The organism is Nitrospiria bacterium (assembly GCA_035517655.1).
In the GTDB taxonomy this organism is placed as follows: domain Bacteria; phylum Nitrospirota; class Nitrospiria; order JACQBZ01; family JACQBZ01; genus JACQBZ01.
In genome coordinates, this window is sequence record DATIYJ010000060.1 from 1 (window position 1) to 57,671 (window position 57,671).

At 59.4% G+C, this 57,671-nt stretch carries 53 protein-coding genes (1 of these 53 running past the window's edge); 13 read left to right on the plus strand and 40 right to left on the minus strand.

Annotated elements, in window-relative coordinates; all coding sequences use genetic code 11:
* Positions 1-205: 205 nt before the first annotated feature.
* Genes VLY20_10990 through VLY20_11005 form a run of 4 tightly spaced genes read left to right on the plus strand, consistent with a single transcriptional unit; the run spans position 206 to position 3,140 of the window.
* Positions 206-1,585, plus strand: a complete 1,380-nt coding sequence (locus VLY20_10990) for a nodulation protein NfeD (protein HUK57173.1) — start codon at positions 206-208, stop codon at positions 1,583-1,585.
* Positions 1,582-2,346: a slipin family protein gene (locus VLY20_10995; protein ID HUK57174.1), complete on the plus strand. Its 765-nt coding sequence runs from the start codon at positions 1,582-1,584 to the stop codon at positions 2,344-2,346. Before VLY20_10990 ends, VLY20_10995 begins: the two co-directional genes overlap by 4 nt.
* Before the next feature lie 45 nt (positions 2,347-2,391).
* Positions 2,392-2,583 (plus strand): hypothetical protein, encoded by a 192-nt coding sequence (locus tag VLY20_11000; protein ID HUK57175.1) that lies wholly within the window; start codon positions 2,392-2,394, stop codon positions 2,581-2,583.
* Positions 2,580-3,140: a nucleotidyl transferase AbiEii/AbiGii toxin family protein gene (locus tag VLY20_11005; protein ID HUK57176.1), complete on the plus strand. Its 561-nt coding sequence runs from the start codon at positions 2,580-2,582 to the stop codon at positions 3,138-3,140. The genes VLY20_11000 and VLY20_11005 overlap by 4 nt, the downstream gene beginning before the upstream one ends.
* A gap of 164 nt (positions 3,141-3,304) precedes the next feature.
* Here VLY20_11005 and VLY20_11010 read toward each other — a convergent pair whose 3' ends face one another.
* The 16 genes from VLY20_11010 to VLY20_11085 all read right to left on the minus strand — a co-directional run bounded on the left by VLY20_11010 (position 3,305) and on the right by VLY20_11085 (position 26,083).
* Positions 3,305-5,617, minus strand: a complete 2,313-nt coding sequence (locus VLY20_11010; GenBank protein HUK57177.1) for a plasma-membrane proton-efflux P-type ATPase — start codon at positions 5,615-5,617, stop codon at positions 3,305-3,307.
* 44 nt (positions 5,618-5,661) lie between these two features.
* On the minus strand, positions 5,662-6,828 hold the full coding sequence (locus VLY20_11015) for an ABC transporter permease (GenBank protein HUK57178.1): 1,167 nt from the start codon (positions 6,826-6,828) through the stop codon (positions 5,662-5,664).
* A 41-nt stretch (positions 6,829-6,869) separates the two neighbouring features.
* Positions 6,870-7,997, minus strand: a complete 1,128-nt coding sequence (locus VLY20_11020) for an ABC transporter permease (GenBank protein ID HUK57179.1) — start codon at positions 7,995-7,997, stop codon at positions 6,870-6,872.
* Between the two features lie 175 nt (positions 7,998-8,172).
* Entirely contained in the window at positions 8,173-9,102 is a 930-nt protein-coding gene (locus tag VLY20_11025; protein HUK57180.1) for an ABC transporter ATP-binding protein, read from the minus strand.
* The gene (locus tag VLY20_11030) at positions 9,099-10,100 is read right to left on the minus strand and encodes an efflux RND transporter periplasmic adaptor subunit (GenBank protein ID HUK57181.1); all 1,002 of its coding nucleotides are present in this window, start codon (positions 10,098-10,100) and stop codon (positions 9,099-9,101) included. Before VLY20_11030 ends, VLY20_11025 begins: the two co-directional genes overlap by 4 nt.
* Positions 10,097-11,533 (minus strand): TolC family protein, encoded by a 1,437-nt coding sequence (locus tag VLY20_11035; protein HUK57182.1) that lies wholly within the window; start codon positions 11,531-11,533, stop codon positions 10,097-10,099. The genes VLY20_11030 and VLY20_11035 overlap by 4 nt, the downstream gene beginning before the upstream one ends.
* Complete coding sequence (locus tag VLY20_11040; GenBank protein ID HUK57183.1) at positions 11,530-12,633, minus strand: efflux RND transporter periplasmic adaptor subunit; 1,104 nt, start codon at positions 12,631-12,633, stop codon at positions 11,530-11,532. Before VLY20_11040 ends, VLY20_11035 begins: the two co-directional genes overlap by 4 nt.
* Positions 12,630-13,304 (minus strand): ABC transporter ATP-binding protein, encoded by a 675-nt coding sequence (locus VLY20_11045; protein ID HUK57184.1) that lies wholly within the window; start codon positions 13,302-13,304, stop codon positions 12,630-12,632. The genes VLY20_11040 and VLY20_11045 overlap by 4 nt, the downstream gene beginning before the upstream one ends.
* Complete coding sequence (locus tag VLY20_11050; protein HUK57185.1) at positions 13,301-14,422, minus strand: ABC transporter permease; 1,122 nt, start codon at positions 14,420-14,422, stop codon at positions 13,301-13,303. Before VLY20_11050 ends, VLY20_11045 begins: the two co-directional genes overlap by 4 nt.
* Before the next feature lie 18 nt (positions 14,423-14,440).
* Entirely contained in the window at positions 14,441-15,061 is a 621-nt protein-coding gene (locus VLY20_11055; protein HUK57186.1) for a TetR/AcrR family transcriptional regulator, read from the minus strand.
* Positions 15,062-15,161: 100 nt separating this feature from the next.
* Positions 15,162-18,803: a PAS domain-containing protein gene (locus tag VLY20_11060; protein HUK57187.1), complete on the minus strand. Its 3,642-nt coding sequence runs from the start codon at positions 18,801-18,803 to the stop codon at positions 15,162-15,164.
* A 120-nt stretch (positions 18,804-18,923) separates the two neighbouring features.
* Positions 18,924-20,957, minus strand: a complete 2,034-nt coding sequence (locus VLY20_11065; GenBank protein HUK57188.1) for a TonB-dependent receptor — start codon at positions 20,955-20,957, stop codon at positions 18,924-18,926.
* Between the two features lie 122 nt (positions 20,958-21,079).
* On the minus strand, positions 21,080-22,798 hold the full coding sequence (locus VLY20_11070; protein HUK57189.1) for an EAL domain-containing protein: 1,719 nt from the start codon (positions 22,796-22,798) through the stop codon (positions 21,080-21,082).
* Positions 22,799-22,804: 6 nt separating this feature from the next.
* Positions 22,805-23,248 (minus strand): response regulator, encoded by a 444-nt coding sequence (locus VLY20_11075; GenBank protein ID HUK57190.1) that lies wholly within the window; start codon positions 23,246-23,248, stop codon positions 22,805-22,807.
* A gap of 47 nt (positions 23,249-23,295) precedes the next feature.
* Positions 23,296-25,548, minus strand: a complete 2,253-nt coding sequence (locus tag VLY20_11080; protein ID HUK57191.1) for a PAS domain S-box protein — start codon at positions 25,546-25,548, stop codon at positions 23,296-23,298.
* A gap of 16 nt (positions 25,549-25,564) precedes the next feature.
* On the minus strand, positions 25,565-26,083 hold the full coding sequence (locus VLY20_11085) for a YfiR family protein (GenBank protein ID HUK57192.1): 519 nt from the start codon (positions 26,081-26,083) through the stop codon (positions 25,565-25,567).
* Positions 26,084-26,654: 571 nt separating this feature from the next.
* Between VLY20_11085 and VLY20_11090 the strand changes: the two genes are divergently transcribed.
* Genes VLY20_11090 through aat form a run of 4 tightly spaced genes read left to right on the plus strand, consistent with a single transcriptional unit; the run spans position 26,655 to position 30,131 of the window.
* On the plus strand, positions 26,655-27,839 hold the full coding sequence (locus VLY20_11090; GenBank protein ID HUK57193.1) for a Re/Si-specific NAD(P)(+) transhydrogenase subunit alpha: 1,185 nt from the start codon (positions 26,655-26,657) through the stop codon (positions 27,837-27,839).
* A complete protein-coding gene (locus tag VLY20_11095) occupies positions 27,839-28,129 on the plus strand; it encodes an NAD(P) transhydrogenase subunit alpha (protein HUK57194.1) in 291 nt (96 codons plus the stop codon). Before VLY20_11090 ends, VLY20_11095 begins: the two co-directional genes overlap by 1 nt.
* Complete coding sequence (locus tag VLY20_11100; protein HUK57195.1) at positions 28,126-29,508, plus strand: NAD(P)(+) transhydrogenase (Re/Si-specific) subunit beta; 1,383 nt, start codon at positions 28,126-28,128, stop codon at positions 29,506-29,508. Before VLY20_11095 ends, VLY20_11100 begins: the two co-directional genes overlap by 4 nt.
* 44 nt (positions 29,509-29,552) lie before the next feature.
* Positions 29,553-30,131 (plus strand): leucyl/phenylalanyl-tRNA--protein transferase, encoded by a 579-nt coding sequence (aat, locus tag VLY20_11105; GenBank protein HUK57196.1) that lies wholly within the window; start codon positions 29,553-29,555, stop codon positions 30,129-30,131.
* On the opposite strand, the gene VLY20_11110 is transcribed toward aat, so the two are convergent.
* The 13 genes from VLY20_11110 to VLY20_11170 all read right to left on the minus strand — a co-directional run bounded on the left by VLY20_11110 (position 30,128) and on the right by VLY20_11170 (position 42,034).
* Entirely contained in the window at positions 30,128-30,406 is a 279-nt protein-coding gene (locus VLY20_11110; GenBank protein ID HUK57197.1) for an integration host factor subunit beta, read from the minus strand. The genes aat and VLY20_11110 overlap by 4 nt on opposite strands.
* Before the next feature lie 38 nt (positions 30,407-30,444).
* Positions 30,445-31,326, minus strand: coding sequence for a signal peptide peptidase SppA (sppA, locus tag VLY20_11115; GenBank protein HUK57198.1), 882 nt, complete (start codon positions 31,324-31,326; stop codon positions 30,445-30,447).
* Positions 31,327-31,339: 13 nt separating this feature from the next.
* Positions 31,340-32,995 carry a 30S ribosomal protein S1 gene (locus tag VLY20_11120; protein HUK57199.1) on the minus strand — a complete coding sequence of 552 codons (1,656 nt, stop codon included), beginning with the start codon at positions 32,993-32,995 and terminating at the stop codon, positions 31,340-31,342.
* 154 nt (positions 32,996-33,149) lie between these two features.
* A complete protein-coding gene (locus VLY20_11125; GenBank protein HUK57200.1) occupies positions 33,150-33,767 on the minus strand; it encodes a lysophospholipid acyltransferase family protein in 618 nt (205 codons plus the stop codon).
* A 57-nt stretch (positions 33,768-33,824) separates the two neighbouring features.
* Positions 33,825-34,532 carry a (d)CMP kinase gene (cmk, locus tag VLY20_11130; GenBank protein ID HUK57201.1) on the minus strand — a complete coding sequence of 236 codons (708 nt, stop codon included), beginning with the start codon at positions 34,530-34,532 and terminating at the stop codon, positions 33,825-33,827.
* A gap of 10 nt (positions 34,533-34,542) precedes the next feature.
* Positions 34,543-35,838, minus strand: coding sequence for a 3-phosphoshikimate 1-carboxyvinyltransferase (gene aroA, locus VLY20_11135; protein ID HUK57202.1), 1,296 nt, complete (start codon positions 35,836-35,838; stop codon positions 34,543-34,545).
* 1 nt (position 35,839) lies between these two features.
* On the minus strand, positions 35,840-36,784 hold the full coding sequence (locus tag VLY20_11140) for a prephenate dehydrogenase/arogenate dehydrogenase family protein (protein HUK57203.1): 945 nt from the start codon (positions 36,782-36,784) through the stop codon (positions 35,840-35,842).
* Entirely contained in the window at positions 36,762-37,778 is a 1,017-nt protein-coding gene (gene aroF / locus VLY20_11145; GenBank protein HUK57204.1) for a 3-deoxy-7-phosphoheptulonate synthase, read from the minus strand. The genes VLY20_11140 and aroF (VLY20_11145) overlap by 23 nt, the downstream gene beginning before the upstream one ends.
* Positions 37,775-38,875 (minus strand): histidinol-phosphate transaminase, encoded by a 1,101-nt coding sequence (gene hisC, locus VLY20_11150; protein HUK57205.1) that lies wholly within the window; start codon positions 38,873-38,875, stop codon positions 37,775-37,777. The genes aroF (VLY20_11145) and hisC overlap by 4 nt, the downstream gene beginning before the upstream one ends.
* Positions 38,876-38,933: 58 nt before the next feature.
* Positions 38,934-40,040, minus strand: coding sequence for a prephenate dehydratase (gene pheA / locus VLY20_11155; GenBank protein ID HUK57206.1), 1,107 nt, complete (start codon positions 40,038-40,040; stop codon positions 38,934-38,936).
* A gap of 158 nt (positions 40,041-40,198) precedes the next feature.
* Positions 40,199-40,561, minus strand: a complete 363-nt coding sequence (locus VLY20_11160; protein ID HUK57207.1) for a hypothetical protein — start codon at positions 40,559-40,561, stop codon at positions 40,199-40,201.
* Positions 40,545-41,648: a V4R domain-containing protein gene (locus tag VLY20_11165; protein HUK57208.1), complete on the minus strand. Its 1,104-nt coding sequence runs from the start codon at positions 41,646-41,648 to the stop codon at positions 40,545-40,547. Before VLY20_11165 ends, VLY20_11160 begins: the two co-directional genes overlap by 17 nt.
* A 137-nt stretch (positions 41,649-41,785) precedes the next feature.
* Entirely contained in the window at positions 41,786-42,034 is a 249-nt protein-coding gene (locus tag VLY20_11170) for a hypothetical protein (protein ID HUK57209.1), read from the minus strand.
* 152 nt (positions 42,035-42,186) lie between these two features.
* Here VLY20_11170 and VLY20_11175 point away from each other — a divergent pair, with 152 nt between their 5' ends.
* Both VLY20_11175 and VLY20_11180 read left to right on the plus strand, forming a co-directional pair.
* Positions 42,187-43,158 (plus strand): aldo/keto reductase, encoded by a 972-nt coding sequence (locus tag VLY20_11175; protein HUK57210.1) that lies wholly within the window; start codon positions 42,187-42,189, stop codon positions 43,156-43,158.
* Positions 43,152-43,607 (plus strand): MEKHLA domain-containing protein, encoded by a 456-nt coding sequence (locus VLY20_11180; GenBank protein HUK57211.1) that lies wholly within the window; start codon positions 43,152-43,154, stop codon positions 43,605-43,607. The genes VLY20_11175 and VLY20_11180 overlap by 7 nt, the downstream gene beginning before the upstream one ends.
* On the opposite strand, the gene VLY20_11185 is transcribed toward VLY20_11180, so the two are convergent.
* The 5 genes from VLY20_11185 to VLY20_11205 form a co-directional block, all read right to left on the minus strand.
* Positions 43,602-44,459, minus strand: coding sequence for a methyltransferase domain-containing protein (locus VLY20_11185; GenBank protein HUK57212.1), 858 nt, complete (start codon positions 44,457-44,459; stop codon positions 43,602-43,604). The two genes, VLY20_11180 and VLY20_11185, sit on opposite strands and share 6 nt — an antisense overlap.
* Before the next feature lie 96 nt (positions 44,460-44,555).
* Complete coding sequence (gene ruvB, locus VLY20_11190; protein ID HUK57213.1) at positions 44,556-45,587, minus strand: Holliday junction branch migration DNA helicase RuvB; 1,032 nt, start codon at positions 45,585-45,587, stop codon at positions 44,556-44,558.
* On the minus strand, positions 45,588-46,208 hold the full coding sequence (ruvA, locus tag VLY20_11195) for a Holliday junction branch migration protein RuvA (protein HUK57214.1): 621 nt from the start codon (positions 46,206-46,208) through the stop codon (positions 45,588-45,590).
* Between the two features lie 12 nt (positions 46,209-46,220).
* Positions 46,221-46,712, minus strand: a complete 492-nt coding sequence (gene ruvC / locus VLY20_11200; GenBank protein HUK57215.1) for a crossover junction endodeoxyribonuclease RuvC — start codon at positions 46,710-46,712, stop codon at positions 46,221-46,223.
* Positions 46,713-46,728: 16 nt separating this feature from the next.
* On the minus strand, positions 46,729-47,481 hold the full coding sequence (locus VLY20_11205; GenBank protein ID HUK57216.1) for a YebC/PmpR family DNA-binding transcriptional regulator: 753 nt from the start codon (positions 47,479-47,481) through the stop codon (positions 46,729-46,731).
* A 263-nt stretch (positions 47,482-47,744) separates the two neighbouring features.
* Between VLY20_11205 and VLY20_11210 the strand changes: the two genes are divergently transcribed.
* A complete protein-coding gene (locus VLY20_11210; protein HUK57217.1) occupies positions 47,745-48,212 on the plus strand; it encodes a hypothetical protein in 468 nt (155 codons plus the stop codon).
* Between the two features lie 82 nt (positions 48,213-48,294).
* Here the strand turns inward: VLY20_11210 and VLY20_11215 are convergent, their stop codons facing one another.
* The 5 genes from VLY20_11215 to uvrA form a co-directional block, all read right to left on the minus strand.
* On the minus strand, positions 48,295-48,768 hold the full coding sequence (locus VLY20_11215) for a methylglyoxal synthase (GenBank protein HUK57218.1): 474 nt from the start codon (positions 48,766-48,768) through the stop codon (positions 48,295-48,297).
* A gap of 53 nt (positions 48,769-48,821) precedes the next feature.
* Positions 48,822-49,472, minus strand: a complete 651-nt coding sequence (locus VLY20_11220; GenBank protein HUK57219.1) for a DedA family protein — start codon at positions 49,470-49,472, stop codon at positions 48,822-48,824.
* 90 nt (positions 49,473-49,562) lie between these two features.
* The gene (aroF, locus tag VLY20_11225) at positions 49,563-50,576 is read right to left on the minus strand and encodes a 3-deoxy-7-phosphoheptulonate synthase (protein ID HUK57220.1); all 1,014 of its coding nucleotides are present in this window, start codon (positions 50,574-50,576) and stop codon (positions 49,563-49,565) included.
* A gap of 97 nt (positions 50,577-50,673) precedes the next feature.
* Positions 50,674-52,725, minus strand: a complete 2,052-nt coding sequence (gene rhaD / locus VLY20_11230) for a bifunctional rhamnulose-1-phosphate aldolase/short-chain dehydrogenase (GenBank protein HUK57221.1) — start codon at positions 52,723-52,725, stop codon at positions 50,674-50,676.
* Positions 52,726-52,742: 17 nt separating this feature from the next.
* A complete protein-coding gene (gene uvrA / locus VLY20_11235) occupies positions 52,743-55,553 on the minus strand; it encodes an excinuclease ABC subunit UvrA (GenBank protein HUK57222.1) in 2,811 nt (936 codons plus the stop codon).
* Positions 55,554-55,654: 101 nt separating this feature from the next.
* Between uvrA and ubiE the strand changes: the two genes are divergently transcribed.
* Positions 55,655-56,392, plus strand: a complete 738-nt coding sequence (ubiE, locus tag VLY20_11240; GenBank protein ID HUK57223.1) for a bifunctional demethylmenaquinone methyltransferase/2-methoxy-6-polyprenyl-1,4-benzoquinol methylase UbiE — start codon at positions 55,655-55,657, stop codon at positions 56,390-56,392.
* Here the strand turns inward: ubiE and VLY20_11245 are convergent.
* Complete coding sequence (locus tag VLY20_11245; protein HUK57224.1) at positions 56,389-56,829, minus strand: DUF4279 domain-containing protein; 441 nt, start codon at positions 56,827-56,829, stop codon at positions 56,389-56,391. The two genes, ubiE and VLY20_11245, sit on opposite strands and share 4 nt — an antisense overlap.
* A 148-nt stretch (positions 56,830-56,977) precedes the next feature.
* Here VLY20_11245 and VLY20_11250 point away from each other — a divergent pair, with 148 nt between their 5' ends.
* On the plus strand, positions 56,978-57,671 hold the start of the coding sequence (locus VLY20_11250) for a radical SAM protein (GenBank protein HUK57225.1). It continues 893 nt past the right edge of the window; 694 of the gene's 1,587 nt are visible here — the first part of the coding sequence; it begins with the start codon at positions 56,978-56,980; the stop codon falls past the right edge of the window.

Consider the following 57,671-nt stretch of genomic DNA (forward strand, 5'->3'; position numbering starts at 1 on the left):
CCGAACCGGACGCCGATCGCGGATGCGCCTATCTCTTCGAGCGGCATCCGCGGGACGTGCTTTCCGTTGAGATGGACAACCCGAACTGCACGAAGGACTTCGACGCCTATCCGTGAACCCGCCCGGCGGGCGCCGTCCCCACGCTTCCTTGACACCCCGCGTCGAAAAAGAATATGATGTTTGTTCACTTCATCAAGGGTGAGCGATGCCCCCGTCCCGATGGGTCCGATCGGTTGTTCTCGCGCCGGCGATTGTTGTTCCGGCCGCTCTGATTTCGTGGATCCTGTCCGGCGCCGATTTATCCTTCCAGACCCGTCCCGCGGCCGCCGATTCCAAGGACGCGCCCGACCCGGCCACGGTGACGGTGGCCGTATACGACGGCATCATCAATCCGGTCGCGGCCGAGTACCTGACCCGGCTCATCGACGACGCCGAAAAAAATCATCGGGAAGCGCTCGTGATCCAACTGGACACCCCGGGGGGACTCGACACGTCCATGCGCATGATCGTCAAGGCCATGGGCGCCTCGGAGGTGCCGGTCATTGTATACGTCTCGCCCACCGGCGCCCGGGCGGCCTCCGCCGGGGTTTTCATCACGCTGGCGGCCCCGATCGCGGCCATGGCCCCGGGGACGAACATCGGCGCGGCCCACCCCGTCTCGATGACGGGCGGCGAGATGGACAAGGAGATGAAAAAGAAGGTCGAAAACGACGCGGCCGCCTATATCAAATCGATCGCCGAGAAACACGGCCGCAACGCCCGGTGGGCCGAGGACGCGGTGCGCGAGAGCGTCTCGGCCACCGAGACCGAGGCCTTGAAGCTCAAGATCATCGATCTGGTCGCGCCAGACCTTCCCGCGCTGCTTTCGGCCGTGGACGGCCGAACGGTCGATACGGCCTCGGGCCGGCGCACCCTCCAAACGAAGTCGGCCGCGGTGGAAAGGGTCGACATGAGCGGCCGGCTCAAGATCTTAAACGCGCTCAGCGATCCCAACATCGCCTACATCCTGATGCTCCTGGGCATCTACGGCCTGATCTTCGAGCTGTACAGCCCCGGCGCGATCCTCCCCGGCGTCGTCGGCGCGATCTGCATCATCCTGGCTTTTTATTCCTTTCAAACGCTGCCGATCAATTACGCCGGACTGCTTTTGATCCTCGCCGCGATCGTCATGTTCATCGCCGAAATCAAGGTGCCGAGCTACGGACTGTTGACGGTCGGAGGGGTCATCGCGTTGGTCCTCGGATCGCTGATGCTGGTGAAAACCGACCTGCCTTCGATGCAGGTCTCTCTCTGGGTGATTCTTCCGACGGCGGCCGCGACGGCCGGGTTCTTCGCGCTGGTGGTCGGAATGGCCTGGAAGACCCGTCATCAAAAATCGGTCGCCGGCATCGAGGGCTTCATCGGCGCTTCGGGGACCGCCCGCACCGAGGTCCATCCCCGAGGCCAGATCCTCATCCGGGGGGAGATTTGGGAAGCGGTCAGCTCCGAGGCGATTCGGGAAGGCGAAGCGGTCGAGGTGACCGGCATCGACGGATTGACGTTGCGCATCAAACGGTCACAAAAACCAAGCGGGGGTACATCATGAGAGAGCTACTGTTCAGTCTGCCGGGCCTGATCATCGTCATTTTTCTGTTCCTGTTCATCTCCATCAAGATCCTCAAGGAATACGAGCGCGGCGTGATCTTCTTCCTGGGCCGCTTCCAAAAGGTGAAGGGCCCGGGCCTGATCATCGTCATTCCCGGCGTCCAGAGCATCGCCAAGGTGAGCCTCCGGACGATCGTGATGGACGTCCCGCCCCAGGATGTGATCACGCGGGACAACGTCTCGGTGAAGGTCAACGCCATCATCTATTTCCGGGTGATCGACTCCCAGAAGGCGATCATCCAGGTCGAGGATTATCTCTACGCGACGTCGCAGATCGCGCAGACCACGCTCCGCAGCGTTCTCGGCCAGAGCCAGCTGGACGATCTGCTGGCCAAGCGGGAGGAGATCAACGCGAAGCTTCAGCAGATCATCGACCAGCAGACCGAGCCGTGGGGGATCAAGGTCTCGGCGGTCGAGGTGAAGAACCTGGACCTCCCGCAGGACATGATCCGGGCGATCGCGCAGCAGGCCTCGGCTGAACGGACGCGTCGCGCCAAGGTGATCCATGCCGAGGGAGAGTTCCAGGCCGCGCAGAAACTGGCCGAGGCCGCGACGGTCCTTAGCCTGAACCCCGCCGCGATCCAGCTGCGTTATCTGCAGACCCTGACCGAGATCGCCGGCGACAAGAACTCCACCACGATCTTCCCGGTCCCGATCGATCTCCTGGAGCCCTTCTTCAAACGGCGGGAACCCGGGAAATAAGGGAGCCGTTTGACAACGATTTCTTTCTTCACTACAATAAACCGTATGAAGGCCAACCTCACCGGTTTGGACGTTCAAAACCGTCTCAAAAAATGGGCGGAGGCAACGGCTCTTTCTTTAGAACTGCTTGAGGCGTCCCTTAAAAAAGACTTTCCGGATCTGTCGGAAAAAGAACTGCGTCTGAAGGTGGTCGAACGGCTTAATACCTTCCGGCGCATCCGACTCTCGGAAGAATGACTTCGCCCGCCCCCGAGAACTTCTATCAACAGCTACTTCATATCTGCCATTTCCTTGAAAGCAATCGGATCCCCTACATGATCGTCGGCGGCATCGCCGTCAGCATCTGGACTGCTCCGCGGGCGACGGTGGATCTGGATTTCGTCATCGGCCTTAATGAAGAAACGCTGCCCTCTTTCATCAAATCCGCCGCCGAGGCGGGGCTCGTCGTTTTCGATCCCAAACCCATGGAATTTAAAAAGGTGAAGCTGCTTAGGATGTTCCTTAAAGGCACGGAGTCCCAGCTTCTCATGCTGGATTTTATCCTTGCGGATGACGAGTACAAGCGTGAATCGTTAAAGAGGGCCGTTGTCCTCAAATGGGAAGAACAAGAAATCAAGGTGGCCTCGCCTGAGGATGTTATCCTTCTTAAACTTTTAAGCGGCCGCGGTCAGGACAGGGTGGATGTGGAGAACATCATCCAAATGCAAAAAACTTCTTTGGACAGGACCTATCTTCAACGCTGGGCCAAACGCCTCTCTCTATCGGAATCCCTGACTCAATTCTTGGGGAAATGACCCCATCCACCCTGTGCCGGGATCGTTGCATCCACCGGCCTGCTGTGTTTTCCTTCGCGCGGGGAGGAAATTTTTCGCCCGACGGCTTCGTCCGTGCAGGCCTCTCTTATCACGCAGGCGGAACGTTGGAAGGTCTGCGATGGGCTTGACTCCGAGAGAGCTCCTCAGCGCATCTTGAAGTATCGGAAGATGCGCACCTTGAGAAAATCCACCGCGATCAAACAACCGATCACCAGCGCCAGCAGGCCTGCAGCCAATGCAGGCGGGATCGCGGCCATTAGAATGCCTTGAGTGGCCAGAACACCGACAAGAACCCCATCGAGAAAAGTGCTCAGCAGCAGCCAGGATCCGGGCATCGAATGCCAGAAATGACGGCGCTCGCGCACCAGATACACCATGCCTTGGCCGGTCAGCACCAGCATGACGAAGATCAGGGTTTGCAGTTGCGGCAAGGGCAGATGCAGCCAATGACGCGCGGCGAAGAACACGGCAAAAGAAAGGATCAGAACCGGCACGGCCAGCGCTCCGGCCGTGAGCATCAAGGTGGGAATGTCCCAGCGGTCCGGCGTGTGGGAAAAGGACACACGGTCGCCGGCGATCGCCATGGTCACGAAGTCGTTGGTAAAGAGCAGCAGCACCATGAGCAACGGCGTAATCACCAGGACGCCGGTGAGCATCACGCCCAGACTCAGGAAAATCGCGAGTTCCATCGTCTTGACGATCTTGTTCAGTGTATAGGTCAGCATGCGTTGGTAGATGCGCCGGCTGGTTTCCACCGCGGCGAGCAGATCGGAAAGCCCGGATCGGGTGAGCACCAGACTGGCGGCCGACTTGGCCACATCGGTAGCCTCCGAGACGGCAACGCCCACCTCGGCCTGCTTGAGCGCGGGCGCGTCGTTGACCCCATCGCCGGTCATGCCCGTCACACGGCCGGCCTGCTGCAAGGCCCGCACCAGGCGGAATTTGTCTTCCGGAAAGACGCGCGCGAACCCATCGCAATCCAGAACCGGCGCGCCGTCCTCCCCGCGCAGCGCTTCCGCCGGGCAGATGCGATCGCCGATTCCGACCCGCGCAGCCACCCCGCGGGCGGTGATTAGATTGTCGCCCGTCACCATCAGAACCCGCACCCCCAACTCCCGCAGGCCTTGGACCACCGACGCGGAATCCTCGCGCAGAGGGTCTTCCAACGACACCAGCCCCGCCAAGCGGAGGGCCCCATCCGTGCCCACGGCCACGGCCAGAACACGATAGCCTTCCGCCGCCAGACGCTCCACCTCCGTGTCAATGTCAGGCGGGTTTTGAACCTGCGCGGCGACCGCGCGCGGCGCCCCCTTGAGCACCCGCAGCCTTTGTCCGTCCCGTTCAAAGACGGCCTCGGTCCGCCGGGTTTCCGGATTAAAGGGGAGAAACTCCAAGCGTCGTCCCGCAGAAGCAAGCAGACCGCGCTCCCGTGCGGCGCCCAGGATCGCGAGATCGATCGGGTCCTGGCCCGCGTCATCGCTGGCCATCGCAGCCAGGCGCAGGAGTTCCTCCTCGGTCTGGGGCGGATAGGGGCGCAGCGCCGCGGGACGCAGCCGGTTTTGGGTCAGGGTCCCGGTCTTGTCGCTGCACAGGATCTCCATCGCGGCGGCCTCCTCGATGGCGGAAAGCCGCGTCACCAGCACGCCGCGCGCCGCCAACTCCTGCGCGCCCAAGGCGGTGGCCAGTGAAAACGTGGCGGGCAGGGCCGCCGGAACCGAGGCGATCAGGAGGATCAAGGCAAAGGGGAGGACATCCGACAGGGGCATCCCCGTCGCCACCGAATAGACCAGCAGCGCACTCACCAAGACCGCGTCCAGAACGATCAGGTATTTGACAATGGTGAAGATCAGGTTTTCGAGATGGCTGACGGCTTTTGCGGTGCGAACGAGCTCGGCGGTCTTTCCGAAATAGGTTCGCGGCCCGGTGGCGGTCACCTCGCCGTTCGCCTCCCCCCGCTTGATCACCGCGCCGGCGTAAGCCGCGGCGCCGGGACCGGCTTCGACCGGGAGCGACTCCCCGGTCAGCGCCGATTGATCGAGCAGCAGCGCGCCGTCAAACAAGCGGATATCCGCCGGCACCAAATCGCCCAGCCGCAGATGCACCACGTCCTCCGGCACCAGTTCCCGTGCGGGGATCTGCTGCCAACGGCCGTCGCGCCGCACCCGCGCCCGGACGGTGAGGCGGCGACGCAGCAGGGCCAGCGCCTGATTGGCGCGGTTTTCGTGAATGAAACTGACGGCGGCGTTGAAGACCAGCAGGAGCGCGATGATGACGGCTTCATCGAACTTGTCCAGAAAGAGCTGCAGCGCGATGGCGGCTTCCAGCATCCACGGCACCGGCGCCCAGAACTTGCTCAAGAATGCGAGCCCCGGATGACGACGGGCCTCCGCCACTTCATTCGGACCGACCTGTCGCAGTCGTTCCTCGGCCTGCGCGCCCGTCAATCCCTGTTCCATTAAAAGTTTCTCCCGGTCATTTCAGTCGGCCGCGACAAGGCGGGCTATCCCAGCGTCCTGCGGAAGCGCAGCACGCTCAGCGCGAAGATCGCGACGGCGAGGACGGCCAGCGGGACGACCTGCGGCCAGAGCGTGTCGATCCCGGCCCCCTTCAGGAAGATGCCACGAATAATGACGAGGAAATACCGCACGGGAGAGAGGTACGACAGGTCCTGGAAGAAGACCGGCATGTTGGCGATCGGGAAGGCGAAGCCGGAGAGGATCATCAACGGCAGCATGATGAAGAAGACGGTCAGCTGGGCCTGGTTCTGCGTCTTGGAGATCGTCGAGACGAACAGCCCCAGCCCCAGCGTCGTCAGGATATAGACCGCCGCCAACGCGAACAGGAGCGGGATGCTCCCCCGGACCGGGACGTCGAACCAGAAGATCCCGAACAGCAGAACGATGCCGATGTCGATGAACCCGATCACCACGAACGGCAGCAGCTTTCCGATCATCAATTCCGACCGGCGGAGCGGCGTGATGATCAACTGATCGAGCGTCCCGATCTCCTTTTCCTTCACGATGCCCAGCGCGGTCATCATGCTCGTGATCACGACCAAAAGCAGCGCGATGACGCCCGGGATCATATAATTCTTGCTCAGCAGGTCCGGGTTGTACCAGACGCGCAGGCGGCCGTTTATGATAGGGGCTCGCGCCTGCCCGCCGGCAGGCAGGTCGCCCTCCGACGACAGAGCCGTCCCATCGCTTGCATAGACACGGGTCAGCTGAATATTGGAGGAAAAAGCTTCCGTGATCCGGTTGACGTAGTCGAGGCCGATGAGCGCGGTGTTCGAGTTGCTGCCGTCCACGATCGCCTGGACCGCGACGGGCCTTCCCCCCCGGATGCGCCGGCCGAAGTCCGGCGGAAGGACGAGGACGACGACGGCCCGGCCTCGGTCGATCCGGTCGACCGCCTCGCGGTAGTTGTTCACGTAGTCCCTGACGACGAAGTACTCGGTCGGCGTGAACGCGCGGATGTAGGCCCGGCTTTCGGCCGTGCGGCTCTGGTCCCAGACCGCGATCGTGAGGTTCTTGATATCGAAGGTCGCCCCGTATCCGAGAAGGATCAGCTGGAGCACCGGCGCGATGAACAGGATCGGGAACAGCCGGGGGTCCCGTTGGAGTTGTTTGGCCTCTTTCCAGGCCATGGTCAGAATGCGCTGGATCACGTCGGCCTCACGTCATGATCGGTCCGAAACACCGCACCCTTTCAGGCCTCTTCCCGCGCGGCGAATCGCCGGATGCTGATCGTGATCACCGCCAGGCCGAAACCCAGAAGGATCAGCGTGTGCGGCCAAACCGCTTCCGCCCCGACCCCCTTCAACAGGATCGCGCGCAGGATGATCAGAAAATGGGTCGACGGAATCAGGAAGCTCACGCCTTGAAGCTGCCACGGCATGCTTTCGACCGGGAAAATGAAACCGGAGAGGATGAAGGTCGGAAGGAGCGTGCTGATCAGGCTGATGAAAAAGGCCACGGCCCGCGTCCTGGCGATCGTGGAAATCAGGAGCCCCATTCCCAGCGTCGCCGGAAGAAAAACCAACGTCTGTCCGAACAGCTGGATCGCGCTTCCGCGAAAGGGGACATGAAACACCACCACGCCGGTCAGCACGGTTAGGACGATCACGACGAGGCTGATGATCCCGTACGGGAGCATCTTGCCCAGGATCACCTCCCACGGCCGGGCCGGGCTTAACAGGAGCACCTCGAGGTTGCCCAGCTCGCGCTCCCGCACCACGGCCATGGCCGGGAGAGCGACGCCGATGATCATGATCAGCAAGCCGACGATTCCGGGCGTGATGAAGATGGTGCTGTTCAGGTCCGGATTGAACCAGACACGGCTCTCGACCCCGATCGCCGCCCGCGGGGCGGCGGCGCGCAGCCGATCCGGGGAATAGCCGCGGAGCACCTGCTCCACGTAACCCCCGGCCACGCTCGCCGTGTTGTTGTCCGATCCGTCGAGAAGGATCTGGATCGAATCCGGAAACCCGGAACGCACCCGGTCCCCGAAGCGGGGCGGGATTTCAAGATAGACACTGGCCCTTCCCCGGTCCAGCAGCTCCGCCTCTCGTCCGCAGGCCTGCCCGTCCGGCAGGCGGGCCTCCGCGTCGACCGATTTGAAATAGCCGGAGCTGAAGAAGGCTTCGGCCAGCGCTCGTGACTCGGGCGTGCGGTCCCGATCGCAGACCGCGGTGCGGATCTGCTTGATGTCCAGGTTGATCGCAAACCCGAACAGGATCAGAAGCAGGACCGGCATCAGGACGACCAGCCCCAGCGTCCGGGGATCCCGCCGGATCTCGATAAATTCCTTGACCATGATCGCCCAAAGAGGACCCATCCGAATCCGCCTTTTATCCACAACAACGTTGGATCATCCGCGGGTGGCCGAGACGGGGCGCCCCATCCGCCCGCAACGGAAAATCCCCGCCGGGTGGGGATGGCGGGCCTCACCGGAAAGTTAAACGCAGTGAGGACGGATGGGGCTGTCGAAGGACAGGACCCGCTGATCACCCCTACATTGTTTTCGACAACGAAACGAAGACATCCTCGATCGACGGCTGGATCCGCTCCAGCCGCTCCACCGAAATCCCCGCCTCCTCCAAGGCGGCCCGCAGGCGCGGGATGGCCTCGTCCGCGCGGGGCACGGCCACGTGGAGATCCTCCCCGTAGATATTGACGTCGAGGATGCCGGGAAGCCCCCGGATCCTGCGGAAGGCCTCGTTGAGCCGTCCGGTCCGGACCGTCACGATTTCATGGGCGTGGAATTCGGTCCGGATCCTGAACGGACTGTCGAGCGCGGCGAGCCGGCCCTTCCAGATGAAACCGATCCGGTGGCAACGCTCGGCCTCCTCCATGTAATGCGTCGTCACGAACAGCGTCTTCCCCTTTTCGGCCAGGCCGTAGAAGTAGTCCCACATCGTCCGCCGGGACACCGGATCGATACCCGCCGTGGGTTCGTCCAGGAAAACCACTTCGGGATCGTGGACGATGGCGCAGCCGAGCGCGAGCCGCTGCCTCCATCCCCCCGAAAGCTGCGAGGCCAGGGTTTTGCGGTACGGCTCGAACCCGAGCGAGTCGATCACCTCCCGCGTTTTCTCGCGGGCCGTCGCGGCATCGAGATACAGGCGTGAATAAAACCAGAGATTCTCTTCCGCCGTCAGGTCGGAATAGAGACCGAAACTCTGGGACATGTAGCCGACGAGCGGTTTGATGCGGTCGTTCTCCCGATTCACGTCGAGGCCCAGGATCGTCGCGGCTCCCGAGGTCGGCCGGAGAATCCCGCAGAGCATCCGGATCGTCGTGGACTTCCCCGCCCCGTTAGGCCCGAGGAAACCGAAAATCTCGCCCTTCCCGATCCGGAAACTGACATCGTCCACCGCCGCGACGACTCCGAATCGTTTGACCAGGCGGTCGGCCGCGATGGCCGGCGACGGCGCGCTCACGGTCGCCCCCCGTCCAGCAACAGTTCCACGTCGGCCGGCATGCCGGGCTTCAGCTCGCCGTTTGCATTCCCGACGGCGACCTTCACCTCGAACACCAGCTTGACCCGTTCCTCTTTCGTCTGGATCGTCTTGGGCGTGAACTCCGCCTTGTCCGAAATATAGGTCACTTTCCCGGAATAGAACTTGCCGGGGAAACTGTCGACCGAGACGCGGGCGTTCTGGCCCAGCTTCACGCGGCCGAGGTCCGTTTCCTTGATATAGATAGTCACCCAAAGATGGTCCAGATCGCCCAGCGTCACGACGGGCGAACCCACCGTCGCGATCTCGCCGACCTCGCGGTTCTTCAGCAATACGGTAGCGGCCCGCGGGGCCGAGAGGCGGGTCTGGTCCAGCTGCGCCTGGGCCAGTTCCAGCGCGGCCTGCGTCCGATCGAGCTCCCCGCGTGCGGCGTCGATCACCGGCCGCCGCGTGCCGGCCTTCTGCAGATCCAGATGCTCCTTGGCCTCCCGCTGCTTGGCCGCCGCCACATCGTACGAAGTTCGGGCGCGCTCCCATTCCTGGTCCGAGGCCACCTTGTCCTTGTGAAGACGGTCCAGCCGCTCCCAGTCGGTCCGGCTCTTCTCCACGTTGGCCTGCGCCTCCTCCAAGGCGGCCTCGGCCTTCTTGATCTCCTGCTCGCGCGAACCGGCCTCCAGATTTTGAAGGTTGGACCGCGCCGCGGCCCGTTGGGCCTCGGCCTCCCGAACCTGGGCCTCCAGCTCGCGTCGCTCGATCACGGCCAGGAGTTGGTCCTTCTGGACCCGGTCGCCCTCGTCCACCGTGATTTGCTCGATCCGGCCGGTGAGCTTCGGCGCGATCTCGACCTCGGTCGCCTCGATCGTCCCGCTGGCCGCGATCCGATCTCCGTTTGAAGGGCGATCGAAATACCGAAGCGCCGCGAGCCATCCCAGAACCGCAACGGCGACGACCGCGGTCGCGACGATCCGGACCCTCGTCATCGCTTTCCCTCCCCCTCGCCGCTTCCCGAAAGAACCTGCCGCCCCAGGGCCCGATCCAGCCGGGCCTTGGCCGACTGGAAATCATAGACGGCGTTGGTCAGGTTCGCCTGAGCCGAGATCAGGAGACTCTCGGCATCGAGCACTTCGGTGTTCGTCGTGACGCCCGCCTGAAACCGCTCGTCGGTGATCCGATAATTCTCCTTCGCCTGCTCGACCGCCGTCCGGGCCACCCCGATCTTCTCCTTTGCCTCGACCGCGCCGAGGTACTGCTCGCGGACCTCCAGGGCGATGCGGTCCTCGATCGCCTGGAGATCCAGTTCGCTCTGGCGCAGCCGAAGCCGCGCGCGCTCGACGTCCCGCTCGGTCTTCCCCCATTCCCAGAAGGTCCAGCGCAGAACGCCCAAAACTTCCCAGTTCTCCGGGAGAATGCTCGGGGTCTCTTTATCCCGGTCGTAGTTGGCCAGCGCGCTCACATTGGGGAAATAACCGCTTTGGGCCAGTTTCCGACGGATCTCCATCGTCCGGATTTGGGTCCGCCCGGCCGCGAGTTCCGGGCGGAGCTCCCGCGCGATTTTCACGGCGTCCTCGTAGGAGATCAACTCGGCCGATTCCGGCTGATCCTCCCGGGACGCCAAGGCCAGCGGCGTCGTGAGGTCCTGGCGAAGCAGATTGTTCATCGTCATCCTGGCCAGCTCGGCGTCGTTCTTCGCCGTGAGAAGCCGCTGTTCGGCTTCGGCTTTGTTGACGGTCGTTTTCAGGACTTCGTTGAAGGGAACGCTGCCGGCGTCGTACGACGCCTTCACCACCCGGAGATGCTCTGTCAGATCCCGGACCTGCTGTTCGGCCACGTCCTTCAACCGCTCCGTCTTCAAAATATCCCAATAGGCCAATTCCACCCGGAGAAGAAGATCCTGAAGGTTCTGCTGATGGAGCAAAGCGGCCAGTGTCGATCCCAGCCGGGCATCCTGATACGCGTAGTACACCGCACCGCCGGTGAACAAGGGCTGCTCGAGCGTCAGGCGCAAACCGTAGTTGGCCAACACGCCGGTTTGCACATCGGCCTGCGTCGGCGGCAGGAGCGGCGCGGTGCTGAAGCTGCCGGCCGGAAGCTGGATTCGCGGGGCGGTCCCGACGCGGCTGTACCTCGCCTCGGCCGAAAGTTTCGGGAAAAAATCGGCATAGCGACCCCGGGCCTCGGCTTTCGCGCCCAACACGTCGGCCTCCGAGGACTTCAGCCCGAGATTCCGCTCCAGCGCCAGCCGCTTCAGGTCCTCCAGCCCCATCGCCCGGCCCGTCTCCGGTTCCGGGGACTGCGCCGGCGCCGGCGGCGCCACGGGAAGGAGTCCCAGCCCAACAATCAAAAGGATCAACCCGGACCGTAGGAGCGTGCCGCCGGGCGTCACGGCTTGGATCTTCTTCCCGCGGGTCTTCATGGAATCACCACCTCTTCCCCTTCCTTTAAGCCGTGAAGGACTTCGGCGTCCCATCGGTCCATCGCGCCCAAAACCACCCGTCGAATCTCGGGCCGGCCCCGACCGTCCTTCACAACCATCACGTAAGAACCGTTTTCATCCTGCCGGATCGCGCGGCGCGGGATTTTTAAGACGCGGTCGGCCCGGACGACGTCGATTTTCACGTCCACCGTCATGCCCAATTTAAACGGGGGCAAGCAAGCGTCGGGCTTTGCCCGCGCTTGCGCGGGGACACGGGGGGCATCGGAGGACCCTGTTCCTTCTTCGCCGCACGGGCCCCCCGATTCAATCTTCCGAAGCTCAATCTTGGCTTCTAAAACCTTGGTGTCGGAGATTTTGGACGGGTCCTCCAGCTTGATCGACCGCCGGCCGACGCGCTCTCCGATCTCGATCACTTTCCCGGTGAAAACACGGCCGGGATAGGAGTCCGCCGTAATCGAGGCCTCCTGGCCGAGCGCCAGATGTCCGACGTCGTCCTCATCGATCTCGGCCCGGACCCGGACGGCCGAGGTATCCGCGATCGTCAGAATGGGGCTGCCGGCCTTGACCGATTCCCCCGCCTCGCGGTATTTCGCGATCACCTTCCCCGAAACGGGCGAGGCGATATGCATGTCCCTTAAAAGCGCCTCGGCCATTTCGAGACTGGCGCGGGCCAGATCCCGCTTCGCGTCGGCGCTGTCAAACTGGGACTTGGATGCGGCGTTGGACTGAAGGAGGCGCCGGCTGCGCGAATAATCGAGCTCCGCATCCTTCAACTCCGCGCGCGCCTGGTCGACGGCGGCCTTGGCGTACGCGTCGTCCATCACGATGACGGTCCGGTCCTTCGCGACCTCGTCGCCTTCCTTCACGGCGATGGACCGGATCCGCCCGTCGACCTTCCCGGCCAGGTCGACGGTCGTCTTCGCCTCGACCCGGCCCCGGGACGCGATGCGATCCAGGATGTTGCCGTAGGTCGCCCTCGCCGTTTGACCCGGACCGGACGGGCCGCGAAGCGTCCAAAGGCCCGCGACGACGAGACCCGCCGCCAGAATAAAGACCGCCCACCCGATCACGCGCTTCATGATATCAGAACTCCGTCCTCCAAGCGATAGACCCGATGAACCAGATCCATCATGCGCGCGTCGTGCGTCACGACCACGACGGATCGGTTTTCCTTCACCACGAGGTCCCGCAACAGCTCGATGATGGCATGGCCCGTCTTGGAGTCGAGGTTGCCTGTCGGCTCGTCCGCCAGGATCAACGGCGGCCGGTTCACAAGCGCCCGCGCGATCGAGACGCGTTGCTTCTGCCCGCCGGAGAGATCCCGGGGAAGGAAATCCGCCCGGTCGCCGAGCCCGACCGCCTCCATCATTTCCCGGGCCCGCCGCTTCGATTCCGATCCCCGGACTTCCCGAAGGTTCAGGGCCACCTCGACGTTCTCCAGCGCGGTCAGCGCTGAAAAAAGATTGAAGCTTTGGAACACGAACCCGATCGACCGCAGGCGAACCCGCGTCAGGTCGTCCTCCTCCCACCGCACCGGACGGCCCTCGATGATCACCTCGCCCCGGGTCGGCCGGAGGATGCAGCCGATCATCGAGAGCAACGTCGTCTTGCCGGACCCGGACGGGCCCATGATCGCCACGCTCTCGCCGGGCTTCACCCGAAGCGACACGTCGCGCACCGCCTCCACGGCCACCGGCCCTTCTTCATAGACTTTGCGAAGCCCCCGGGCCTCCAGAATGTATTCGTTCATGCCCGGAAGACCATCACGGGGTCCAGCGTCTTCACCTTCCGGATCGAGACGATCGAGGCCGCAAGGCACATCGCCAGCGTGAGCACCGAGACGGCGCCCATCAACGGCGGGGGAATCAACATGGCGATCCCCAGCGCATCATAGCCCTTCTTGATAAACAACACCAACACCAGACCGATGATAAAACCGATGGCGGCATTCACGGCGGCCTGCTCCAGAATGATTTTATAGATCGTCCAGTTCGTCGCCCCGATCGCCTTGAGCGTCCCGAATTCTCGGATGTGCTCGATGGTGGAGGAGTAGATCGTCTGGCTGACCACCACCGCCCCGACGACAAATCCCACAAAGGCCGTCAGCAGAAATCCCATCCCCATGCCGGTGGCGACCGTCCAGTACCAGCGGGTCTTGGCGCTCAACCCGGCCTGCGTGTAGACGTCCACGTTCTTCACGTGCTCCCGAATGCGTTGGGCGACCTCCTCGACCGATGCTCCCGGAACCGTTTTGACCAGGAGGAAGACGGGCTCGCGGAAGTAGGGGTTAAAGATCGCCGCCGTGTCGTAGGAGGCAATCACATAGGGAGCGGTCGTGATCGACTTGAGTCCCCGCGTCAGCCCGACGACTTTGACCCGGTAGTCGTTGATCTCGCGGACGTCCCCCACTTTGAGCCGGCCCAACCGTTTGACCGAAGACTGGTCCACGATCACGAACTCCCCGCCCTTGACGTCCGTCGGCCGGCCCGCCGCCAGGCGCCAGGGAAAACCCAGCGGCCCGTCGGGATCCAGCCCGAGAATCTCGACCTGCTCCGTCCCGCCGCCGAACAGCTTCATCACCCCCCAGGAGTGGATCATCTTTTCGACATCGGCCACGCCCTTGACCTCCTTGACCTGTTCCACTTTGCGCTCCGGAATCGGCCAGGCGAAATTAAAGTTCTGAAGATTTTTCGACGTGATCCAAATGTCGGCCGGGATCGACTCCACGATGAACGAGGCGTCCTGCATGAAACCGAGATACACCCCGATCGTGGTGAAAATGAGGACGACCGAGAAGGTGATGCCGATCAGCGTGATGGCCAAACGGGTCCGGTCGTGAAACAGATTTTTTCGAGCAATCGAGGGCATGGTGATCGATTCCCCCCGCTAGGCTTGCTTTACAACAAAACCCGCACCGAATAATTTGATCAGGGTCTCTTTGGCTTCTTCCAGCGTGTACGACTTTTCCTTTTTGAACAGGTCCGGATGGGTCTTGCGTAAAAGCCAGCCGAGAACGATGTTCTCCACCGCGCCGAACAAAAAGCTCCGCGCGATTTTGGTGTTGATGTCCTTTCGGATCACCCCCCGCGCGATCCCTTCCTTGAGGATCGACTCCAAGAGGTCGAGAAATTCCAGGATCACGGACATCGGCTGGGTGGAAAAACATTTCCCGCTCTGGCGGAGTTCGACCAGGAACACCTCGGCCAGCATGGGGTCGGCCTCGAATAGATCCAGGACCTTGACCAACACCAAGGCCAATTTTTGAACCGGATCTTGAATCGGATTGAGCGCCGCTCGCAGGGATTGGATCAGTTCGCGACAGGTCCGCTCAAAAATAGTAAGGATCAGATCGTCTTTGCTCTTGAAGTAGTTGTAGATCGTGCCCTCGGCCACGCGGGCCTCGCGCGCGATGGCGGCCGTGCGGGCGCGGGAAAAACCGCGCCGGGCGAACACCTTGATCGCGGCTTTGAGAATGAGATCCTTGCGGTCGATCGCGGGCCGGGCCATGGAAGTCGGCTCCTATAATGAGTGAGCAATCACTCATTATATTACCGGCGAAGGCCGGCCGATGTCAAGGCCGGGAATTTACAGAGAATCAAGGAAGGCCTTAGGAGGTGCTCAGGGCGGACGGAGACAAGCCCCACGGCGACTCATGGATCCACCGCGTGAACTCTTCGGACGGCAACGGCTTGCTAATGTAATAACCCTGCGCCGCATCACAGCCCATGGGCGACAGCCGGTCCCACAGATCCTGGGTCTCCACGCCCTCCGCGATCGCGCGGAGGCCCAGACTGTGGGCCAGGTCGATCGTGGAACGAACAATGACCACATCGTTTTGATTCCGACCCATGTTGATGATGAAGGATTTGTCGATCTTGATCGTATCCACAGGAAGCTTCTGGAGATAAAACAGGGAGGAATAGCCGGTTCCGAAATCATCGATCGAGAGGCGAATGCCCATCTCATGAAGCTTCGTCAGCACGTCCAGGGCGTGCACCGGATCGGCCATGATGGCGCTCTCGGTGATCTCGAATCGCATCCAGCCGGGATTCACCCCGGCCGATTGAAGTTGCTCGGCCACCAGGGCCGGCAGCTTGGGGTCCAGCAGGTTGCGCGCCGACAGGTTGACCGAGACGGTCAATTCCATTCCGGCCTCATGCCAGGCCTTGCACTGTCGCATTCCGGCCGCCATGACCCACCGCGTGAGGGGATGGATCAAGCCGGTCTGTTCCGCCGGTAGGATGAACTGATCCGGAGGGATGAGGCCCCGAAGCGGGTGTTTCCAGCGGACCAGCGCCTCGGCCGCGACGGTGTGCCGGGTTTTCATGTCGATTATAGGCTGGTGATACAGGCGCAGTTCGTTATGCTCGATGGCGTAATGCAGCTCGGCCATCAGAGCGAGGCGCTGCGGACTGTGTTTGTCTTTGGCCGGATCGTACACGGCGTAGGGAATTCCGGTGCGCTTGCAGAGATTCAACGCAATGTCCGCGCGTCGAAAAAGGGCCTCGGCCGTCTCCCCGTGATCGGGATAAAGCGCGATGCCGATGCAGGTTTCGATCCGGATGGGAAGATTATCGATCAGGAAGGAGGGATTGAGTGCTTTCAGGATCTTTTGGACCGCCGCGTCGATATCGTTCGCGTTTTCCAGATTCAGCAACAGAATCGAAAATTCATCCCCGCCCGGACGCGCCACGACGTCCCGGTCGAACATCGCCTCCCGCAACCTCCGGCCCACAGATCTTAAAACCTCATCGCCCCGTTCATGCCCCAACGTATCGTTGATCTCTCTAAAACGGGCCAGGTCCACCAGCAAAAGGGCCATCCGTCGGCCCCGTTCCGGGTCGGTGCGAATTCCGTTGAGCAGCCGGTTGTAGAACATCGTGCGGTTCGGAAGCCCGGTCAGCGTGTCATAATTCGCGGCGTGCTGAACCATCGCCTCCGCCTCACGGCGTTCCGTGATGTCCTCCGCGATTCCCGTGATGCGGTAAACCTGTCCCGCGGCGTCCCGGACCGGAAAGGCACGGTCGCGGATCCATCGGATGGAACCGTCGGGTTGGATGATTCGATACTCCTCGTCATACGTTCCCTGGCCCTGTTTTTCCTTCGCGGCTTTCAAGACGCGATAGCGGTCCTCCGGATGGATCGAATCCAGCCAGGTTTGCGGACGTTCGTAAAGGTCCTTGCAGGCGCGGCCCCAGATCTTTTCATACCCTGGACTGACATACAGCATCTCATCATTCCCGGCGTTGGTCATCCAGAAAACCTCGCGGATGCTCTCGGCGATCTGCCGGAAACGCTCCTCACTTCGGATCAGCGCCTCCTGTTCCCGTTTGCGATCCGTGATATCCCGAAAATACCAAACTCGGCCGAAGTACCGCCCGTCCGCGCCAAACATAGGCGCCGAATAGCGGTCGACGATCCGTCCGTCCGTCAGCATCAGCTCCTCGTGGCTTTTTTCTTCCCTGTGCCCGTAGAGATACTTGACCCTGGCGAGAAACGCTTCGGGGTCTTTCATCTCGCGCACGACGGACTGGAGCACGGGCTCATCCACAGCCGCCCGGACCATGGCATCGGGAATGTTCCAAAGATCGATAAACCGCTTATTGTAGGATATGATTTTGGCCTCTTCGTCCACCACCAGGATGGCGTCCGGCGATGCCTCCTGCTGGGTCAAGAGAATGGTGTTCCTGAATTCCAATTCCTGTTGAGCCCGCTTGCGCTGGGTGACGTCTTGCGTTACGCCGATCAATCGTACGACTTTTCCCGTATGGTCTTTCACCGCGCGCCCCTGTGTCTCAAGCCATCGAAGATCGCCGTTGGGTTGAATGAACCGGAAATCAAACGGGTCAAAGGACCCTCCTTGAAGAAAGGCGCGATCCACCGCTTGACTGAATTTTTCGCGGTCTTCGGGATGGATCATTTGAAGGAAGGACGTAAGCGTGCCGCCCGAATCGGGAAGATCCGGACCATACACTGCTTCATAATGGCCGCTTCGGATCAGACGGTCGGTCCGGACATCCCAGTCCCAGGTATGCATCCGGGCCGTATCGATGGCCATGCGGAGCCGCTCTTCGCTTTCCTTGAGCGCATCGCCGGCCAGTTTGCGTTGGGTAATGTCTTCGGCGATGCCGGCCACGCGATGGACGACGCCCTTCTCATCCCGGATCGGAAAAGTGCGAGCCCAGATCCAACGGATGGAGCCGTCCGGCCTGACAATCCGATATTCCATCTTAAAATTCTCAGGATCGTTTCCGAATTGGGCCTCGACACGTGAACGGTCCTCCGGATGCACGCTCTCCCGCCATGCTTCCGGATGTTCATACAGGCTTTGACAGGTGCGGCCCCAAACGCCCTCGTACGCCGGACTGATATAGATCACGGGCGTTCCCATCGGGCCGGTCAGAAAGAAAACCTCGTAGATGTTTTCGGCCACCTCGCGGAAGCGCTCCTCGCTTTGCCGGAGCTGCTCCTCGGTCCGCCGGCGCTCGGTAACGTCCCGCACGTTCAGCACGATCCCGGTCCGCGTCGGATCGATCGAGATATACTTGCCCAGGATCTCGAAGATCAACCAACTATTCTCTTTGGACCGCAAGCGCATCTCGAGGGTGTACGTCGTGCCGGGGGATTTGACGGCGCCGGCCAGGACCTCCAGCGCCCGGGGCGCGTCATCGGGATGAACCAACTGCAGACCCGATTGGCCGATCAACTCGCCGCGCCGGTAATGCAGAAGCCGTTCCGCCGAGGGGCTGACGTATTGGATCGTCAGGTCTGCGCTCAGCATGGCGGTGATGTCCGAGGCATTCTCAATCAGGACACGGTAATACTGTTCCGTGCGACGCAGCTCCTCCTCGGCCTTTTTGCGGTTCCGCCGCTCCCCGGCCTCCCGCAGTTCCCGCTCCACCGCCGGTATCAATCGTTTCAGATTGTATTTCATGATGCAGTCGTGCGCGCCGGCCTTCATGGCTTCCACCGCCACGTCCTCGCCGATCACCCCGGACACGAGGATGAACGGCAGGTCAAGGCCGCTTTCCTGCAACCGCTTCAACGCCGCCGGGCCGGAAAACTTCGGAAGACTGTAATCGCTGATCACGATGTCCCACGTCTGTTCGGCCAGCGCCGCGGTCAGGGCCGGCCCGGTGTCCACACGCCGATAGACCGGATCATATCCGCCGTGTCGGAGTTCTTGCGCCAACAACGCCGCGTCGTCTTCCGAATCTTCGATGATTAACACGCGAAGAGACTTACTCATGGTTGCTTTTCCCGACTGTTTCCTAACGCCGCCGCCGGCCGTTGGCAGAGGGCGATAAGGACGCCGATTTCACGCGCGGGCAAAGGCGTGCCGCCCTACGCGGTAAGAAGGTCAATCGACCTAAAACCGCCATGCGATCTTTCCGTAAGCGCTGCGCTGGATTTCCTCCCGGCTCGGACTTGGTGCGCCAAATTCCGGATGATGATCGTGGAGAAGGTTTTGCCCGACCACGGAGAGTTCGAGGTTGTTGATCGGTCGCCAGCCGATGCGGACATCCAATTCATAGTAGCTCGGCACGGTTTCGGCCACCCCCGCATTATTGACGTGCAAGGTGTCCACCCAGCGCAGGCCGGCGTCAAGTTCCACGTTTTGCGGCAGATCCATGGAGGAACGCAGTGAGAACTGGTGTTCAGGGTCGCCCGTTTCATTGAGCGCATTATTGAAGTCCGTCTGGCCCGGTTTGACGCGAAGGTGCTCTTTGAGAAGATTGTAACCGCCGTGCAAGCGCCACCCATCGAGCGCCTGGAAATTGGCGCCAAGCTCGCCTCCGTACGTCTTGCCTTCGAGATTGTTTTGGAAGAAGAAGGGCAGGATCGTGACGGGCGTAAGGCTTGTGCTTCTTATCTGATCGTAATCGTTGTAAAACGTCGAGATGGAGGCGGTAACTTTTTGACCCAGTCGAGCGCGATAGCCCAGTTCATATGCGATCACCGTTTCGGAATCGAAGTCCGATCCTCCTTTCAGAACGACAAGGTTGGGCGGCGCGGGCTCGGATAGGTCCCGGTCAAGACGGGATGGGGTCCGAACCGCGCGTGAAATCGCGGTCCAAACGGTCTGTTGCTGAGTGGGTATCCATGCGAGCCGCACATTCGGCTCCACTTCCAATCCGGTATAATCGTTGTGTTCGACCTTCGTCCCGACGGTCAGAGACAGCTTTTCCAAAAGCGCGATCTCATCCTGCGCGAATCCGCTGTATAGATTGTGATCCAAAATCGGCGGGAAAAAAGCCAACGCCGGCGTGTTTCCAACCACGTCATGGGTGTAGCGATAGCCGAGACCCCACACGAAGCGGTTGGGCCCCAAACGGAAGCCATGCTGAAAATCGAGGTCATAGGTATCGAGGTCATCCTGCAAGATGCCGGCAGGAGCAAACGGTGTTGAATTAACCACAAAGGCCGGAATCGGGTCGGACAGGTGCGTCCTGTCGTAGTAAAATTGCAGGCTCATATCGGAATCATACGAAAAAGAATGCGACCAACGGCCCAGAATATTGCCGCCGCTGACCCCCGCGTCGCCTCCGGTCGGGATGTCTTCATGGCCGCTGTAATAATCACCTTGCAAGGTGAGTTTATTGTTTGGAGACGCCTCGGAATCGATCCGGAACCCGCCCGGCCCCATCCGCCACGAGTCCGAGGCGCTATCCCCGTTGGCCAAGACTTCATCGCCCCGATTGAAATACTGGCCATAAACTCGAAAATACACATCGGGAGCAAGCGTTCCGCCGTAACGTACTCCGGTAAAATCCCGCAACTCCGACCCCCCGCCGGCTTCCACGTAAAGCCCCTGCGTGTCTTTGGCGCTCTTGCTGGTGATATTGATCACGCCGTTGACCGCGTTGGCTCCCCAAAGCGTGCCTCCGGGACCACTGATGACTTCGATGCGATCGATATCTTCAAGCAAATAATTCTGCCGGTCCCAAAAAACCCCGGAGAAGAGCGGCGTATAAACGGTCCGCCCATCCATCAAGACCAGTAGTTTATTGGCCAGATCGGTGTTGAATCCGCGCGCGCTGATGCCCCAGTCATGGGAATTTTTCTGCGCCACATCCAAATTGTCCGCCAACCGCAAGGCCTCCGGGATGCTCGAAGCGCCGGAACGGCGAATGTCTTCGCCCGTAATCACGTCCACCGATGCGGCCGCATCGCTCAGGGGCTCCGGTCTCTTTGAGACCGAGGTGATCTCGATGTTGGCCAATTCTTCAAGCGTCATGGTTGAAAGGTCCGCGGGGGATTTCGGCTCGCTCGCGGCATCCTCCGCCTCGGCCCCGGCAACCTTGAGCGCGATGAATAGGACGACGGCGCAACAAAGAACAACGGCAGTCCGCCGCGTCGCGACGGCCATTGCACCCCTGATGATCACGATAACTTTTGTCATTCGACCTCCCCGGATGATCTACCCCCCTTGACTCCTCGGTTCCGTAAGAATAAGGAGCAGGCGACTGAAACGAACTGGCCGGCTCATCAAAAAGCTTGACCCTAGCCCATCCGTCCACGGGCTCAAGACGCAGTCGGGCGTAACCCCCACGGCGACTCCCGCAGCCATCGGGTCAAATCAGCGGCCGGGATCGGTTTGCACATATAATAGCCCTGTGCGGCATCGCATCCCAAAGCGGCCAGACGATCCCACAGTTCCTGGTTCTCCACGCCCTCCGCAATCACCTGATGACCCAGATTATGGGCCAGGTCGATCGTGGAGCGAACAATGACGGCGTCGTTCTGATTCTCGATCATGTGGATGACGAAGGACTTGTCGATCTTGATCGCGTCCACCGGCAATCGTTTAAGGTAGGCCAGCGAGGAGTAGCCGATTCCGAAATCGTCGATCGCAAACCGGATGCCCAGGGCCCGGAGGCGGGTGATCGCTTCCAAGGCCCGCGCGGGGTCGTTCATGATCGCGCTTTCAGTGATTTCCAGTTCCAGCCGCTCCGGATTTCCGCCCGTGGTGTGAAGAATTTCGGCGATCTGATCCGGAAAATGCAGATCGTGAAGGTTCCGGGCCGACAAGTTCACCGACATCGAAAGGTTGATCCCGGCCTGCTGCCATGCCAAATGCTCGCGCTGCGCCGTGTTGAAGATCCACAACGTCAGCGGCTTGATCAACCCCGTCCGCTCTGCGGGCTCGATGAACTGATCCGGCGGGACGAAACCATGCTCGGGGTGCTGCCATCGCACCAGCGCTTCGACCCCGACGACCCGGCGGGTCTTCAGGTCGATCTTCGGCTGATAGTGCAGGAAGAGTTGGTCACGATCGATGGCCTGGCGCAGTTCTCCGATGAGGGACAGTCGACGGGGACTGTGCCGATCGTACTGGGTGTCGTAAATGATGAACCCGCTGCCGGCCTGTTTTGCCGCGTACATCGCCACGTCGGCCCGCTGCATCAGGCTGTTTGGATTCGCTCCGTGATCGGGACAGAGCGCGATCCCGATCGCGGCTTCGACCGCGACGGGCAGCCCTTCGATCACAAAGGGCGGCGACAGCGTGTCCAGGATTTTTTGCGCCACCTGGGACGCGTGTTGGGAGGAAGCCAGCGGGAGCATCACCGCAAACTCATCCCCTCCCAGGCGGGCGACGAGGTCCGAAGGCCTCAACGCGGCCTGCAGGCGCGCTCCGACCTGTTGCAACAGGATATCGCCGCGATGATGTCCGAGGGTGTCGTTGACCTCCTTGAATCGGTCCAGATCCATTAGAAGAAGGGCGACGGAATTTTTTCTGGCCGACCCTTCCGTGATTGCAAGATGAAGCCGGTCGAGCAGCGAGGTCCGATTGGGAAGCCCGGTGAGCGGATCATAATAGGCCAGATACCGGATCGTTTCTTCGGCCTGCCGATGCTCGCGCCGCACCGCGGCCTCCTTCAGTTCCCGGTCGACCGCGGGAATCAGGCGCTTCAAGTTGCCTTTGATCACGTAGTCGTTGGCGCCGGCCTTCATCGAGGCCACCGCCGTGTCCTCGCCGATGGTTCCCGATACAAAAATGAAGGGCAGATCGAGCCCCCTCTCCCTCAACAAGTTTAAGGCCGCCACGCCGTTGAAGTGGGGCATGGAGTAATCTCCGAACACGATATCCCACACCTGCCGGTCGAGCGCCGCGGTCATGGTCTCGGGCGTCTCCACGCGCTCATACGTCGGTTCGTAACCGCCGCGCTGCAGTTCCCGGACCAGCAGTTCGGAATCGGCCACCGAATCCTCGATGATCAAGACACGAAGAGGGGTCGTCATGGCTGCTTACCTTTCCTGCGGCGGCGCTTCGTTCAGCACGAGCCAATACAGCCCCAACTGCCGCACCGCCTCGATGAACTGGGCAAAATCCACCGGCTTCCGGATGTAACTGTTGGCCCCCCGACTGTAGCTCTGGAGCATGTCCTGTTCTTCCTTGGAAGAAGTCAAAACGACAATCGGCAACAGCTTGGTCTTCGGATTCCCGCGAAGCTTTTTCAAAACTTCCAGTCCGTCCACTTTCGGCAGCTTCAGGTCGAGCAGAACCACGGAAACGACCCGCTCGCCGTCCTTGCCGGCATGGGAACCTTGGCCAAGCAACAGGTCAAGCGCTTCGGCACCGTCCCGAGCCACGACCACTTCGTTCGCGATGTTGTTCTTTTTGAGGGCCCGGAGCGTGAGGGCCTCGTCGTTGGGATTGTCTTCAACCAATACGATGATTTTTTCCTTCATTCCTTTCCTCCTTTCCGACTCACAGCGAATTGCATCGATACGTCCGCCTAAAGCGTAAAGTAAAACGTGGCGCCCTTGTCCACGGCGCCCTCGGCCCAGATCTTCCCCCCGTGCCGGTGAATAATGCGTTGCACCGTCGCCAACCCGATCCCCGTTCCCGGAAATTCCGACACCGAATGCAGCCGCTGAAATGCCCCGAACAGCTTGTGGGCGTAGGCCATGTCAAAACCCGCCCCGTTGTCACGAACAAAATACGCCGGACGGCTGTCATGGTCCGTCTGGCCGAACTCGATGCGAGCCTGCGGCCGTTTCCCCGCGTACTTCCAGGCATTGCCCAGGAGATTATCCAACGCCACCCGCAGCAGCCGCTCATCCCCCTCCGCCTTCAACCCTTTCTGGATCACAAACTCGGCCGCTCGCTCCGGTTGGGTCTTTCGCAACGCCTCCGCCACCGACTCGGCCATCCCGCTCAAGTCCACGACCTGCCGACGCATCTCGGCCCGAGTGACGCGGGACAGATTCAACAGATCGTCGATCAACTGGGCCATCTGCTGGCTCGCCCCCCTCACCCGCTGGAGATACCTCTGCCCTTCCTCATTCAGTGTACTGTTGTAATCCTCCAACAGGATCTGGCTGAAGCCGTCGATGTGGCGCAGCGGGGCGCGAAGGTCGTGCGAGACGGAGTAACTGAAGGCCTCCAGCTCTTTGTTGGCCGTTTCAAGCCTCGCATTGAGCTTAATCGTCTCTTGTTCCGCCCGCTTGCGCTCGGTGATGTCGCGGATCGCGCTGATCGCCAACGTGCCGTCCTCCGTTTCCAGAGGACTGAGGCTGATCTCGACCGGAAACTCGCTGCCGTCTTTGCGCAATCCGGATAACTCCAGTCCCATGGCCCGTACCCCGGGGTCGGTATAGTAACCGGCCCGATGACCGACATGGGCTTTACGGAAGCGTTCAGGAACCAGTATCTCGATGGACTGACCCAGCAACTCTTCCCTCTTATACCCGAACAGACCTTCGGTCCGGTTATTCACCAGGACAACCCGGCCTTCGCGATCGACAATCACGATCGCATCCGGTGCCGCTTCCAACAATCTCCGGAACTTGGTCTCGGCGAGCTTTCGCTCTGTGATATCCTCCGAGATGCCCAATAGAAAGAGCGGTTTCCCCGCCGCATCGGAAACCGGGATCTTCTTGGTATGCAGGGTTCGCGTGCCGTGGTGACGGGTCTGGATCGGCTCTTCCGGAATATCGACCAGCTTTCCGCCCTCAAGCACCTGTCGGTCCTTCTCGATAAAAAAATCGGCCTGTTCTTTCGGGAAAAAATCATAGTCGTTTTTCCCCATCAGGTCGGTGCGGGAAAAACCCAGGAGATCTTCGCCCGCCCTGTTAAACCGCATGAACCGGAGATCTTTGGCTTCCTTGACGAAGATCATGTTGGGAATGTTTTCGATGATGGAGTTCAGGAACGCCTCGGCGCGCCTCAACTCCTCTTCCCCCCGCTTCCGCTCGATGATCTCCTGCTGCAATTCGCGCGTCCGCTCTTCCACCTTTTGCTCTAATTGATCATGCGCCTTCTGCAATGCCTCTTCCCGCACCTGGATTTGTGCCAGCATTTCATTAAACGTTTCAACCAACCGGCCGACTTCATCCCGACCGTCCGCGACGGCGCGAACGGAATAATTTTTTTCTTCGGAAACGGTCCGGGCCGTTCGGGCCAGTTGAAGTATGGGTTCCGAGATTCTCCTTTGAAGCCTGGACGAAACCCAATAAGCCGTCAAGAGGGAAATCGCCAGAACGCCGGACACAATGGCCGCGTAACGCTTCAGCCGATCCTCCATTTCTTGGAGATCGGATTGAATGTAGACCGAGCCGATTTTCTGCCCGTCGGATATGACCGGCTCCAATACGAACAGGTACCCACCCTGGAATCGGTGACTCGCCTCCTGCCCGGTTATCCGTTCCGGCAGTTGAAAAACCGTCACGCCATCGCTCGGCACGTATCGGGCGAATAATTCGCCCTGGGCGGTGTAAATCGCAGCGGACACAATTCGGGATCTTACCCGGAGCGCGGTCATTGTTTCCGTCGCGGCCTTCGGATCGTTAAACAGCAATGCGGAAACGGTATTGATGCCGATCATTTCGGCCTGAGAGGAGAGATTTTGGACCATGGTGTCCCGATAGGTCACGAGCTCATACACGATAAAACCCAGACTGGACAATAGCAGCGCGGACGTGCTGACCAGCATGCTGATCCGCGTCATCTTATGACGGATGGGAAGATCTCGAAACGCAGAGAACAAGATTACTCCTTCATTCTCACCGACTCGTTACGATTTGGGCTAATTTCAACAGTTGAGAACTCGGTTTCAAGCCCGCCTTATCAGTTGCGGCCCTGTTGACCGCAAATCGAACCCGGTTCTGATCGACGATCAATTGAATCATGCCGCCCTGTTCCGCGAACCGTCCGATATCGCTGACGGTCAGGACCGGCAGGTGGTCGAGACGTTCGATGATCTTGGCCATGTTGTCTTTCTCCGAGTTGCTGATAAATAGAACATTACAAGTCAGTGCGTCCTCGACCTTCGAAAACCGCTTTACCGCAATCTTCTTTTCCTGAACGGTCTTTCCGGACACGGTCTCATCCAACGCGTTATCGAAAGGGTCCCGCCCGAGCACCCCGATGACAAAGGGCTTATCTCCCGACAATGTTTCCGTCGGCCACTCCACAAATTTGGAGAAGTTGTAGATGAAGGCCGCCTTCACTTGGTACTCGGTCGAGGTCAACGTCTCGGCTTGAACGGACACCATGCCGATGCCGAGAACAATCGACGACACAGCCATCCACCGAAAACCGACCCGCAGACCAGAAGACCCTGAGGATTTTACTCGCTCAGGCGACAGAACTGGGCGAAGGAATGAACCTAAAATGGCCATGCGACCTTTGCGTAGATACTGCGTGGAAATTCCAGCGGTCCGAATTCCGCACCGCTCGTTGACCGGACCTTCCGCTTCAAGTCACTCATAGAATCAGGGGCAACTTCTGGCAAGGTTCTGGTGATAAAATCGTGTGGCTGGGGTAGAGGTAAAGGAATAGCCTGAAAAAGAAAAATAGAACGCTCAGGATTCCCTTGTCAAAAGAAAGCCATGCCATAAACCCATCCACAGGCTGCACAAAATTGAACGATTATGTATGAAGCCATAACTCAATACAACATTGTGGATAATGGCAGTACATTATGAAGTATAACAAAGATTTAACATGTGTCAAGGCACCTCAGTTCTTTCGGCCCTGATCGTTCATTTCCGAGCCTCAATGAGCCAATTCAAATTCGATCCCAAATGAAGACCAGGTCTGTTTTCAAGTTGTTTGACCTGGGCGACAAGGCACTGATATAGTATCTTTTCGATGATCGTCGGAATTCCCAAGGAATCCTTCCCGGGCGAGCGGCGCGTGGCCCTAACTCCGGCCGTATTGCCTCCGCTGGCCAAAGCCGGGCTACAGGTCTTGATGGAGGCCGGGGCCGGTGAGGAGGCCGGGTTTCCGGATGTTGCATACCAAGATAAGGGAGCGCAGATCACCCCAAGCCGCGCCGACCTATTCGGCACAGCCGACATCATTCTTCAAGTCCTCGGTCTCGGGGCCAACCCGGAAGCGGGCCGCGCCGACCTCGACAAGATTCGCCCCGACCAGATCTTCATCGGACTGCAGGAACCGCTTTCATCCCCCAAGACCATAAAAGATTTGGCCGAACGGCGCGCCGAGGTGTTCGCTCTTGAGCTTCTGCCCCGCATCACCCGCGCGCAGAGCATGGATGTCTTGAGTTCGATGGCGACCATCGCCGGATACAAAGCCGTGCTGCTCGCGGCCGATGCGCTGCCCCGGATCTTTCCAATGATGATGACGGCGGCCGGAACCGTCAGCCCGGCGCGCGTTTTCTTGATCGGAGCGGGGGTGGCCGGACTGCAGGCGATCGCGACCGCACGTCGATTGGGTGCGGTCGTGCAGGCGTACGATGTTCGCCCCGCCGTCAAAGAACAGGTCCAGAGCGTGGGAGGGAAGTTCGTGGAACTGCCGTTGGAGACCGGAGGCTCGGAGGCCGAAGGCGGCTACGCCAGGGCCATGGATGAATCGTTTTACCGCCGACAGCGTGAGACCATGGCCCGCGTCGTGGCCGAAAGCGACGTGGTCATCTGCACCGCGGCAATCCCCGGTCAACGCGCCCCGGTGCTGATCACCGGAGAGATGGTATCCGCCATGCCCACGGGCTCGGTGATCGTCGACCTGGCGGCCGAGAGCGGCGGCAATTGCGAATTGACCGAACCCGGCCGGACCGTTACGGCCCACCGCGCAACGATTATCGGACCGGTCCGACTCGCCGCAACGGTTCCCTATCATTCCAGCCAGCTCTATGCCAAGAACATCTCGGCGTTTCTGAATCACATCGTGAAAGAGGGGCGGATTCGTCTTGACGCGCAGGACCCCATTATCAGCGAAACGCTTGTAGCCCGGAACGGGGAGGTCGTACATCCCCGGATTCGGGAACTTTTGGGACAGACCGCCGCATCATCCGGCGATCGAAAGGAGAAGTGATGGATACCTCCATCCTGTTGCTCACGATCCTCGTGTTGGCCGCTTTTGTGGGTTACCAGATCATCTCGAGAGTTCCTCCGCTGCTTCACACTCCGCTGATGTCGGCCACCAATGCCATCTCGGCGATCTCGGTCGTGGGCGCGCTGGTCACCGCCGGGGCCGAGTACGGCATGGTGAGCACCATCCTGGGATTCATCGCGGTGGTCTCGGCCATGACCAATGTCGTGGGAGGATTCCTCATCACCGACCGGATGCTGAAGATGTTCAAGAAGGATAAGAAGCGGCGATGACCGCAGGCACCTTCATCCAATGGGCCTACCTGGTCTCCTCGGTTCTGTTCATCTTGGGGCTGAAGGATTTAAATTCCGCCCGGACCGCCCGTCGAGGGATGTTCTTGGCCGAGATCGGGATGGCTCTGGCCATCATAGGAACCCTCTTCCACCACGAGATCCTCAGCTACCGATGGATCGTCACGGGGATGGCGGTCGGCTCGGCGATCGGGATCGGAATCGCGCTCTGGACGCCGATGACCGCCATGCCGCAACGAACCGCCCTTTCCCACGCCTTCGGAGCGCTGGCCGTCACCCTGGTGGGAATCTCCGAGTACCATCGGCACGGATCGGAACTCGGCTCGATCAAGATGACCGCGATCGGTTTTGAAGTCATGATGGGAGCGTTGACGGTTACCGGGAGCCTGATCGCGTTTGCCAAACTCCAGGAGCTGCTTACCGCGCCGATCGTGTACCGGGGTCAAAATACCTCAAACATCGGGCTTTTTGCCATCCTCCTGGGCATCTGGCTTTACCTGATTGCGGTCCCGGCCGCAGGTTCCCTGTTCTATCTGCTGGTGGGTTTGGGACTCGTGTTTGGAATCCTCCTGGTGCTCCCGATCGGCGCGGCAGACATGCCGGTGGTGATTTCTCTGTTGAATTCTTATGCCGGACTGGCGGCTGCGGCCACCGGATTTGTCATCTCAAACAACATCCTGATCATCGCCGGGACACTGGACGGGGCCTCCGGGTTTGTTCTGTCCATTCTGATGTGCAAGGCGATGAACCGGTCTCTGGCCAACGTTTTGTTCGGCGGGGTGGGCACCGTGCCGGCGGGCGGGCCGACGGCTGACCAAGTTTACGGAAGCAAGGTGAAAGCGGCCACGGCCGAAGAGATCGCCATGCTGCTGGACACGGCCCGGCGCGTCGTGATTGTTCCGGGATACGGGATGGCCGTCTCCCAAGCCCAGCATGCCGTCCGTGACTTGGCCAACCTGCTTGAAAGTCGCGGCGCGGAGGTGGAGTTTGCCATCCACCCTGTTGCCGGACGGATGCCCGGCCACATGAATGTACTGCTGGCCGAGGCCGACATCCCGTACGATAAACTCAAGGAGATGGAGGAGATCAACCCTTCGTTTGGACAGACCGACGTTGCGCTGGTGATCGGCGCCAACGATGTGGTCAACCCGGTGGCGCGCACCGACCCGTCGAGTCCCATCGCCGGCATGCCGATCCTGGATGTGGACAAGGCGCGGACCGTCGTTGTCATCAAACGCAGCCTAAGTCCCGGTTTTGCCGGAATTCCTAACCCCCTCTTCGCGGCCGACAACACCTTGATGTACTTCGCCGATGGCAAGAGGGCGATCCTCGATCTGATCAGCGCGCTGAAGGCAATGTGAGTCATGGAGCAAGAAAAAACCCGGCGCAAAAGGCCCAACCACCCATGCCTCAAACGATTCCCCCGGAACTTTTAGAGGCGGCCTACCGTCAGGGCGTCTTTCCGATGGCGGACGAGGACGGACGAATTCATTGGTTCTCGCCCGATCCGCGAACGATCATCGATTTGGACCGGTTCCATATCCCTCGGCGCTTGGTCCGGACGATTCGTCAACGACCGTTTGACATCACCGTCAACCGCGATTTTGAAGGGGTCGTCCGCGGTTGCGCAAATCGAGAGGAGACCTGGATCAGCGAGGAGATCGCAACGACCTACACGGCGTTGCATCGAATGGGAAAGGCCCACTCGGTCGAGGCCTACCACGAAGGGAAACTGACCGGAGGTATTTACGGCGTGAGCCTCGGCGGGGTATTTATGGGGGAATCGATGTTCACAATCATTCGCGACGCCTCGAAGGTCTGCTTGGCCTTCGTCATCGAACGATTGAGAGAGCGGGGTTTTATTTTGTTCGACGTCCAGTTCACGACCCCGCACCTTAAGCGCTTCGGCGCGGTCGAAATCTCCCGTCGGGAATACCTGAGACGGCTTGAAAAAGCGCTGGCGCTTTCCTGCCGGTTTGATTAACTGTTCACTATCTCTTTCAATTCTTTGCCCGCCTTGAAGAACGGCACGCGCTTGGCCGGGACATGGACCTGGGTGCCGGTCTTGGGGTTCCGGCCTTCCCGCATGCGCCGTTGACGGAGCTTGAAACTTCCGAAGCCGCGGATTTCGATCTTGTCCCCGTTGGCCAATGATTGTCGGATGCTGTTGAAGATCGTGTTGACGATCATTTCGGTCTGGCGTTTGGTCAGGTGGGTCACCTTCTGGGACATCGTTTCGATCAACTGGGCCTTGGTCATATGCGCTCCCCCTTATTAATAAGAAGGTCCGTATCCGTCTAAAAAGCCATCAGGTATTTCATTGAAACGCCGGCGGCGGGCAGTTGCATGCTGGGCAAGCGGCCCAGGAACTGGTCCCTGAACAGATCCAGCAGTGAAACCCGCTTTCGGGATTCCACGATTCGGGGCTCCCCTTTGATCCCGACCAGGTCGGCCGTGAGTCGGATCGTGTCCTGAAGATCTCCGATGTCATCCACCAGCCCGAGTTTTTTGGCCTCTTGTCCGGTGAAAACGCTCCCGTCCGCCATCTCGCGAACCCGTTCTTCCGCCAGCCCGCGTCCTTCAGCCACCGCCTGGATAAACTGATCATGGACATCATCCATCAGTCGTTGCAGAATCGCACGCTCCTCCGGCTGCATTTTTCGGAAGGGAGAGCCGATATCTTTGTTCCGTCCGCTTTTGATCACGACACTCTCCACGCCGATCTTCTTGAACAGGCCTTCCACATTGGCCAATTCCATGATCACACCGATGCTCCCCGTCAGGGTGCCCGGATTCGCCACGATTCGATTCGAAGCGCTGGCAATGTAATAACCGCCGGAAGCCGCCACCGTTCCCATCGAGACGACCACCTTCTTCTGGCCCTCCTCGCGGATTTTTTTTACTTCCTCGTAGATTTCCTGAGAGGGAACGACGCCGCCGCCGGGGCTGTCGATTCGCAGGATGATGGCCTTGATTCCGGAGCTGTTTTCATATCGCCGCAGTTCTTCAATCGTGCCGGAAGAATCGAGGATCACGCCTTCGATCTTGACCAGGGCGATGCGGTCTTCCAGGAAGCCTCCGCCGGCCTGCATGACCGAAGCGGAGTAGGTAACGGCAAAGAAGAGAACGGCCAAACCGACTAACAGGATCAAGCCGGCGATCAACGGATGGTTTTTCATTTTCCGCCCTGTTTTACTTCTTGTCCTTCTTCTGGGCGCGTTCCTGCTCGTTCTTGTACGCCCGGATGCTCAAGGCGATTTTCCGTTCCGGCATGTCCATCTTGATGATTTGAGCGCGGATGACGTCGTTGATTTGCATGGCATCCCCGATTCGTGAAGACGGTTCGATCCCGGTTTCGCTGACATGGATCAGTCCTTCCACCCCGTCCTCCAGTTCAACGAAAACGCCGAAATCCGTGACTTTGACGATCTTGCATTTTACCACATCACCGACGTGATACTTTTCGGCGATCCCGGTCTCCCACGGGTCGGACTGGAGCTGCTTGTAGCCGAGCGACAAGCGCTCTTTTTCTTTGTCCACTTTGAGAACCACGGCTTCGACCGGCTGGCCCTTTTTAAACAGTTCGGAGGGATGCGTGAGGCGCTTGGTCCAGGACATATCCGAAATATGGATCAGCCCGTCGATGCCTTCCTCCAGTCCCACAAACGCGCCAAAGTCGGTCAGTCCCTTGATCTTGCCGGTAATGCGGCTCCCGACGGGGTATTTTCCCTCGACCGCGCTCCACGGATTCGGCGTCACCTGTTTCATCCCCAGGGAAATCTTGCGGTTGTCCCGGTCCACCATCAGCACGACCACTTCCACCTGATCCCCGACCGAAACAAGTTTGGAGGGATGACGAACTTCGTGACTCCAAGACATCTCGGAAATGTGGACCAGGCCCTCGATCCCGGCTTCGAGCTCCACAAAGGCCCCGTAATCCGTGATGCTTACGATTTTCCCCTTGACGCGAGTTGCGACGGGGTATTTTTCCTCCACCCGTCCCCATGGATCCGGCGTTTTCTGCTTGAGTCCAAGAGAAACGCGGCCGGTTTCCTTATCATACTTGAGGACGACCACGCCGATCCGGTCCCCCACCGACAGTATCTCGGAAGGATGATTCACGCGGCCCCAGGACATGTCCGTGATATGCAGAAGACCGTCGATCCCGCCCAAATCGATAAACGCCCCGTACTCGGTGATGTTCTTGACCATCCCTTCGATGAGTTGCCCGTCTTCCAACGTGGCCATCGCGGCGCGGCGTTTCTTGTCCCGGGACTCCTCCAACAACACGCGACGGGACACGACGATGTTGCCCCGGCGGTGGTTCATTTTGATGATCTTCATCGGAAAGGTCTTGCCGATCAAGGCGTCCAGGTCCCGGACCGGATGAAGGTCGATTTGCGAACCCGGCAGAAAGGCCTTGACCCCGATATCCACCATCATACCGCCTTTGACTTTCGAGACCATCTTTCCATCGACGACTTCGGCTTTTTCAAAGGATTTCTCCAAGACTTCCCACACCTTCATCTTGGCGGCCTTTTCCTTGGAGAGGATGAGGTTTCCCTCGTTGTCTTCCCGCTCCTCGAGATAAACCTGGATCTGTTCTCCGACCTTGAGGGCCGCGATCTCGGTCGAGCTGAACTCACTGGCGGGGATCAGTCCTTCGGATTTGTACCCGATGTCCACTACCACGCCGGCCTGTTGGATGGCTACGATCATGCCCTCCACGACCCCTCCTTCCTTTAAATTTTTAAACGACTCCTCATAGAGGGCGTGCATATTCATCGGGAGATCATCATTCGTCGCCCCCGCGGTGTTGGTGATCGGTGCGTCTTCCGAAAACGTCATGCTGTCTTTGTCCCCTTTCCGTTTGATTTGATCAGGTTCCGTCTCAAGGAAAACTGAATGCGCATTGTACTATATTTTTTTATGATTTGTCACTACTTTAATTATTTTCACCTTTCATGGCCGCTTCCGGGACGGGATCGACCCCCCGCCTGGGTCAACCCGCCGCCCGTGCCTCTAATTTCACGATTTGTTCCATCACGGTTCGGCTAATCTGAAGATAAAGTTCCTTCCCGGTGCCATTTTGGACTTGCTCCGTGAAATCCAGAGGTTTACCAATGAACACGGTCACCGGATGAATCCGAATCATCCAAGAGCCCACCGGAAGAACCTTGTCGGTTCCGGTCACATAGACCGGAACCACTTTGGCCCCGCTTAGAGCCACGATCATTCCGATCCCCGGCATCGGTTTTTGGAGACGGCCGCTGACACTCCGGCCACCCTCCGGATACATCACCACGCAGTGGCCTTGCTTTAGCCGGCGGACGGCCTCCATCAGTCCGACCCGAGAGCGATGTCCCTTGCCGATCGGAAACCCGTTCAGTCTCCGATAAAGCCGCCCGACCCACCGGCCTCGAAACAGACTGGCCTTCCCCATAAAATGAAGCGGCCGGTCGATCATGGCGCCGAGCAGCGGGATATCCAGATAGCTGACATGATTGGGAGCGAAAAGAACCGGCCCGGTTGGGGGGATGTGCTCGGCTCCAACCACACGCAGCCGGACCAAGAACCGCCCGAGTATTTTCACCACGGCATGGGCGATCGCGTACAGCATATCAACGGGCAACCGGCCCCGAATCGACCGGAAGAACAGCACCCAAGGACCGGTTGCTCACGGTTTCAGACCCGCCTTTTGTTGAATCGCTTCCAACATCGTTGAAACCACCTCTTCCAACGCCAAACCGGTCGAGTCGATCCGTATCGCGTCTTCCGCCACTTTGAGCGGAGCAATCCCCCGATTGGAATCTTTCAGGTCCCGGGTATCGATCTCTTTCCGGGTCACGGTCAGATCGACCGGCAGACCCTGTTGCTGGAGTTCCAGATACCGGCGCCCGACGCGAACGTCCGGAGAGGCATCCAGGAAGAATTTTACCGGCGCTTCCGGGAACACCACCGTTCCGATATCGCGACCCTCCACCACGATGCCGCCCTGCCCGCCGACTTTTTCCCCCATCCGCCTCTGGATTCCCAACAACCGACGGCGGACCACCGCCGCCACGGCCACGGCCGCGGCCGCCCGGCTCACTTCAGGCGTCCGGATCTCGCCCGTGATGTCGCGGCCGTCCACGTAAACCTTCATCTCATCGTTGTCGGCCTTAACCGTTAATTTCAACCGCGAACATAACTTTTCGAGGGCTTCTTCATTTTGTACACTCACCCCCTCGTTCAATGCCTTCCACCCCACGGCGCGGTAGAGTGCCCCGGTATCCAGATAACGATAGCCTAATTTTTTGGCCAGCAGACGGGCCGCGCTGCTCTTCCCCGATCCGGCCGGACCGTCGATCGCGATGATCACTGAGGAGGTTGTTTGAACCGTCATTCGAGCCCCGTTACTCCGTCACGGACTCCAGAAGCGCTTGGAAGCCCGGAAACGAGGTCTCGATCCATTCGGTTCCTTCCACAACGGTCTCGCCCTCGGCGACCAGCCCGGCGATGGCCAGGGCCATCGCGATGCGGTGATCCCCGTAGCTTAAGCACCGGGTCCCCGAAAGTTTTCGCCCCCCGCGGATCATCAACCCATCGGGAAGTTCTTTCAAATCGACGCCCAGCTTGGACAACTCGCGAACGATGGTCCGGATCCGATCGGTTTCCTTCACACGAAGCTCTTCGGCCCCTCGAACAATAGTCTCACCCTCCGCGCACGCCGCGGCGACGCACAGGACCGGAAATTCATCGATGGTCTTCGGCACGCTCTCGGGCCGAATCGGGACACCCTTGAGCGGCCGCGACCGCACCGCCAGATCCGCAACCGGTTCACCGTTGACCTCACGGCGGTTTTCAAGACGGATATCGGCCCCCATCTCGGAGAGGAGATCCAGTAGACCTGTGCGCGTGGGATTGACCCCCACGTGGCGGATTATCAGCTCTGAATCCTTCACGATCGTAGCGGCCACGATAAAAAAAGCGGCCGACGAGAAATCCCCGGGAACATCGATTTCACGCCCGGGAAATTCAGACGGCGGCGTCAGCGACAGCTGCGCGCCTTTGATCTCGACGGGAATGCCCAGAGCACGGAACATGCGCTCGGTATGGTCGCGGGAGGAAAGCGGTTCGGTCAAGAGAGTTCGACCTTCAGCCAGCAACCCGGCCAGAAGCAAAGCCGACTTGACCTGTGCGCTGGCCACCGGCAATGCATAGGCGATGCCTATCAGCCGCCGCCCGCGAACGGCCAGGGGCGCCAAATTTCCATTTTCGCGGCCGTTGATTTCGGCTCCCATTTGCCGAAGCGGATCGACCACCCGTCGCATGGGGCGACGCCGCAACGATTCATCCCCGGTCAAGACCGAAAAAAAATCCTGGCCGGCCAGGGCGCCGGTCAAAAGCCTCAAGCCTGTGCCGGAATTTCCCAAATCCAAGATGACGGAGGGCTCGGAGAGACCGCGAAGTCCTTTCCCTTCAATCCGCAATGCCACGCCGTCCGTTTTAATATCTTCAATCGAAATGCCCATCGAACGGAAGGCGGTTACGGTATTCAGACAGTCCTCGGAAGCCAGGTATCCGTCCACCACGGTGGTTCCACGCGCGAGCGAACCCAGGATAATCGCACGGTGAGTGATCGATTTATCTCCGGGCACTGTGACCGTTCCCCGAACCCGCCGACTTTTCCTGACCGCGATCGATTTCATCTCAATTGAATTTCCTCCTTGCCGTTTTGGCGCGTTCAAATTCGCGACGAAGCCCTTCCGCATGCCCTTCGACCAAGAGTCGTTTGAAGCGGTCCAGGGTTTTCTCGTAGGCCTCGATGACGGCCAATAGGTTTTCCCGGTTGGCCATGCAGATGTCCCGCCACATTTCGGGGGAACTGGACGCCACCCGGGTAAAATCCCGGAAGCCGCCCGCCGAGTAGGACAGCAGATCGCCGCTTTTGGATTGAAGCTCGAGGGCGGTATCGACCAGGGCGTACGCGACCAAGTGCGGCAGATGGCTCACGACGGCCAGGATCCGATCGTGCGCCTCGGGTTCCATCGAGACGGTCTTGATTCCGATCGCTTCCCAGAACCGTTGAACCTTCTTGAAAGCTTCGGGAGACGTGCGGTCGGTCGGCGTCAGAATGCAGAGAGCGCCGGTGAAGAGATTGGCCGAAGCCGCTTCGATACCGGATTTTTCACGGCCGGCAATCGGATGACCTCCGACAAAAAGCGACCGGAGCGATGGATCAGGAGAAAAATACTCCTCCAGATGCCGGACGAGGTAGCCTTTTACACTGCCCACATCCGTGACGACGGTACCCTCCGAAAGACAGGGAGCCAACTCACGCGCCACCGCTTCCAATTGGCCCACCGGTGTGGCCAGGATTACCAGGTCCGCATTATGAACCGTTTTTTCAAGCTTTCGGAGATCCGTCTCGAAGCGATCGATCGCCTTCCGGGCCACCGCCCGTTTTAACTCGTCGGCGCGAGGTCCTACCCCGATAATCGTGTCCGCCAAGCGTTTCTTCCGTGCGGCCATTCCGACGGACCCGCCGATCAGACCGACCCCGATGATGACGATTTTCCGGAAGAGGCGTTCTTTGGAGATACGCGCAGGGGCACGGCGGACCGTGGCTTTACTAAACTTCGCGTCCGATCGCATCGGCAATCTTTCGAATCTCGCCCATCATGGTCTTAAACTTGTTCGGCTTGATCGACTCCTCTCCGTCGCAGAGAGCCTCCTCCGGATTTTGATGCACCTCCACCATGATGCCATCCGCGCCGGCCGCCACGGCCGCTCGCGCCAGAGGAACGACCAGTTCCCACCGGCCGGTCGCATGGCTGGGATCAACGATGATCGGAAGATGGCTTAAGCCCTTGATCACCGGCACGGCCGACAAATCAAGGGTATTGCGAGTGGCGGTTTCAAACGTTCGTATCCCCCGTTCGCAAAGGATCACCTTATGATTGCCCCGGGCCATGATGTACTCGGCCGACAGCAGGAACTCCTTGATCGTAGCCGACAGGCCGCGTTTCAACAGCACCGGCTTATCGTAGGCTCCCACCTCCGTCAACAGCCGGAAGTTCTGCATGTTCCGCGCGCCGACCTGGAGAATGTCGGCATGTTCGGCCACCAGGGCCACGTCGCGAGGATCCACCACCTCGGTCACGATCGGAAGCCCGGTTCTTTTCTTGGCCTCCAAAAGAAACTCCAGGCCCTTCTCTTCCAGTCCCTGAAAGCTGTAGGGCGAGGTGCGCGGCTTAAAGGCACCGCCGCGAAGGATGGTCGCTCCGGCCTCCTTCACCGCCTGCGCGATGTGGACCAGCAAGTCCTGCTTCTCAACGGCGCAGGGACCGGCCATGACATGAATCTTTTTACCGCCGATCTTGACGCCCTTGGCGACCTCCACGAGGGAATCTGTTTTTTTAAATTCGCGGCTGACCAGTTTATAGGGGGAAAGGATCGGCATCACCTTTTCGACGCCCGGAAAAACGGACAGGGGCTGATTCTCCAGCTGGCGCTCATCTCCGATCGCCCCGATGATCACGCGTTCCTCGCCACGGGAGACGTGGGGCTTGAGGCCGTACTCTTTCAGTTTATCGATGATATGGTTGATCTCTTTCTCAGTCGCGTCCGGTTTCAAGACAATAATCATACGGCATCCTTTCCTTTTTTATTTTTTAAAACTTCAGCCAGCGCCTTCACAAATCGGCGGTTTTCGGCCGGCCGGCCGATCGAAATCCGCAACCACGACCCCTGAATATGGCGGACGATCACCCCTTTTTTAAGAAGCCGCGCGTACACGGCCACGCCGTTCCGGCCGGTATCGACATAGACAAAGTTGGCCTGGCTCGGCAAAAATCTGAGGTCGAGGGCCTTGAACGATTCGGACAGATAACGCCGCCCTTCCCGGTTAACCCGAAGGCTTCGAGCCACATGGGCCTCGTCCGTTAAAGCCGCCAGGGCCGCGGCCTGGGCCAGGCTGTTGGTGTTGAACGGAAGCCGGACCCGATTCATGGATTCGATCACCTCCGGCGTGGACAGTCCGTACCCGATCCGGAGACCGGCCAGGCCGTACATCTTGGAAAAGGTCCGGAGAACCAGGACCGGCGCGCCCCGTCTCACGTCCTCGACCGTGTTGGGAAATTCCGGATCGTCGGCATATTCGGCATAGGCCTCATCCATCACGACAAGCGCATTCGGGGAAAGGTGCTTTAACAAACCGTCCAACTCCCGCCGTGTGATCATGGTCCCGGTCGGGTTGTTCGGGTTGCAGATAAAGACCAAGCGAGTTAGGGGCGTCAAACGGGCCGCCATCGCCTCCAGATCAAACCGGCCGTCGCGGAGCGGAACACGGACACTGATCCCGTGATGGGCCGTCACGCTGATGCGATAGATCGCAAACGTTTGATCCCCCAGAATCGCCTCATCGCCCGGCTCCAAAAACGTCTTGGCGGCGAGATCCATGATTTCGTCCGAACCGTTTCCGAGGATCACCTGCTCCGCTTTGAGTTTATGCTTTTGTCCGATCGCCTCGCGCAACCGGCGGCCGCTTCCTTCGGGATAACGGTGAAGATCGAGCGATCCTTTCTTTAAAGCAGCCAAGGCCTTCTTTGACGGGCCGAGCGGGTTTTCGTTTGAAGCCAGCTTGATTGCGTCCTTGATTCCGAGTTCGCGCTCCAGTTCTTCCAGCGGTTTGCCCGGTTTGTAAGGCTCGATGGATTCAATATGTCGGCCGATGGATATCGTCATGTTTCCTGAAATCAGAGATTTTTTATCGGGTGTACGACCGTGCGCTCCTACTTTGAATCTATTCATTCCCCTTTCCTTTTTCTTTGGCCGCCGGATAAGATCCCAGCACCTTCAAGAAAAGACATTGCTCGTTAAGCTGGTCCAGCGCGCGTCTCACCCGGTCATCATCCTGATGCCCTTCGAGATCCACAAAGAAGATATATTCCCATGCCTTTTTTCTGGACGGCCGGGACTCGATCTTGGTCAGATTAATCCCGTGCTGCGAAAAAGGCTGCAACATATCGTGCAGTGCGCCGACCCGGTCTCGGATCGTGAACATGATCGAGGTCTTGTCTCGGCCGGTCCGGCCGAGACCCTTGGACGAGACGACCAGGAAACGCGTGAAGTTATGGATGTTGTCCTCGACCCGCCGCTGGATGATCTGAAGACCGTACAACTGGGCCGCCAACTCCGAGGCGATCGCCGCGGCGGAGGCATCTTCAGTGCAGAGCTCCGCCGCCCGGGCCGTGCTGTAAACCTCCGTCGTCGGGATATGGGGCAGATGGTTTTCCAACCAGACCCGGCATTGAGCGAACGGCTGCGGATGGGAACAGATATGTTTCACGTCCTCCATCTTGCCGCTCTTGTTCATCAGGTGGAGGGACACCTCCTGCATCACCTCGCCGACGATTTTCAACGGAGAATCGACAAACATATCCAACGTGTGATTGACAACCCCTTCCGTTGAGTTTTCGATAGGGACAACGCCATAATCGGCCCTCCCCCGTTCCACCTCGCTGAAGACGTCCTTGATGCTGTTCACCGGAAGATACGAGGCTGAGAAACCGAACTGACGCTGACTCGCAAGATGAGTGAAGGTCGCCTTCGGGCCGAGGTAGGCCACTTTGAGCGGGCCTTCCAGGGAGAGCGAGGCCGAGATGATCTCGCGATAGACGGCGCGCAGCGCCTCCTTCGGAAACGGACCCTTATTCAAATTTGAAAGCCGTTCGTAAATTTCCATTTCGCGGGCCGGTGCGTGCAAATCGGAAAGGCTGGCCTTTTTCAGCTTGCCGATCTGCATCACAATCTTGGCGCGCCTGTTCAGGAGGGCGAGGATTTGCTCGTCCAGTTTGTCGATTAACCGCCGCAGTTGTGCGATGTTTTTATTATCTTTAGCACCGGCCATAACGATTTTACCTTTAGAATTAAAGGTCTACCATCCTATACGATTTCGGTGTCTTTTGCAAGCGGTTTATGGTTTCCGATTCCTGATTTTCCATAAAATGTCTGTTGAGAAAGGGATCTTGCTTGGTGGGGGTAAGCGATGGGTGGATGCCGAAGAAATCAATCCGGATTTTTAAGGGAGAAATTCAGATGGGAAACCAAGAAATCCTCAAAACCAGGGGTGGGATTCTGCCGGACCCAGACGTAGATCTCGGGCGTTCCCATGCAGAAACCCATCTTGAAATATCCGGGGATATCGACCACGGGGTAATTCGGAATGGCGTTAACGACTTTTCCTAATTTCTGGAAGTAACCAACCATCTCACGAGTCACCATCGCGTTTTTTAATGTGACGACTATTACCTTTGGAGCCTTGTGGCAGTCCTTACGGATTTCCAGGGCCGCCGTCTCGAGCCTCAACGAACTCGAGAGCGGCGGCGTGGAGATTTCGAGATGATCGGTCTCGTTACCTTCTCTGGGCAACGATCTCACAGAAGGGATCTCCTTTTCCGCGGCACTTGACCTCCTTGGCCACAAAGGTATGGCTGTTCCGGAAGAGCTTTTTATAATAATCTTCGCTCAATTCGGGTTTGACCGTGATGTCTCCTGTGTAAAGAAGGTTGGCCAACCCGGCCGTCGCCCCTGTGGCCAGATAGCAGATCCCATGGTCGCTTTTGGGGTATTTCATGCCCAGATAACCGTTCGACTCGTACGAGTTGAATACCCGCGCGACCAAGCGCTCGTTTGGGATTAGCTCGGCTATCCTCCACACCCCCCATCCCAGAGCGTTCATGACCGCGAAAATGCCGTGCATCCAATCTTCCCGAGATTTAAGCGAGGGATAAATGAGTTGATACCACTCGGGAGACTTCATGATCCCACCAAGCGTGTTGAAGGCACAAACATGTCCCGCCTCCACCAGAAGAGAACCGACTACCGAGTTGATATCGCCTCCCCGCACCTTTTGGGTCCGCATTTCGAATTCGTTCGAGATCCGGTTATAATAATTGGCGAAGTGTCGCGTAAGGTAGACGCCGAACGCGGGAATGTATCCCTCTTCGTTTCCGACCAATTCCATGCCGGAAACCGCCGTGATGATCCCTTCTTCATCAACCTGATTGGTCAATATCCGGGGGCTCACCTTGGAATTGCAATTGCCCTGCCCGACCGACTTTTGAATCACCCGGGCCTTGGCCTCGGTCGTCAATTCGAACTGGCAGGCCTTCGCCCCTTGCGCGATACATTCCTTTTCAACGCACCGGTATGTCCCCAAAGGCTTGTCAAACGCGGCCGCGGCCGCGGCCTCGATAAACCCGCTGTTGAAGTAACATGCGGGAGCTTCTTGTCGGCCCCATTTACTCAAGAAACCAAAACCATAATGGGAGAAGGGGGCGCTGACCTTTCCGCCTTTTTCGGTGATTCGATTCAACTCCAAAACCCCGAAGCCCAGCACATGGAATATTTCGGCAAATTCCGAAAGCCTCTGACTTGCGGGTTCTCCTTTTTTGGCCATATGCTGAAGCTGGCTATACACCACTTCCGCGGCCGCGTCGATTAGAACCTGCTTCATCTGTACATCCGCCGGATCCAAAAGGGTCCTCTGCAAAAAACAATTGTAGTGATGACAGTGAAACACAAGCGGTTCCCCGCCGAGCACCGCCTGATTGATTTCTCGGCGAAAGACGATGGGTTGTATTGTAAGCGTTTTCATTTGCTATCCCCCTCCCCGGATGGATTCTGGATCGGACTTTTTAGTCCCGTCATCTCTTCGATTATCGACTTTACTTCATTAAATATTTTCGGGTCGGTGACGTTTTTCTCGAGGAGAGCAGGAAGAGTGTATCCCGTCTTGAGAATGATCCGGGCCCCCGCGAGTTTTTTCAGAGAACTGTCGGCCTGTTCGTTAAACCAGCCGATCAGCTTTGCAATGCTCGTTGTCTCTATGGTCTGTGTCATGGTCCCTCCTGAAGATAATGACGGAAGCATCATTTAGAAGTGTATCCGAGGATGCCTACTTGTCAAGGCGGAGGACCGACTGGTTCTTCACCCTTGACATTCTTTCCTAAATAGGCGTAGGTTTTAAGGAAATCACCAAGGATGCTCTTGCCATGCTTTACACAAAACTCGGCCGAACCGGGCTCCGGGTCAGTCGTCTCTGCTTAGGGACGATGAACTTTGGGCCGGAAACCTCTGAGAAAGAAAGCCACGCCATCATGGATGAGACGTTGGCTCTCGGCATCAACTTCTTCGACACCGCCAACGTCTATGGATGGAAGAAGGGGGAAGGCTGGACGGAGCAGATCATCGGCCGATGGCTCGCGCAGGGCGGCGGCCGACGGGAAGCGATCGTTCTGGCAACGAAGGTCTACGGACGGATGGGTGACCGTCCCAACGAGCGGGCCCTGTCGGCCTACCATATCCGCCGCGCATGCGAAGAGAGCCTCCGACGGCTCCGGACCGACCATATCGATCTTTACCAGATGCACCATATCGACCGCGACACGCCGTGGGAGGAAATCTGGCAGGCAATGGAGCATCTGGTGCACGAGGGGAAGGTGATCTACATCGGCAGCAGCAACTTTTCCGGCTGGCAGATTGCGACGGCCAACCAGACGGCCGCGCGCCGCAATTTCATGGGCTTGGTGAGCGAGCAGAGCATCTACAATCTCCAGAACCGGATGATCGAGCTGGAGGTGATCCCGGCCTGCCGTGAATACGGTCTGGGACTCATCCCTTGGAGCCCGCTGGCGGGCGGCCTCCTCGGCGGCGCGTTGAAGAAAACCGCCAAGGGTCGTCGGACGGATTCCGAGACCCAGGCCCTCGCGGAAAAGCACCGGCCGCAGATCGAACGGTATGAAGCCTTCTGCAAAAAAATCGGCGAACCGCCTGCCGTTGTGGCCCTGGCCTGGCTCCTGGCAAACCCTTTCGTCACCGCGCCGATCATCGGGCCCCGTACGATGGACCAACTCAAAAGCAGTCTGCGCGCGCTTGAAGTTCGTCTGGACGAAATGTCCATGAAAGAGCTCGATACGATCTGGGCCGGCCCGGGCGGCGAGGCACCCGAGGCCTACGCGTGGTGATCTCGGCTTTTCTGATTGATCACACGCAGCGCCTGCTCTCAAGCTATCGGCGTTGGACGGGGCGGGATCTGATTCCGGCTTCCGGCTCGCTGGAAGAGCGGGCCCGGCACTTGTTTAACGTGCCGTTCGTCGTCATCTCGCACGGCACGGAAGAGGATCCCATTTTAAACTACGGCAATCAGGCGGCGTTGACGCTCTGGGAGATGTCGTGGGAGGAGTTCACAAAAACACCGTCGCGCCTCACGGCCGAGCCGATGGAACAGGCGGAGCGCGCAAAACTTCTGACCGAGGTGTCGAATAAAGGTTTTATGGACGGCTACCGAGGCGTGCGGATCTCCAAAACGGGCCGACGTTTTCAGGTCGAGAAGGCCGTCGTCTGGAACCTGATCGACGAGCACGATCGGTATTGCGGTCAGGCCGCGACCTTTAGCAGGTGGACATACCTATGAGGGTTTGATTCCCGAGACCGCCAGGGCCACGCCGGGGATTCGGACCTCCGCGCCGCGACGGAATCGTTCGGCCGCCCCGACCATTTTCTCATCCGCCTCTGTGCGCTTCTCCTGCGGAACCTTCTCAAACAGTCCCTGAAGCGGCGCGGCCATCTCTCTCAGACATTCCAGGTATTCCTTTTCCGAAGCAAAAACACCTTCGATCGGCACCTCTTCTTCGCGAAGATCCGTAAAACCGGCGGCCTTCATCCGGCCCTGCAGATCACCCGACCGTTCCAGATAAAAGATGCCCGGAACGGACGGATCGACCGGCGGCATCTCCATATATTCTTTGAGCACTCCCATGGGAAGCGTGATGTATGGATTCTTCTCTTTGGCCGCCCAGACCGCCGTTGCCACTCTTCCTCCGGGCTTCAGCACGCGATGCATCTCTCCAAGAGTCTTGTCCAGATGTGGGAGGAACATCAGACAGAAACGGGACGTGACCGCATCAAACCGGTCCGCTTCAAAGGACAGCGACGCAACATCGGCTTGCCGGAAGGTCACATGATTCAGTCCCCGCTTGGCTGCTTTCCGCCGGGCCACTGCAAGCATGTCCTCGGCAATGTCGATGCCGGTCACATGGCCGCTCGTTCCAACGCGCTCCGCGGCCGGGATCGCAGGGTATCCGGTTCCGCTTCCCAGATCCAGGACCTGATGGCCGGGCTCCAGGCGGGCCTTCTCCAACAGATGCCGCGTACAAGGTTCCATTCTGACATTCAACCAGGCGTCCCATTTTTCCCATGCGGCCGAAACCCGGTTCCAGTCCTTGCGTTGTGTTTCGATGAATTGGTTCGGATCAAAATGGGTCACGATGATTCTCCTTTGTAAAGACCATCCGATTTTAAATTGGGGGAACCGCGTATGTCAATAAGGCTTCAGAATTCCTTGATCGTCGAGCAGGGGGGTTTAGAGAAGGTCGGCTTGCTGGGGCTTCGGGCGATTCGGATGAAGCGGCTTGCCGAAATGCTGATAAGCCAGCGCGGTCGCGAGGCGGCCGCGGGGGGTGCGGTCGAGATATCCGCCCTGGATCAGAAAGGGCTCGTAGACGTCTTCGATCGTGTCCTTCTCCTCGCTGATCGCCGAGGCCAGCGTCTCGACGCCCACCGGCCCTCCTGCGAACTTCTCGATGATCGTGAGCAGGAGTTTCCGATCCATGGGATCGAACCCCTTCTCGTCGATCTCCATCCGGCCGAGGGCTTCGCAGGCGACGGCCTTTGTGATTCGCCCGTCCGCCTTAACCTGCGCAAAATCGCGGACGCGTTTGAGCAGCCGATTCGCAATCCGGGGCGTTCCCCGGGACCGGCGCGCGATCTCTTGCGCTCCGGCGGCGTCGACTTCAATTCCCAAAATCCGCGCCGAGCGGTTCACGATCTCTTCGAGCTCCGGGGTCAGATAGAAGTCCAGCCGGTTGATCACGCCGAACCGCTCGCGCAACGGCGAGGTGAGCAAGCCGGCCCGCGTCGTCGCGCCGATCAGGGTGAAGCGCGGCAGGGCCAGCTTGACGCTTCGCGCGGAGGGGCCCTGTCCGATCACGAGATCCAGCTGGAAATCCTCCATCGCCGGGTAGAGGATTTCTTCCACGGCCGGGTGGAGCCGGTGAATTTCGTCGATGAAAAAGACGTCCCGCTCCGAAAGATTGCTCAAAATCGCCGCGAGATCGCCCGGATGCTCCAGCGCCGGGCCGGAGGTGGCCTTGATATTGACGCCCAGCTCCCGCGCGATGATATGGGCCAGCGTCGTTTTACCGAGTCCCGGCGGTCCGTAGAAGATCACGTGATCCAGAACATCCTCCCGCTGCCGGGCGGCCTGGATATAGATCGTCAGGTTCTCCTTGAGCTTATTCTGACCGACATACTCCGCAAGCGACGTCGGACGGAGCGACGCCTCGTACGTCTTCTCTTCTTCATTCAACTGGTTCGTCAGGATGTGTTCGGGCATTTAGGTTCTTGACAAAACTTTCAGGGACTCCTTGATCAACTCTTCGATTCCCACCGGCCGGGCGGGACCGCCGTTGCCGGACCTCAACACTTTTTTCACCGCGTCTTTGGCGAGGGGCGACTTGTAACCGAGGTTGACCAGCGCCGACACCGCGTCCTCCATCCCTTGCAACTCCTTCTCTTCGGCCGGGCCGACCGCCGTCGAATCCGAGACCGCCACGGCCCGGATCTTCTCCTTTAACTCCAGCACCAGGCGCGCCGCGGTTTTTTGGCCAATGCCCGGAATCGAGCTTAGTTTCGCGACATCTCCTTGATTGACGGCCGCGACCAGTTCGGAGAGCGGAAGCCCGGACAGAATATTGATCGCCAACTTGGGTCCGATTCCGGAGACGCCCAACAACAGAAGAAAGACGTTCTTTTCTTCCCCGCTCGAGAAGCCGTAAAGCTGGAGCGCGTCCTCCCGGACATGGGTGTAGGTCCAGAGATGGACCGACTCGTGCTCGGACGGCAGCCGGTAGAAGGTCGTCAGCGGCATCATCACCTCGTAGCCCACGCCGTGGACATCCACGACGACCGACTGGGGCGTCTTTCGTTTTAAGATTCCGCTCAGCGAAGCAATCATACCGGATGTGCCCTACGCGTTTGTCAAGGCCCGGATCTTGGCCGAATGCAGATAGCAGATCGCCACGGCCAGCGCGTCGGCCGCATGGTGAGTATCGGGCGCCGTCTTGAGGTTCAGGAGACGGCCGACCATGCTCTCGACCTGATCCTTGCGGGCCGCGCCGTACCCGACCACGGCCAGTTTCACCTCGGTCGGCGCGCATTCATGCACCGGGAGCCCGCATGCCTCGGCCGCCAAGAGAGCGATGCCGCGGGCCTGTCCCAGTTTCAACGCGCTTTGAAAATTTTTGGAGACGAACGTGTTTTCGACGACAACGGCCGCCGGTCGCTGTGTCCGGAACACGACCAGCAATTCATCATATATTTTTTTGAGCCGTTTCGGAAGCGATTCCCGTGCGGCGGTCGTGATCGAACCGGAAGCGACGTACGAAAGCCGGTGATCCTCTTCGTCCACCACTCCGTAGCCCGTCGTTACGGTTCCCGGATCAATCCCGATCACGCGCATGATGGATTTGCCCTCGTTATTTTGCGGCCACCTTCTCCATCACGTCCTGGGGAATATCGAAATTGGCATGAATGTTCTGAACATCGTCGTGATCTTCGAGCGCCTCCATGAGCTTGAGCATCTGCTCGGCGTCTTTTCCCTGAAGGTTTACATAGTTTTGGGGAATCGATGCCACTTCGGCCGAGACCATTTCGATCTTCTGCCCATCCAATACCTTCCGTACATGCTCGAAATCGTGCGGCGGGGTGATCACTTCAAAGCTGTCGTCTTCCGTGCGAAGGTCCTCCGCCCCGGCCTCCAGAACGAGATTCATCAATTTCTCCTCGTCCGCTTTGGATTTATCCACCACGATCCGGCCCTTCCGATGAAACATCCAGGCCACGCTGCCGGCGTCGGCCATTCGCCCGCCGTTTTTCTCCAGCAGGTTGCGGATTTCGGAGACGCTGCGGTTTTTATTGTCCGAGGTCGTCTCGATCAGCAGCGCCACTCCGCCGGGGCCGTAGCCTTCGTAAACCGCCTCCTCATAATGCACGCCCGGCAGCTCGCCGGTCCCTCGCTGGATCGCTTTCTTGATATTGTCGGCCGGCATGTTGACGTCTTTGGCCTTGACGATCGCCAACCGCAGTCGAGGATTGCCGTTCGGATCGCCGCCCCCGACGCGGGCCGCCGTCGTGATTTCGCGGATGATCTTGGTAAAAACCTTGCCCCGCTTGGCGTCCTCGGCGCCCTTCTTCCGCTTAATTGTCGACCAGTGCGAATGTCCGCCCATGGCGAATAACCCTTTTTTCTCCGTTCACCCTTCGTAGGGGTGGTGGCCCGCGGCCGCACGAGGCGGAAACATCGACCTATCCCTACCGGGTGAACGGAGCTTTGAGTAAGCTGTCCTTGTCCGAATGCGTTACTTTTAACACAAACGACGGTCGGAGTCAATGAACCGCACAGACCGAAGCGGGCGGCATTTCGACGCGAACCAGAGTCGCCGATCGGCTTGGAAACTTGAATTTCCACATCCGAAAGAGTTAAAATAATTTTATGAAGACATTACGATTCATGATCATGATCGTTGCACTGCTGATCGGCGTAACGGCCTGCGTGAGCCGGCCGCTCAGGATTCCGGACGCTATGCCGCCGGCGGCGAGCCTCGATGCCCCGAACGTCGTGAAGGTAGTCAAAAATTTGGACGCGGAGGTGATCGATCAATCATGGCGTCCGGCGACCTTCCGCTGGCCGCGGCTCGATCGGGGCATGTTTTTTTGGACCACGACGGTCAAAAACGACGCATCCCAATCCCGGGATATTTGTGTGGTCTTCCACCTATTCAATGCGAATCACCGGGTGCTGCTGGGAGAGAGAGGGTGTCGGGTCGTGGCTCCCGGTCAAGAGGGCCATATCTCGAGCAGCGCCTACGTCGATCTGGATCTGCTCAAGCAGGCCAAAAGCGGACAGGCCAGTCCATTTGAGTCGCACACGATCTACTATCCGAAGTCCGCGACCGGTTAAGAAAGATTCCCGTGACCCGGAAAGTGCTCCGGACTTTGGCCGCGAACCGGCGATCCGTCGTCCGGTTCACGGCTTCGCATGTCTACGATGATTTCTCCTCGTCGATCTTCCGGGTTCGATACACGTCGTAATCGGGCACGAGACGCTCGTAATCGCTGTCCATCAGGGGAGAGGAGATCATGAAATCGGCGGTGGAGCGATTGCAGGCCACGGGAATGTTCCAGACCACCGCCATGCGCAAGAGCGCCTTGACGTCCGGATCGTGGGGTTGAGGCTCGAGCGGATCCCAGAAAAAGATGAGAAAATCGATCTCCCGGTCGGCGATCTTGGCGCCGATCTGCTGATCCCCGCCCAGCGGTCCGCTCTGGAGTTTGTTGATTTTGAATCCGAGCTCCTGCTCTAAAATCCCGCCGGTCGTCCCGGTCGCATAGATTTTGTGGTGAGCCAAGAGCGTCCGGTTGTATTTGGCCCATTCAACCAGGTCGCGCTTTTTGTTGTCGTGTGCGACCAGCGCGATTTTCTTATCATGCTCCATGATGATTTTTTTATGTGTCATACCCATCCTCCCCTTTTGCCGCCGATGAATTAGAGACGCGTGCAAGGTCTGTTTTATTCCGAGCTCTGACCCGCCGCCGGCTCCGGCTTTGCGGTGAGGCGCATGACGACGATATAAAGACCGGTCAAGAGCAGGATGAGGCCCACGAACCAGTGGAACCGGTCGGCTAAAACGCGCATCATCTGTTGCGGATCGTCGAGCAGCTCGGGCCGGTCGCCGATCACCTCGGCCCCGAACCAGCCCAAGGCCGTGCACCAGACGGCCGAGCCGGCCAGGGTCATGAGGCTGTACATCTTGAAATCCATCCGGACGAGCCCGGCCGGGATGCCGATCAGGTGCCGTATGACGGGTAGGAGCCGCGAGAAAAAAATCCCGCCGGCTTCGTATCGCGCCAGCCAGCGCTCCGCGCGCAGCAGTTTCGATTCCGGAATGAAGAAATATTTTCCGTACCGCAGGACGAGCGGCCGGCCGATCCACCGGGCCGACCAGTACATCGCGGCCGCGCCGATATAACTGCCCGCCGTTCCAGCCAGGATCACGCCCCAAAAATTATACCTCCCCTGCGCCGCCCAGTAGGCCGCGGGAGGAATGACCACCTCGCTTGGAATCGGGACGATGGAGCTCTCGACCGCCATCAGTAAAACAATTCCAACATAGCCCCAGTCGCGCACCAGATCGAACCAGATCACGATCCATGCATCCATCAACGAGTCTCCGTATCTTCAACCGAGAACGACGGGGTTATCACGAAGGGGCGCCGGATGGTGATCGCATAAAACCCGCGCCCGATTATTTTAGATGCGGCGGCCGATGGAAGAGGCCACGAGCCGGACCTGCCTCATCAACTCCTGAAACATGGGGAGGGTCAGCGATTGCGGGCCGTCGGAAAGGGCGTGATCCGGTTCGGGATGGATTTCCACGAGCAGTCCGTCCGCGCCCACCGCCACGGCCGCCCGCGCCAGGGGGGTGACCCCGTAACGCAAACCGAAGCCGTGGGAGGGATCCACGATCACCGGAAGGTGGGAAAGCTGTTTCAGGACAATCACCGCACCCAGGTCCAGGGTGTTGCGCGTCATGGTTTCAAACGTCCGGATGCCCCGCTCGCACAGCACGATCTCGTAGTTGCCCCGCGACGCGATGTATTCGGCGGCCATCAAGAGTTCCTTGAGAGTGGCGCTCAGTCCCCGTTTGAGCAACACGGGTCGTTTGACTTCGCCGACCGCTTCCAGGAGTGGAAAGTTCTGCATGTTACGGGCCCCGATCTGGAGCACGTCCGCGTAGCGCGCCACCAGCTCCACCGAGCCGGGGCTCATCACCTCGGTCACCACCTTCAAACCGGTCTCTTCGCGCGCGAGCGCCAGAAGTTTGAGCCCCTCCTCTTTGAGTCCTTGGAAGTCGTACGGGCTGGTGCGCGGCTTGAACGCCCCGCCCCGCAGGAACCGCGCGCCGCAGGCCTGGGCGGCCCTGGCGCAAGCCAGAATCTGGGCCTCGCTCTCGACCGAGCACGGACCGGCCATAACGGCCAACGACTCGCCGCCGATGACCGCTCCATCCACGTTCACGACGGTGCGCTCGGGCTTCACCTCGGACGACACCAGCTTAAACGGCTGGCTGACCGGAATCGCCTGGGCGACTCCCGGGAGGATCTCAAAAAGGTCTGCGTCCACGGGGCCCCGATTGCCCGTGATCCCGATGGCCGTGCGCTCGCTGCCGGGGATGGCATGGGGCTTAAATCCCAGCTCCTTGATCTTTTCAGCCACCGCATCGATCTGTTCCGAGGTGGCATCGTGTCGCATGACGATCAGCATCATCCCCTCCGATACAATGAAAGTATAGTCGAACCTCCCTGGAATTTCAAGCGGGGGAAGGCCGGATTCAGCGGGAATAAAAGGAGGAATACACGCGTTACCGCGGAAACGCCTCGCGGACGCCGCCGTCGACGGGCAGGATCGCGCCGGTGGTTTTGGCCGAACGGTCCGAGGCGAAGAACAGGACGGCCTCGGCCACGTCGTCGGGATAAATTTTTGATTTTAAAAGATTGCGTTGCGCGTAGAAGTCTTCGAGCTTCCCGATCGGTATTCCATGGGCTTTTGCGCGTTCTTCCCGGATCTCTTTGGACCAGAGCCCGGATTCCTGAAAAACGCCGTCGGGACTGACCATGTTCACGCGGATGCGATCGTCCGCGCCCTCGATCGCGAGGATGCGCGACAGTTGGACCTGGGCGGCTTTGGAGGCCGAGTAGGCCCCGAAATCTTTTCCCGGCGCAAGGACATTTTTCGTCGCCACGACGACGATGTTCCCGCCGAGACCCTGCTCTTTGAAAACGCGAATCGTCTCGCGACAGACGAGAAAATGGCCGGTGGCGTTGACGGCCATCGAGCGATCCCAATCCGAGAGCGTCAACCGGTCGACCGGCGACGATTTCGCGATCCCGGCGTTCGAGACCAGAATATCCAGTCCCCCGTACGCCAGAACCGCGCCCTCAAAGGCTTTCCTTACCGAAGCTTCGCTCGCCACATCCATCTTGAACGCGATCGAATTCGTCTCGCCCATCTTCCGGTTGATTGCCTCGGAGACCTCGCGGGTTTTTTCAAGATCGATATCGGTCAGAACGACCATGGCCCCTTCGTTGGCGAGCCGCTCGGCGATCGCCTTTCCGATTCCTCCGGCCGCCCCGGTGACCAACGCGACCCGTCGGGATAGTTCCTTCTCGGGCGGAAGGAGCGTCAGCTTGAAATTCTCCATCGGCCAGTACTCAAAATCGCACAGGTCGCGAGGCGCGAGCACGGCGTAGGATGAAATCGCGGCGCTGTCTTGAATGACGCCGATCGTGTGCCGGTAAATATCGCGTGCGATCCGGGCCGCGCGTCGGTCTTTCCCGGTCGTGAACATCCCCAAACCGGGAACGAGTATCACGCGCGGATTGGGGTCCAGCATCGCGACGCCCGGCGTCTTATACCGGTTGAAGTAGGCCGTGTACCGTTTCCGATATTGCTCCAACGCTTTCGGAAGAACGGCTTTGATCTTTTCGGAATCCGGACGGGTGATCTCCAGAAACATCGGCCAAGGCTTTGTATGCATCAGGTGATCGGGCGTGAACGGCCCGATCTGGGAGAGCGCCTCGGCCCTCGGATGACGGACAAACCGAAGCACTTCGGGACGGTCGTCATAAAACAGGACCATCCGTTTGTTCCCCCCGATCCCGCCGCGAAGGAGAGGCGCCACCGCCGCGGCATTCGAACGACGGGCCGCCTGCGGCCGTTTCGAACGAGATACCTTGATCCGCGGCGCTCTTGGACGACGGGCGATGAATTTCTCGGCCTCGGTGATCATCCGGATCGTTTCCAGATAAGCCTCCTTGGCCGATTCCCCCCAGGTGATCAGTCCGTGTTTGTCCAGAATAATCGCGCGAAGGCCGGGATTTTTTGCGTAGGCCTCGCCGGTCCGCTTGGAGAGAAGAAAACCCGGACGGAAATAGGGAATGAGGGCCACGCGTTTTCCGAAAACCGAGCGGACAACTTTATCGCCGTCCGGCGTGTCGGTCAGCGCGCAGATCGCATCGGCATGGGTGTGGTAGAGATGGGGCGGCGGTAAAAACGCATGCAGCAGCGTTTCGATCGAGGGCTTGGGGGCGCCGGGCTCGAGGACGGATCGGGATTGATAGGCCACCATCTCATCATCGGTCATCGCCGGACGTTTCATGAGCGGCAGCAGATCGTCCAGGCGCAACGGCGTGAACTGTTTGTGGGTGATCGTCCTCATATCCGAGCCGGACCCTTTCATCCAGAGGATCCGGACCGGCCGGCCGGTATGATCCGTCCCTTTCGTTTTGACGGATGAGTTTCCACCGCCCCAGACGACGAGGTTCGTATCCATGCCGATCAATCGGGAGGTGTAGACCAGGACATCCAATCCTTCCAACCCTCGCGCCTCTTTTTCCGACCACCGGCTTTTCATTTCGTTTGTCGGCCGCTTCAGGCCATTCCTTTCTTCAAAAACTGACCGGTGTAAGACGACCGGACCTGAGCGATCGCTTCGGGCGTTCCGGTCGCGACGATCTGTCCTCCCCGGTCTCCGCCCTCCGGCCCGAGATCGATGATCCAGTCGGAATTCTTAATGACGTCCAGGTTGTGCTCGATGACGACGACGGTGTTTCCGGCGTCCACCAGACGGTTCAGGACGTCCAACAGCCTCTGGATGTCGGCGAAATGAAGTCCCGTCGTCGGCTCGTCCAGAATGTAGAGCGTCTGCCCGGTCGCTCGTTTCGACAGCTCGCGGGAAAGCTTCACCCGTTGGGCCTCACCGCCGGAAAGGGTCGTGGCCGACTGGCCGAGACGAACATAACCCAGGCCGACGTCCTGAAGCGTTTCCAGTTTGGCCTTGAGGTGCGGGATGGCCGCGAAGAAGGCCAGCGCCTGCTCCACGGTCATATCAAGAATGTCCGCGATATTTTTTCCTTTGAAGGCGATCTCCAATGTTTCACGGTTGTATCGTTTCCCTTTGCAGACCTCGCATGTGACGTAGACGTCCGGAAGAAAGTGCATCTCGATCTTGATGACGCCGTCGCCCTGGCAGGCCTCGCAGCGACCGCCCTTGACGTTGAAACTGTAGCGCCCGGCCTTGTAGCCCCTCATCCGGGATTCGGGAAGCTGCGTGAACAGGTCGCGCATGAACGTGAACAAGCCGGTGTACGTGGCCGGGTTGGACCGCGGGGTTCGACCGATGGGCGACTGGTCGATATTGATCACCTTGTCGAGGTGCTCCAGCCCCTTGATCTGGTTGCAGGCCCCGGGGCGATCCGTCGCCCGGTACAGCCGTTGGGCCAGGTTTTTATACAGGACCTCGAGGACCAAGGTGCTTTTGCCCGATCCCGACACGCCCGTGATACAGGTCAAAAGGCCCAGCGGGATCTCCGCGTCGATGCTCTTGAGATTATTTTCCCGCGCCCCGAGGATCCTCAAGAATTTTCCCGGAGGTCGGTGGCGCTTGGGAAGCGAGATGACCCGGTCCTTGCGAAGATACATCCCCGTGAGCGATTTTTCATGGGCCACGATCTCTTTGGGGGTTCCCTCGGCCACGACCTCGCCCCCGTGGATGCCGGCCCCCGGACCCATATCGATCACGTGATCCGCCGTGAGGATCGTTTCCTCATCGTGCTCCACCACGAGGACGGTATTGCCCAGATCCCTCAAGCGGATCAGCGTATCCAGCAGGCGGCGGTTGTCCCGTTGATGCAGCCCGATGCTGGGCTCGTCTAAAATGTACAATACGCCGGTCAGGGAGGATCCGATCTGGGTCGCAAGCCGAATCCGCTGTCCTTCACCGCCGGAAAGCGTGGCCGCGGCGCGGTCCAGCGTGAGATAGTCCAGGCCGACGTTCATCAGAAAGCCGAGCCGCTCCCGGATCTCCTTCAAAATTCGATGGGCGATCATGGATTCCCGATCCGTCAGCTCCAGGCCGGCAAAAAAGAGGGTCGCCTCCTTGATCGAGAACCGGGTCGCTTCGGCGATCGACTTTCCGCCGATCTTCACCGCCAAACTCTCCGGCTTGAGCCGCTCACCCTTGCAGACTTTGCAGGAATGGGTTCCCATGTACTGCGCGATCTCTTCCCGGATGTAGCTGGAGTCGGTTTCCCGAAACCGTCGCTGGAGGTTTCCAACCACGCCCTCGAACGTCCGGTGAAAGGCATGCCGGTGGCCGTCGCTGTCATATTGGAAGGTGATCTCTTCCGATCCGGAGCCGTACAAAAGCACACGCTGGTATTCCGGCTTCAGGTCTTTAAACGGCGTCCGGAGATCAAACCCGTAATGCTTTGCGACCGACTCCATCATCTGATAATAATAGGCCGAAAACCGCTTCTCCCAGGGTTTGATCGCGCCCCCGCGAAGGGTCAGGTTCTTGTCCGGAACAATCCGATCGGGATCCAGATCCATGGTGGATCCCAAACCGTCGCAGGCCGGGCAGGCCCCGTGCGGGCTGTTGAAGGAGAAAACCCGGGGCGTCAGTTCGGAAAGGCTGATCCCGCACTCGGTGCAGGCCAGCTTTTCGCTGAACGGGACCTCTTCCCCGTCGCGATGAAGGAGAACGATCCCGGCGGCCAGCCGCAACGCCGTCTCGAGCGAGTCGGCCAGCCGCTTCTGAATTCCCTCTTTGACCACCAGTCGGTCGATCAAAACTTCGATCGTTTGCTTTTTCTTTTTGTCCAGGGCGATCTCTTCGGACAGATCCCGAAGCTGCCCGTTGATCCGGACGCGTGTGTAACCGCTTTTGCGGAGTTGGAGCAGGTCCTTGCGATACTCCCCTTTTCGGCCGCGGACGATCGGCGCGAAAATCTGGATCTTGGATCCGGCGGGCCAGGCCATCACTTGATCGACCATTTGTTGAACCGTTTGCGCCGCGACCGCGCGGCCGCATTGGTGGCAGTGAGGTCGGCCCGCGCGCGCGAACAGCACGCGGAGGTAGTCGTAGATTTCGGTCACGGTCCCGACGGTCGAGCGGGGATTATGGCTGGTCGTCTTCTGCTCGATCGAGATGGCGGGCGAAAGCCCGTCGATCGAATCCACGTCCGGCTTGTCCATCTGTTCCAAAAACTGCCGCGCGTACGCCGAAAGGGACTCCACGTATCGGCGCTGCCCCTCGGCATATACAGTGTCGAAGGCCAGCGAGGATTTCCCGGAGCCGGACAGACCGGTGATCACGACCAGTTTATCGCGGGGAATGACCACGTCGATGTTTTTTAAATTATGCTCCCGCGCTCCGCGGATGATGATCTCTTTCTGTTGCATGTCGGTCCATGAACCTCGTTTTGAATTTTTTAGTATAACACGGTCGGGCGAACGTCGTCCAGCCATTGACAACGGCCACCAATGGTGTTACGAATACCCCCATGCAACCGGTTCCGGCTCTTCCAATCGTTCCCGAGAAAGAAAAAGCCGTACAGAAAATGTTCACGGCGATCGCTCACCGGTATGACCTGAACAACTCGCTTCTCTCGCTGGGTCTTCATCACACATGGAAACGGCTGGCCGTCCGGATGAGCGGGGCGGCCGAGGGCGACGTCGCCCTCGATCTTTGCACCGGCACGGCGGACCTGGCCGTTTTACTGGCCCGACGGGTCGGTCCAAAAGGACACGTGATCGGCCTGGACCTGAATGAACGAATGCTCGAGTACGGCCGGCGGAAGATCGAGCGGGTGTGTCCGAACGGAAACATCACTTTGCTTCTCGGAAACGCCGAGTCGCTCCAGTTTTGCGACGGGACCTTCCGGATCGTCACCGTGGCCTTCGGAATCCGCAATGTCGCCGACATCCAAGCGGCTTTGCACGAAATGTTCCGGGTCTTAAAACCGGGCGGTCGCGCCGTCTGTCTCGAGTTTTCCCGTCCCACCAACGAACCCTTGCGGAAACTGTACGACCTTTACTCGTTCACGATCCTGCCCCGGATCGGAAAGGTTGTCTCGCGCGATCAAACCGGCGTCTACGACTATCTCCCGGCCTCGATCCGGGCCTTTCCGGACCAGGAACGATTTAAAGAATTGTTCTCCGAGGCGGGTTTCTCTCCCGTATCCTATCGAAACCTCACCGGCGGAATCGTCGCCATCCATATCGGGGTAAAACCTCATTAGGCCGGAACGGTCGGGCCGTTCTCCGATGTCGATTCGAAGACGACCGCTACATCGAGGCCGATCCCGAACTCCACCAGCCACGCCAGAGCCTCCGGCGGCAGGCTGAACCCGCCGCGGCCGTGGTTGGATCGATACTCGCAGAACAGGTCGACCGATAAAGCGGTCTTGATATCACGAAGGACGAACCCTCGAGGAACCAGCCTGGACTTCAGCCAAGCCAGATGGTCCTCCAGCGGTCGATCCTTGGCCACCGGCGCGGTCATCTCCCAGAAGTCGACGATCAGACGCTCCGACGTCCCTTCAATCGCTTCACCCCTCCGGCGGGTCCGCGTGGGCTCAAGCCCGAGGCGCATGCTGATCACGCTCATCTCCTCGATCCGGCCGAATATGCGCAACGTTGCCGAATACCGTTCATACTTTTCAACCATGGCCTTCATCGGCGCTTCTCCCCGTTCCGAGTTAATCGACTCTCGCAGAATAATGGACCCCCGGACAAAAAGCAACCCTCAAAGACCTTGCCATAACTCCGCGCAGGCGATCCCGTCTGTTGCATAGCCCATTGGCCTATGTTATCGTAGACTCGCCATGACAGACGTTCGATCAATTCTCTACGTGTTCCTCCCCTGCCGGCCGGTTTACCCTCTCGGGGTGACCTATTTGGCGGATGCGGTCCACCAAAAGTACTCCGATATCCGGCAACATATTCTTGATCTTTCGCTGATCCCGCCGGCACACCGCCGCAAGACCCTGTTGGCCCGACTCCGTCAATTCGATCCCGATCTGGTCTGTTTTTCATGGCGGGACATCCAAGTGTTCGCCCCCCATGAAGGCGATCCGTCCTTAAAATACGCTTTCAATTTCTACTACTCAACCAACCCCTTTAAAAAGTTGACCGCCTCGATCAAGGGGTTGGGGTATCTCTGGACTTATTATCGGGGGATTCAGGAGATTCTGTCCTACTTTTGGCTGATCCACAATCGCTTTCCTGGAAAACGGATCTTGGTCGGCGGCGGCGCCTTCAGCGTGTTCGCCGATCAATTGATTCACCAGCTTCCGGAAGGCACAATCGGTCTTCTGGGGGAAGGCGAGGATGCCTTGTTAAAGGTCATCGAGGGACAAGATCTGCGCGAAGAGCGGTCGATCGTTCGCAAAGGCACGGACGTGCACCGCGGCGTCAAAACCGCGATTACATCCGTTCAGGACATGACGATCGATCTTCCTTACCTGACCGCGATCTTCCCCCAGCACGTCTCCTATAAGAACGACTGCATCGGCGTTC

Coding starts and splice junctions, on each gene's coding strand:
- VLY20_10990 (HUK57173.1), top strand. CDS start 206: ATGCCCCCGTCCCGATGGGTCCGATCGGTTGTTCTCGCGCCGGCGATT.
- VLY20_10995 (HUK57174.1), top strand. CDS start 1,582: ATGAGAGAGCTACTGTTCAGTCTGCCGGGCCTGATCATCGTCATTTTT.
- VLY20_11000 (HUK57175.1), top strand. CDS start 2,392: ATGAAGGCCAACCTCACCGGTTTGGACGTTCAAAACCGTCTCAAAAAA.
- VLY20_11005 (HUK57176.1), top strand. CDS start 2,580: ATGACTTCGCCCGCCCCCGAGAACTTCTATCAACAGCTACTTCATATC.
- VLY20_11010 (HUK57177.1), bottom strand. CDS start 5,617: ATGGAACAGGGATTGACGGGCGCGCAGGCCGAGGAACGACTGCGACAG.
- VLY20_11020 (HUK57179.1), bottom strand. CDS start 7,997: ATGGGTCCTCTTTGGGCGATCATGGTCAAGGAATTTATCGAGATCCGG.
- VLY20_11030 (HUK57181.1), bottom strand. CDS start 10,100: ATGACGAGGGTCCGGATCGTCGCGACCGCGGTCGTCGCCGTTGCGGTT.
- VLY20_11035 (HUK57182.1), bottom strand. CDS start 11,533: ATGAAGACCCGCGGGAAGAAGATCCAAGCCGTGACGCCCGGCGGCACG.
- VLY20_11040 (HUK57183.1), bottom strand. CDS start 12,633: ATGAAGCGCGTGATCGGGTGGGCGGTCTTTATTCTGGCGGCGGGTCTC.
- VLY20_11045 (HUK57184.1), bottom strand. CDS start 13,304: ATGAACGAATACATTCTGGAGGCCCGGGGGCTTCGCAAAGTCTATGAA.
- VLY20_11050 (HUK57185.1), bottom strand. CDS start 14,422: ATGCCCTCGATTGCTCGAAAAAATCTGTTTCACGACCGGACCCGTTTG.
- VLY20_11055 (HUK57186.1), bottom strand. CDS start 15,061: ATGGCCCGGCCCGCGATCGACCGCAAGGATCTCATTCTCAAAGCCGCG.
- VLY20_11060 (HUK57187.1), bottom strand. CDS start 18,803: ATGAGTAAGTCTCTTCGCGTGTTAATCATCGAAGATTCGGAAGACGAC.
- VLY20_11065 (HUK57188.1), bottom strand. CDS start 20,957: ATGACAAAAGTTATCGTGATCATCAGGGGTGCAATGGCCGTCGCGACG.
- VLY20_11070 (HUK57189.1), bottom strand. CDS start 22,798: ATGACGACCCCTCTTCGTGTCTTGATCATCGAGGATTCGGTGGCCGAT.
- VLY20_11075 (HUK57190.1), bottom strand. CDS start 23,248: ATGAAGGAAAAAATCATCGTATTGGTTGAAGACAATCCCAACGACGAG.
- VLY20_11090 (HUK57193.1), top strand. CDS start 26,655: ATGATCGTCGGAATTCCCAAGGAATCCTTCCCGGGCGAGCGGCGCGTG.
- VLY20_11095 (HUK57194.1), top strand. CDS start 27,839: ATGGATACCTCCATCCTGTTGCTCACGATCCTCGTGTTGGCCGCTTTT.
- VLY20_11100 (HUK57195.1), top strand. CDS start 28,126: ATGACCGCAGGCACCTTCATCCAATGGGCCTACCTGGTCTCCTCGGTT.
- aat (HUK57196.1), top strand. CDS start 29,553: ATGCCTCAAACGATTCCCCCGGAACTTTTAGAGGCGGCCTACCGTCAG.
- VLY20_11110 (HUK57197.1), bottom strand. CDS start 30,406: ATGACCAAGGCCCAGTTGATCGAAACGATGTCCCAGAAGGTGACCCAC.
- sppA (HUK57198.1), bottom strand. CDS start 31,326: ATGAAAAACCATCCGTTGATCGCCGGCTTGATCCTGTTAGTCGGTTTG.
- VLY20_11120 (HUK57199.1), bottom strand. CDS start 32,995: ATGACGTTTTCGGAAGACGCACCGATCACCAACACCGCGGGGGCGACG.
- VLY20_11125 (HUK57200.1), bottom strand. CDS start 33,767: ATGCTGTACGCGATCGCCCATGCCGTGGTGAAAATACTCGGGCGGTTC.
- cmk (HUK57201.1), bottom strand. CDS start 34,532: ATGACGGTTCAAACAACCTCCTCAGTGATCATCGCGATCGACGGTCCG.
- aroA (HUK57202.1), bottom strand. CDS start 35,838: ATGAAATCGATCGCGGTCAGGAAAAGTCGGCGGGTTCGGGGAACGGTC.
- VLY20_11140 (HUK57203.1), bottom strand. CDS start 36,784: ATGCGATCGGACGCGAAGTTTAGTAAAGCCACGGTCCGCCGTGCCCCT.
- aroF (HUK57204.1), bottom strand. CDS start 37,778: ATGATTATTGTCTTGAAACCGGACGCGACTGAGAAAGAGATCAACCAT.
- hisC (HUK57205.1), bottom strand. CDS start 38,875: ATGACGATATCCATCGGCCGACATATTGAATCCATCGAGCCTTACAAA.
- pheA (HUK57206.1), bottom strand. CDS start 40,040: ATGGCCGGTGCTAAAGATAATAAAAACATCGCACAACTGCGGCGGTTA.
- VLY20_11165 (HUK57208.1), bottom strand. CDS start 41,648: ATGAAGCAGGTTCTAATCGACGCGGCCGCGGAAGTGGTGTATAGCCAG.
- VLY20_11170 (HUK57209.1), bottom strand. CDS start 42,034: ATGACACAGACCATAGAGACAACGAGCATTGCAAAGCTGATCGGCTGG.
- VLY20_11175 (HUK57210.1), top strand. CDS start 42,187: ATGCTTTACACAAAACTCGGCCGAACCGGGCTCCGGGTCAGTCGTCTC.
- ruvB (HUK57213.1), bottom strand. CDS start 45,587: ATGCCCGAACACATCCTGACGAACCAGTTGAATGAAGAAGAGAAGACG.
- ruvA (HUK57214.1), bottom strand. CDS start 46,208: ATGATTGCTTCGCTGAGCGGAATCTTAAAACGAAAGACGCCCCAGTCG.
- ruvC (HUK57215.1), bottom strand. CDS start 46,712: ATGCGCGTGATCGGGATTGATCCGGGAACCGTAACGACGGGCTACGGA.
- VLY20_11205 (HUK57216.1), bottom strand. CDS start 47,481: ATGGGCGGACATTCGCACTGGTCGACAATTAAGCGGAAGAAGGGCGCC.
- VLY20_11210 (HUK57217.1), top strand. CDS start 47,745: ATGAAGACATTACGATTCATGATCATGATCGTTGCACTGCTGATCGGC.
- VLY20_11215 (HUK57218.1), bottom strand. CDS start 48,768: ATGACACATAAAAAAATCATCATGGAGCATGATAAGAAAATCGCGCTG.
- VLY20_11220 (HUK57219.1), bottom strand. CDS start 49,472: ATGGATGCATGGATCGTGATCTGGTTCGATCTGGTGCGCGACTGGGGC.
- aroF (HUK57220.1), bottom strand. CDS start 50,576: ATGCTGATCGTCATGCGACACGATGCCACCTCGGAACAGATCGATGCG.
- rhaD (HUK57221.1), bottom strand. CDS start 52,725: ATGAAAAGCCGGTGGTCGGAAAAAGAGGCGCGAGGGTTGGAAGGATTG.
- uvrA (HUK57222.1), bottom strand. CDS start 55,553: ATGCAACAGAAAGAGATCATCATCCGCGGAGCGCGGGAGCATAATTTA.
- ubiE (HUK57223.1), top strand. CDS start 55,655: ATGCAACCGGTTCCGGCTCTTCCAATCGTTCCCGAGAAAGAAAAAGCC.
- VLY20_11245 (HUK57224.1), bottom strand. CDS start 56,829: ATGAAGGCCATGGTTGAAAAGTATGAACGGTATTCGGCAACGTTGCGC.